Source organism: Ruegeria sp. N4 (genome assembly GCF_056531425.1).
In genome coordinates, this window is record NZ_JBQFLT010000009.1 from 110891 (window position 1) to 168561 (window position 57671).

At 55.2% G+C, this 57671-nt stretch carries 51 protein-coding genes (2 of these 51 running past the window's edge); 33 read left to right on the top strand and 18 right to left on the bottom strand.

Going from position 1 to position 57671, the window contains the following annotated elements; genetic code table 11:
• From tdh to ACR0LW_RS14855, 3 genes are all read right to left on the bottom strand, one after another.
• On the bottom strand, window positions 1-9 hold the 5' portion of the coding sequence (tdh, locus tag ACR0LW_RS14845) for an L-threonine 3-dehydrogenase (protein ID WP_480883130.1). 1020 nt of this gene lie to the left of the window's left edge; 9 of the gene's 1029 nt are visible here — the first part of the coding sequence; it begins with the start codon at window positions 7-9; its stop codon lies beyond the left edge, outside the window.
• Window positions 10-23: 14 nt separating this feature from the next.
• Window positions 24-1208, bottom strand: coding sequence for a glycine C-acetyltransferase (locus ACR0LW_RS14850; RefSeq protein ID WP_480883091.1), 1185 nt, complete (start codon window positions 1206-1208; stop codon window positions 24-26).
• A 111-nt stretch (window positions 1209-1319) separates the two neighbouring features.
• A complete protein-coding gene (locus tag ACR0LW_RS14855; protein ID WP_480883092.1) occupies window positions 1320-1883 on the bottom strand; it encodes a helix-turn-helix domain-containing protein in 564 nt (187 codons plus the stop codon).
• 117 nt (window positions 1884-2000) lie between these two features.
• On the opposite strand from ACR0LW_RS14855, the gene ACR0LW_RS14860 reads away from it, so the two are divergent.
• Window positions 2001-3176: an acetyl-CoA C-acyltransferase family protein gene (locus ACR0LW_RS14860; RefSeq protein WP_480883093.1), complete on the top strand. Its 1176-nt coding sequence runs from the start codon at window positions 2001-2003 to the stop codon at window positions 3174-3176.
• 111 nt (window positions 3177-3287) lie between these two features.
• Here the strand turns inward: ACR0LW_RS14860 and ubiB are convergent, their stop codons facing one another.
• Together ubiB and ubiE are read right to left on the bottom strand one after the other, a co-directional pair.
• Window positions 3288-4817: a 2-polyprenylphenol 6-hydroxylase gene (ubiB, locus tag ACR0LW_RS14865; RefSeq protein ID WP_170624742.1), complete on the bottom strand. Its 1530-nt coding sequence runs from the start codon at window positions 4815-4817 to the stop codon at window positions 3288-3290.
• On the bottom strand, window positions 4817-5569 hold the full coding sequence (ubiE, locus tag ACR0LW_RS14870; protein ID WP_170738108.1) for a bifunctional demethylmenaquinone methyltransferase/2-methoxy-6-polyprenyl-1,4-benzoquinol methylase UbiE: 753 nt from the start codon (window positions 5567-5569) through the stop codon (window positions 4817-4819). Before ubiE ends, ubiB begins: the two co-directional genes overlap by 1 nt.
• Window positions 5570-5655: 86 nt before the next feature.
• On the opposite strand from ubiE, the gene mutM reads away from it, so the two are divergent.
• The 6 genes from mutM to recF all read left to right on the top strand — a co-directional run bounded on the left by mutM (window position 5656) and on the right by recF (window position 12293).
• Window positions 5656-6507 carry a bifunctional DNA-formamidopyrimidine glycosylase/DNA-(apurinic or apyrimidinic site) lyase gene (mutM, locus tag ACR0LW_RS14875; protein ID WP_171635695.1) on the top strand — a complete coding sequence of 284 codons (852 nt, stop codon included), beginning with the start codon at window positions 5656-5658 and terminating at the stop codon, window positions 6505-6507.
• Between the two features lie 66 nt (window positions 6508-6573).
• Window positions 6574-7350, top strand: a complete 777-nt coding sequence (locus ACR0LW_RS14880; RefSeq protein WP_480883094.1) for an enoyl-CoA hydratase — start codon at window positions 6574-6576, stop codon at window positions 7348-7350.
• A gap of 228 nt (window positions 7351-7578) precedes the next feature.
• A complete protein-coding gene (gene rpsT, locus ACR0LW_RS14885; RefSeq protein ID WP_039541017.1) occupies window positions 7579-7842 on the top strand; it encodes a 30S ribosomal protein S20 in 264 nt (87 codons plus the stop codon).
• A 557-nt stretch (window positions 7843-8399) separates the two neighbouring features.
• Window positions 8400-9788 carry a chromosomal replication initiator protein DnaA gene (gene dnaA / locus ACR0LW_RS14890; RefSeq protein WP_480883096.1) on the top strand — a complete coding sequence of 463 codons (1389 nt, stop codon included), beginning with the start codon at window positions 8400-8402 and terminating at the stop codon, window positions 9786-9788.
• 229 nt (window positions 9789-10017) lie between these two features.
• The gene (gene dnaN / locus ACR0LW_RS14895) at window positions 10018-11139 is read left to right on the top strand and encodes a DNA polymerase III subunit beta (RefSeq protein WP_480883097.1); all 1122 of its coding nucleotides are present in this window, start codon (window positions 10018-10020) and stop codon (window positions 11137-11139) included.
• A gap of 59 nt (window positions 11140-11198) precedes the next feature.
• The gene (gene recF / locus ACR0LW_RS14900) at window positions 11199-12293 is read left to right on the top strand and encodes a DNA replication/repair protein RecF (RefSeq protein WP_480883098.1); all 1095 of its coding nucleotides are present in this window, start codon (window positions 11199-11201) and stop codon (window positions 12291-12293) included.
• Here recF and ACR0LW_RS14905 read toward each other — a convergent pair.
• Window positions 12290-12856 carry a carboxymuconolactone decarboxylase family protein gene (locus tag ACR0LW_RS14905; protein ID WP_170524370.1) on the bottom strand — a complete coding sequence of 189 codons (567 nt, stop codon included), beginning with the start codon at window positions 12854-12856 and terminating at the stop codon, window positions 12290-12292. The genes recF and ACR0LW_RS14905 overlap by 4 nt on opposite strands.
• A 100-nt stretch (window positions 12857-12956) precedes the next feature.
• Here ACR0LW_RS14905 and ACR0LW_RS14910 point away from each other — a divergent pair, with 100 nt between their 5' ends.
• Together ACR0LW_RS14910 and gyrB are read left to right on the top strand one after the other, a co-directional pair.
• Window positions 12957-13529 carry a TetR/AcrR family transcriptional regulator gene (locus ACR0LW_RS14910; protein ID WP_170524373.1) on the top strand — a complete coding sequence of 191 codons (573 nt, stop codon included), beginning with the start codon at window positions 12957-12959 and terminating at the stop codon, window positions 13527-13529.
• A gap of 102 nt (window positions 13530-13631) precedes the next feature.
• Window positions 13632-16049: a DNA topoisomerase (ATP-hydrolyzing) subunit B gene (gyrB, locus tag ACR0LW_RS14915; protein ID WP_480883099.1), complete on the top strand. Its 2418-nt coding sequence runs from the start codon at window positions 13632-13634 to the stop codon at window positions 16047-16049.
• A 408-nt stretch (window positions 16050-16457) separates the two neighbouring features.
• Here gyrB and ACR0LW_RS14920 read toward each other — a convergent pair whose 3' ends face one another.
• The 3 genes from ACR0LW_RS14920 to ACR0LW_RS14930 form a co-directional block, all read right to left on the bottom strand.
• Window positions 16458-16760, bottom strand: coding sequence for an antibiotic biosynthesis monooxygenase family protein (locus ACR0LW_RS14920; RefSeq protein ID WP_216600505.1), 303 nt, complete (start codon window positions 16758-16760; stop codon window positions 16458-16460).
• 63 nt (window positions 16761-16823) lie between these two features.
• Window positions 16824-17594, bottom strand: coding sequence for a nuclear transport factor 2 family protein (locus ACR0LW_RS14925; protein WP_170556200.1), 771 nt, complete (start codon window positions 17592-17594; stop codon window positions 16824-16826).
• Window positions 17591-18424, bottom strand: coding sequence for a VOC family protein (locus tag ACR0LW_RS14930; RefSeq protein ID WP_170757557.1), 834 nt, complete (start codon window positions 18422-18424; stop codon window positions 17591-17593). Before ACR0LW_RS14930 ends, ACR0LW_RS14925 begins: the two co-directional genes overlap by 4 nt.
• Before the next feature lie 104 nt (window positions 18425-18528).
• On the opposite strand from ACR0LW_RS14930, the gene ACR0LW_RS14935 reads away from it, so the two are divergent.
• Window positions 18529-19410, top strand: a complete 882-nt coding sequence (locus ACR0LW_RS14935; RefSeq protein ID WP_480883100.1) for a LysR family transcriptional regulator — start codon at window positions 18529-18531, stop codon at window positions 19408-19410.
• 460 nt (window positions 19411-19870) lie between these two features.
• Here the strand turns inward: ACR0LW_RS14935 and ACR0LW_RS14940 are convergent, their stop codons facing one another.
• Window positions 19871-20392 carry a hypothetical protein gene (locus ACR0LW_RS14940; RefSeq protein ID WP_170556203.1) on the bottom strand — a complete coding sequence of 174 codons (522 nt, stop codon included), beginning with the start codon at window positions 20390-20392 and terminating at the stop codon, window positions 19871-19873.
• Window positions 20393-21305: 913 nt separating this feature from the next.
• The gene (locus tag ACR0LW_RS14945) at window positions 21306-22313 is read right to left on the bottom strand and encodes a helix-turn-helix domain-containing protein (RefSeq protein ID WP_480883101.1); all 1008 of its coding nucleotides are present in this window, start codon (window positions 22311-22313) and stop codon (window positions 21306-21308) included.
• A gap of 111 nt (window positions 22314-22424) precedes the next feature.
• On the opposite strand from ACR0LW_RS14945, the gene ACR0LW_RS14950 reads away from it, so the two are divergent.
• The 9 genes from ACR0LW_RS14950 to ACR0LW_RS14990 all read left to right on the top strand — a co-directional run bounded on the left by ACR0LW_RS14950 (window position 22425) and on the right by ACR0LW_RS14990 (window position 33313).
• Window positions 22425-23936 (top strand): DUF1214 domain-containing protein, encoded by a 1512-nt coding sequence (locus ACR0LW_RS14950; protein WP_480883102.1) that lies wholly within the window; start codon window positions 22425-22427, stop codon window positions 23934-23936.
• Window positions 23937-23970: 34 nt separating this feature from the next.
• Window positions 23971-25464, top strand: coding sequence for a DUF1254 domain-containing protein (locus ACR0LW_RS14955; protein WP_480883103.1), 1494 nt, complete (start codon window positions 23971-23973; stop codon window positions 25462-25464).
• Between the two features lie 897 nt (window positions 25465-26361).
• Window positions 26362-27129, top strand: a complete 768-nt coding sequence (locus ACR0LW_RS14960) for a MerR family transcriptional regulator (protein ID WP_480883104.1) — start codon at window positions 26362-26364, stop codon at window positions 27127-27129.
• A 67-nt stretch (window positions 27130-27196) separates the two neighbouring features.
• Window positions 27197-28234, top strand: coding sequence for an NAD-dependent epimerase/dehydratase family protein (locus ACR0LW_RS14965; RefSeq protein ID WP_480883105.1), 1038 nt, complete (start codon window positions 27197-27199; stop codon window positions 28232-28234).
• Window positions 28235-28245: 11 nt separating this feature from the next.
• Complete coding sequence (locus tag ACR0LW_RS14970; RefSeq protein ID WP_480883106.1) at window positions 28246-29205, top strand: UbiA family prenyltransferase; 960 nt, start codon at window positions 28246-28248, stop codon at window positions 29203-29205.
• Window positions 29205-30233 carry a glycosyltransferase family 2 protein gene (locus ACR0LW_RS14975; RefSeq protein ID WP_480883107.1) on the top strand — a complete coding sequence of 343 codons (1029 nt, stop codon included), beginning with the start codon at window positions 29205-29207 and terminating at the stop codon, window positions 30231-30233. The genes ACR0LW_RS14970 and ACR0LW_RS14975 overlap by 1 nt, the downstream gene beginning before the upstream one ends.
• Window positions 30211-31155: an endonuclease/exonuclease/phosphatase family protein gene (locus ACR0LW_RS14980; RefSeq protein WP_480883108.1), complete on the top strand. Its 945-nt coding sequence runs from the start codon at window positions 30211-30213 to the stop codon at window positions 31153-31155. The genes ACR0LW_RS14975 and ACR0LW_RS14980 overlap by 23 nt, the downstream gene beginning before the upstream one ends.
• On the top strand, window positions 31152-32342 hold the full coding sequence (locus tag ACR0LW_RS14985; protein WP_480883109.1) for a hypothetical protein: 1191 nt from the start codon (window positions 31152-31154) through the stop codon (window positions 32340-32342). The genes ACR0LW_RS14980 and ACR0LW_RS14985 overlap by 4 nt, the downstream gene beginning before the upstream one ends.
• A complete protein-coding gene (locus ACR0LW_RS14990; protein ID WP_480883110.1) occupies window positions 32339-33313 on the top strand; it encodes an aldo/keto reductase in 975 nt (324 codons plus the stop codon). Before ACR0LW_RS14985 ends, ACR0LW_RS14990 begins: the two co-directional genes overlap by 4 nt.
• Before the next feature lie 614 nt (window positions 33314-33927).
• Here ACR0LW_RS14990 and ACR0LW_RS14995 read toward each other — a convergent pair.
• Window positions 33928-34560 carry a tyrosine-type recombinase/integrase gene (locus ACR0LW_RS14995; protein WP_480883131.1) on the bottom strand — a complete coding sequence of 211 codons (633 nt, stop codon included), beginning with the start codon at window positions 34558-34560 and terminating at the stop codon, window positions 33928-33930.
• Window positions 34561-35319: 759 nt separating this feature from the next.
• Here ACR0LW_RS14995 and hppD point away from each other — a divergent pair.
• From hppD to ACR0LW_RS15010, 3 genes are all read left to right on the top strand, one after another.
• On the top strand, window positions 35320-36426 hold the full coding sequence (gene hppD, locus ACR0LW_RS15000; protein ID WP_480883111.1) for a 4-hydroxyphenylpyruvate dioxygenase: 1107 nt from the start codon (window positions 35320-35322) through the stop codon (window positions 36424-36426).
• Between the two features lie 109 nt (window positions 36427-36535).
• Window positions 36536-37078 (top strand): VOC family protein, encoded by a 543-nt coding sequence (locus ACR0LW_RS15005; RefSeq protein ID WP_480822659.1) that lies wholly within the window; start codon window positions 36536-36538, stop codon window positions 37076-37078.
• 90 nt (window positions 37079-37168) lie between these two features.
• Complete coding sequence (locus tag ACR0LW_RS15010; protein ID WP_480822178.1) at window positions 37169-37531, top strand: Rieske (2Fe-2S) protein; 363 nt, start codon at window positions 37169-37171, stop codon at window positions 37529-37531.
• Between the two features lie 96 nt (window positions 37532-37627).
• Here the strand turns inward: ACR0LW_RS15010 and ACR0LW_RS15015 are convergent, their stop codons facing one another.
• Entirely contained in the window at window positions 37628-38560 is a 933-nt protein-coding gene (locus ACR0LW_RS15015; RefSeq protein ID WP_170456454.1) for a LysR family transcriptional regulator, read from the bottom strand.
• A gap of 103 nt (window positions 38561-38663) precedes the next feature.
• Here ACR0LW_RS15015 and ACR0LW_RS15020 point away from each other — a divergent pair, with 103 nt between their 5' ends.
• The 6 genes from ACR0LW_RS15020 (at window position 38664) to ACR0LW_RS15045 (ending at window position 46889) form a co-directional block, all read left to right on the top strand.
• Window positions 38664-39812: a CaiB/BaiF CoA transferase family protein gene (locus ACR0LW_RS15020; protein WP_480883112.1), complete on the top strand. Its 1149-nt coding sequence runs from the start codon at window positions 38664-38666 to the stop codon at window positions 39810-39812.
• Window positions 39809-40768: a hydroxymethylglutaryl-CoA lyase gene (locus ACR0LW_RS15025; protein ID WP_480781924.1), complete on the top strand. Its 960-nt coding sequence runs from the start codon at window positions 39809-39811 to the stop codon at window positions 40766-40768. Before ACR0LW_RS15020 ends, ACR0LW_RS15025 begins: the two co-directional genes overlap by 4 nt.
• 78 nt (window positions 40769-40846) lie before the next feature.
• Window positions 40847-41848, top strand: a complete 1002-nt coding sequence (dctP, locus tag ACR0LW_RS15030) for a TRAP transporter substrate-binding protein DctP (protein ID WP_170456460.1) — start codon at window positions 40847-40849, stop codon at window positions 41846-41848.
• 11 nt (window positions 41849-41859) lie between these two features.
• Window positions 41860-42390: a TRAP transporter small permease gene (locus tag ACR0LW_RS15035; RefSeq protein ID WP_480822176.1), complete on the top strand. Its 531-nt coding sequence runs from the start codon at window positions 41860-41862 to the stop codon at window positions 42388-42390.
• Window positions 42387-43673, top strand: a complete 1287-nt coding sequence (locus ACR0LW_RS15040; protein WP_480883113.1) for a TRAP transporter large permease — start codon at window positions 42387-42389, stop codon at window positions 43671-43673. The genes ACR0LW_RS15035 and ACR0LW_RS15040 overlap by 4 nt, the downstream gene beginning before the upstream one ends.
• Window positions 43674-43679: 6 nt before the next feature.
• Complete coding sequence (locus tag ACR0LW_RS15045; protein WP_480883114.1) at window positions 43680-46889, top strand: reductive dehalogenase; 3210 nt, start codon at window positions 43680-43682, stop codon at window positions 46887-46889.
• 704 nt (window positions 46890-47593) lie between these two features.
• On the opposite strand, the gene ACR0LW_RS15050 is transcribed toward ACR0LW_RS15045, so the two are convergent.
• The 3 genes from ACR0LW_RS15050 to ACR0LW_RS15060 form a co-directional block, all read right to left on the bottom strand.
• Window positions 47594-48073: a hypothetical protein gene (locus ACR0LW_RS15050; protein ID WP_480883115.1), complete on the bottom strand. Its 480-nt coding sequence runs from the start codon at window positions 48071-48073 to the stop codon at window positions 47594-47596.
• Window positions 48074-48093: 20 nt separating this feature from the next.
• Window positions 48094-49134 (bottom strand): PLP-dependent cysteine synthase family protein, encoded by a 1041-nt coding sequence (locus tag ACR0LW_RS15055; RefSeq protein ID WP_480883116.1) that lies wholly within the window; start codon window positions 49132-49134, stop codon window positions 48094-48096.
• Window positions 49135-49237: 103 nt separating this feature from the next.
• Window positions 49238-49786, bottom strand: coding sequence for a DUF6512 family protein (locus ACR0LW_RS15060; protein ID WP_480883117.1), 549 nt, complete (start codon window positions 49784-49786; stop codon window positions 49238-49240).
• 321 nt (window positions 49787-50107) lie between these two features.
• On the opposite strand from ACR0LW_RS15060, the gene ACR0LW_RS15065 reads away from it, so the two are divergent.
• Both ACR0LW_RS15065 and ACR0LW_RS15070 read left to right on the top strand, forming a co-directional pair.
• Complete coding sequence (locus tag ACR0LW_RS15065; RefSeq protein WP_171239062.1) at window positions 50108-50446, top strand: c-type cytochrome; 339 nt, start codon at window positions 50108-50110, stop codon at window positions 50444-50446.
• A gap of 418 nt (window positions 50447-50864) precedes the next feature.
• Window positions 50865-51281: a cytochrome c gene (locus tag ACR0LW_RS15070; protein ID WP_480883118.1), complete on the top strand. Its 417-nt coding sequence runs from the start codon at window positions 50865-50867 to the stop codon at window positions 51279-51281.
• Window positions 51282-52240: 959 nt separating this feature from the next.
• Here ACR0LW_RS15070 and ACR0LW_RS15075 read toward each other — a convergent pair.
• Window positions 52241-53128, bottom strand: a complete 888-nt coding sequence (locus ACR0LW_RS15075) for a LysR family transcriptional regulator (RefSeq protein WP_480883119.1) — start codon at window positions 53126-53128, stop codon at window positions 52241-52243.
• A gap of 78 nt (window positions 53129-53206) precedes the next feature.
• Between ACR0LW_RS15075 and ACR0LW_RS15080 the strand changes: the two genes are divergently transcribed.
• The 3 genes from ACR0LW_RS15080 (at window position 53207) to ACR0LW_RS15090 (ending at window position 55135) form a co-directional block, all read left to right on the top strand.
• A complete protein-coding gene (locus ACR0LW_RS15080) occupies window positions 53207-53647 on the top strand; it encodes a DoxX family protein (protein WP_480883120.1) in 441 nt (146 codons plus the stop codon).
• A 29-nt stretch (window positions 53648-53676) separates the two neighbouring features.
• Window positions 53677-54465, top strand: a complete 789-nt coding sequence (locus tag ACR0LW_RS15085; RefSeq protein WP_480883121.1) for a nuclear transport factor 2 family protein — start codon at window positions 53677-53679, stop codon at window positions 54463-54465.
• A 169-nt stretch (window positions 54466-54634) separates the two neighbouring features.
• A complete protein-coding gene (locus tag ACR0LW_RS15090; RefSeq protein ID WP_480883122.1) occupies window positions 54635-55135 on the top strand; it encodes a hypothetical protein in 501 nt (166 codons plus the stop codon).
• Between the two features lie 11 nt (window positions 55136-55146).
• Here ACR0LW_RS15090 and ACR0LW_RS15095 read toward each other — a convergent pair whose 3' ends face one another.
• On the bottom strand, window positions 55147-57671 hold the 3' portion of the coding sequence (locus tag ACR0LW_RS15095; protein ID WP_480883123.1) for an AsmA family protein. The gene runs 130 nt beyond the window's last position; the window shows 2525 of its 2655 coding nt (coding positions 131-2655); its start codon lies beyond the right edge, outside the window; the stop codon is at window positions 55147-55149.

Consider the following 57671-nt stretch of genomic DNA (forward strand, 5'->3'; position numbering starts at 1 on the left):
TGCTTTCATTGTGTTGGGGCGCATCAGATCACCCCCAGTTCTTTGCCGACCTTGCCGAAGGCGATGAGCGCACGGTCTAATTCGTCCCTTGTTAGAGCCGCATTCATCTGCGTCCTGATCCGTGCCTGACCGCGTGGAACGACCGGGAAGAAAAAGCCCGAGACATAGACGCCCTCGTCAAACAACCGTGCGGCCATGTCCTGCGCCAGTTGCGCCTCACCCAGCATCACGGGGATGATCGGGTGTTCGCCGGGCAGCAGGTCGAAACCCAGATTTTCCAGCCCCGCGCGCCAGTACTTCGCGTTGCCGAACAGTTGCGCGCGCAGCATGTCGCCCTGTTCGACCAGACGGATGGCCTCAAGCCCCGCAGCGACGATCGAGGGCGGCAGCGAGTTCGAGAACAGATAGGGCCGCGCCCGCTGCCGTAGCAGATCAATCACCGGCTGCGGCCCAGCGATGTAACCGCCGATTGCCCCCCCAAGTGCCTTGCCCAATGTTCCGGTCAGAATGTCCACATCGACGCCGAAATGATCCGGCGTTCCGGCCCCGTTCGGCCCCATGAAGCCGGTGGCGTGGCAGTCATCGACCATGACAATGGCGTCGTATTTATCGGCCAGTTCACGGATTTTCGGCAGGTTCGCCAGATAGCCATCCATCGAAAACACACCGTCGGTGGCGATCATGATATGCCGCGCCCCGTCCGCGCGCGCCTGTTTCAGCCAGGCTTCGAGGTCGTTCATGTCATTGTTCAGGTAGCGATAGCGTTTCGCCTTGCACAGGCGCACCCCGTCGATGATCGAGGCATGGTTCAGGCTGTCTGAAATAATTGCGTCTTCAGGGCCTAACAAAGGCTCAAACAGCCCTCCGTTCGCGTCAAAGCAGGCGGCGAACAGGATCGCATCGTCCTTGTTGAGGAATTGCGCCAGCTTTTGCTCCAACTCGCGGTGAATATCCTGCGTACCGCAAATGAACCGGACCGAGGCCATGCCGAACCCTTTCCGCCCCATCGCGCCCTGGGCCGCCTCGATCAGCGCAGGGTGGTCGGCCAGACCCAGATAATTGTTGGCGCACAGGTTGATGACCTGTTTGTCGCCCACAGTAATCTCACCGCCCTGAGGCGAGGTGATCATGCGCTCGCGCTTATACAGGCCTTCCGCTTCGATCTGCGCAAGGGTGTCCGTGATATGGGACAGGAATGCATCTGCCATGGCGGCCTCCGTTCAACCTGAGTCGCATATCTAACATAACGGAGGAATTTCCCAAATAGGGGAATTACAGTATGAAGGAAAAATATCCGTGAAGGCGGAAATTTGCCGGTTTCAAGCGTTCTTTACAATCAGGAAGACCCGGGCTGGTGCGCTGGCCGAGATGGAATGGGCGATATCTGCCGCATAGCGGGCGGTGTCGCCCTGTCGCAGCTCGGTTACGGCGCTGCCCGAGGTGACTTTGACCGCGCCGTCCAGCACGGTCAGTTGTTCACGTGCACCGCGCGCATGGGGCTGGCTGTTCAGCGCGCCGTCTGCGTCGAACTGAATGTCATAGACTTCATGCCCGCCGGCCTCTTCTGGCGGGGACAGGATGCGGATACGGCAGTTCTGGCCCATATTGTCGATGCTGGGCACCTCGGATTTCCTGAGCACTTCGATCTGGTCGGCGGTTTTGGTGCCCTCTAGCAGACCGGCAAAATCCACCTGCAGCGCGCGCGTCAGATTCCACAGGGTCGAGATCGTGGGGCTGCTTTCGCCCCGTTCGATTTGGCTGACCATGGATCGCGAGACGCCGCTGAGATTGGCGACCGCCTCCAGCGACAGGCCTTTGGCCCGGCGCGCCTCTTTCAACCGCGCGGGCAGCAGGTTCAGGATATCGTCTGTGTTTTCCGTCATGACGGAATCCTTGCGGGTTGAGCGGACAGATGTCAATTCCGGCCGTGACGGGACGTCCTGCGCGACAGTATCTTTCTGCATGTGCATACTGCAGCCAAAATTCAGCAGGAGAGATCCATGACCGATATCGTAATCCTTGATGGTGCCCGCACCGCAATTGGCACCTTTGGCGGCGCCCTGGCCTCGACCGCGCCGATCGATCTGGCGACCGTGGCAACCGAGGCCGCGCTGGAGCGTTCGGGCGTCGAGGGGGCCCAGATCGGCAACGTGGTGTTTGGTCATGTGATCAACACCGAGCCGCGGGATATGTACCTGTCGCGCGTCGCTGCGATGCAGGCCGGTATTCCGAACAGCACACCTGCGATGAACGTGAACCGTCTGTGCGGATCCGGTGCGCAGGCGATTGTTTCGGCGGTTCAGTCGCTGATGCTGGGCGATGCCGAATTTGCCGTCGCGGGCGGGGCCGAGAGCATGTCGCGCAGCCCGTATATCGTGCCGCAGGCACGCTGGGGCGCGAAAATGGGCGACATCTCCTCGCAGGACATGATGCTGGGCGCGCTGAACTGCCCGTTTGGCACCGGTCATATGGGTGTGACGGCCGAGAACGTCGCTGACGAGCATCAGATCAGCCGCGAGCAGATGGATGAGTTCGCCATGGCCAGCCAAACCCGCGCGGCAGCGGCGATTGAGGCCGGTCTGTTCGACAGCCAGATCGCCCCGGTGCAGGTGAAGGTCAAGCGCGACATGGTTGACTTCAAGGTGGACGAGCACCCCAAGGCGACCTCGCTTGAGGTGCTGGCCGGGCTGCGTCCGGTGTTCAGGAAGGATGGACGGGTGACGGCGGGCAACGCCTCGGGCATCAATGACGGTGCGGCGGCGATGGTGCTGGCGACGGCGGATGCGGCTGAAAAGGCCGGTCTGAAGCCCAAAGCCCGCGTGTTGGGTTACGCCCATGCTGGCGTTCGCCCCGAAGTGATGGGCATCGGTCCGGTTCCGGCGGTTCAGAACCTGCTGAAAAAAACCGGTCTGTCGGCAGAGGATTTCGACGTCATCGAAAGCAACGAGGCGTTTGCTTCGCAGGCGCTGGCCGTCAATCAGGAGCTTGGGCTGGACGCGTCGAAGGTGAACCCCAATGGCGGCGCAATTGCGCTGGGTCACCCGGTGGGTGCAACCGGTGCGATCATCACGCTGAAGGCGCTTTATGAGCTGGAGCGCACAGGTGGGTCCAAAGGTCTGATCACCATGTGCATTGGTGGTGGTCAGGGGATCGCCATCGCCATCGAGCGGCTTTGATCTGAAGCCGGGCAGGGGGGCTGTCTGCCCCCCATCGCGCCCTGGCGCGATTCCCCCCGAGGATATTTCTGGCCAGATGAAGCGGGCGGGTTGGGTTAATGGGGCCTGACCCTAGCTGAGCGCGTTGAGCAGCAAGACCAATGCCGCGCCTGCTGCAGCGCCAATGGTGGCGGGCAGGGCGGCGGACCAAAGTGGCGATTTTGGGGGTTCGTCTTTTTGCGTCTGGGCGATCAGGGCGTTTTCGACCAGTGATGGCAGGCGCGGGCCGAACCGGGCCAGTACCATTGCAGTCTTGCCGAAATCTCGCAGCGCCGCGCGGGGACCGATGGATTGCTTGATGTAATCCTCGACCACGGGACGGGCGGTTTCCCAGATGTTCATATGCGGGTCCAGCGAACGGGCCACACCCTCAACGACGACCATGGTGCGCTGCAGCAAGATCAGTTCGGTCCGGGTTTCCATGCCGAAGCGCTCGGTGACTTCGAACAGGTAGTTCAGCAGGCGGCCCATCGATATGTGCGAGGCGTCCATGCCGAAGATCGGTTCACCCACCGCGCGCAGGGCGCGGGCGAATTCATCGACATCCCGGTCGGCGGGGACGTATCCGGCCTCGAAATGAACTTCGGCCACACGTTTATAGTCGCGGCGGATGAAGCCAAAGAGGATCTCGGCATAGACCCGGCGGGTATATTCGTCGATATGGCCCATGATGCCGTAGTCATAGGCGATGATGTCCCCGTTTGCGGCGACTTTCAGGTTTCCCTGATGCATATCGGCGTGGAAAAATCCGTCGCGCAGGGCGTGCAGCAGGAACATCCGCAGCACACGTTCCGCCAAATCGCGGCGGTTGTGGCCTGCGGCGTCGAGCGCGTCATTGTCGCCCAGCGGGATGCCATCCGCCCAGCTGAGTGTCATCACCCGCCGCGCCGACAGGGACCATACCACCGGGGGCAGCCAGAAGCCTGCGTCGTCTTTGGTGTTGGCCGCATACTCCGAGGCGGCGGCGCTTTCCAGACGCAGATCCAACTCGCCACGTACCACGCCGTCGAAATGTTCGATGACCTCCATGGGCCGCAGGCGGCGCGCGCCGGGGGCGAACAATTGCACGATGCGGGCGGCGAAATAGAAGGCGTCCACATCCTTGCGGAAGGCGCGCTCGATCCCCGGGCGCAGGACCTTGACGGCGACGTCTTCGCCGGTGCTGACCAGCTTGGCCTTGTGGACCTGCGCGATGGAGGCGGCGGCAATGGGCTCGCTGAAATCGCTGAAAATCTCGGCCACGGGTTGGCCCAGCTCCTTTTCAACCTCGGCCAAGGCCTCGGATTTGGAAAAGGGCGGTAGCTTGTCTTGAAGAACGCGCAACTGAGCGGCCAGTTCATTGCCCACAACATCGGGTCGGGTGGACAAGACCTGCCCGAACTTGATGTAGGCCGGACCCAAGGCGGTAAGGGCGCGGGTTGCGGGCGGCATGTCCGGGTCGCCCTTGTAGCCCAGCCACTGGAAGGGTTTGCCCAAAGCATGGGCGACGAAACGCAGCGATTTGGGCGCCTCGAACGCATCCAGCACCACGTTCATGGCACCTGTGCGCTCGAGCGTGGCGCCTGTACGGATCAGGCGGATAATGTTGTGAGGGCCGCGCATTAAATCTTCCAGCCGGAATGCAGCGCGGCGATGCCCATGCTGAGGTTGCGGTATTTGGCGTTTTCAAACCCTGCCGTGCGGACCATGGTCAAGAAGGTGTCCTGATCGGGGAATTTGCGGATCGATTCCACCAGATACTGATAGCTGTCATAGTCGTTTGCGATCAGCTTCCCCATGCGCGGGATGACATTGAAGCTGTAGAGGTCGTAGAGTTTCTGCAACCCGTCATTGGGCAATTGGCTGAATTCCAGCACCATCAGGCGGCCACCGGGTTTGAGGACGCGGAACGCCTCGTTCAGGGCCTCTTGCGGGCGGGTGACGTTCCGGATGCCGAATGAGATGGTGTAGACGTCAAAGGTGTTGTCTTCGAACGGCAGGGCCATCGCATCGCCCACCACCCAGTTCAGACTGTCTGACATCTGATCGGCCTCGGCACGTTGGCGGCCTTCGACCAGCATCGGCTCGGTCAGGTCCAGAACGGTGGCGTGGCCGTGGCCCGCGCGCTTCAGGAACCGGAAGGAAATATCGCCGGTGCCGCCCGCCACATCCAGCAGGCGCTGACCGGGGCGCGGGGCCAGCCAGTCCATCATCGCGTCTTTCCAGACCCGGTGGATGCCCATCGACATGACATCGTTCATCACGTCGTATTTCGAGGCGACCGAGTTGAACACGCCCTGTACGCGCCCGGCCTTGTCAGCCTCGCGCACGGTTTCGAACCCGAAATGAGTGGTCTTGTCGTTGGTGTCGGACATTTGCCTTGCCGTTCGTCGAATTTCGCCTCTGTTATAGGGCCATAAGAAGCGGGCACAATGCGGCCCTTTGGAATAGGAGCCATCTAATGCCCGAATTGCCCGAGGTCGAGACAGTAAGACGCGGCCTGAGCCCGGCAATGGAAGGGGTGGTGATCGAGCGCGCGGATGTGAATCGACCCGATCTGCGCTGGCCGTTCCCGGATCGGATGGTCGAACGGCTGACCGGGCAGCGGGTAGAGCGGTTGCGGCGGCGGTCGAAATACATTCTGGCCGATCTCAGCAGCGGTGAGACGTTGCTTATTCACTTGGGCATGTCCGGGCGGATGACGGTTTCGGGCGATCCGCTGGGGCAGTTTGTGCATGACCATCCTGCGGCGCAAAAACACGACCATGTTGTATTTCACATGGCCAACGGTGCGCGCGTCACCTTCAACGACCCGCGCCGGTTCGGGGCGATGGACCTGCTGCCGACGGCCACCGCCGAGGCACATAAGCTGCTGGCGGTTCTGGGGCCGGAACCGTTGGGGAATGATTTCCACGAACAGCACCTGATCGACGCGTTCAGGGGCAAGAACACACCTGTGAAATCCGCCCTGCTGGACCAGGGAATCGTTGCCGGGTTGGGGAATATTTACGTCTGCGAGGCTTTGTATCGCGGAAAGGTGTCGCCACGTCGCAAAGCGGGGCAAATTTCTTCGGCACGTGTCTCGGGTCTTGTGCCGATCATCCGGCAGGTGTTGCAGGACGCCATCGACGCAGGCGGATCCTCGCTTCGCGATTTCCGCCAAGCCGATGGAGAACTTGGATATTTTCAGCACAGCTTTGATGTCTACGGGCGCGAAGGCGAACCCTGCCGGACCGAAGGGTGCAGCGCCCGGATCAAGAGAATCACCCAGTCCGGTCGCTCAACTTTCTATTGCGCGCAATGCCAAAGATAACTTGATCCAGCTTTTGCGCGTGATAATGACTCGTATCTGAACGGAACAACCGGAAGCTTTCACCTCATGGCTTTTGAGACGATCATCGTCGAAATCGAAGACCACGTCGCCCTTATCAAGCTCAACCGACCGGACGCGATGAACGCGCTGAACACTCAGTTGCTGGGTGAGTTGTGCGATGCGCTGGAAGACGCTGACCGCAACGACAAGGTGCGCTGCATCGTGATCACCGGCTCGGACAAAGCCTTTGCCGCCGGTGCGGACATCAAGGAAATGTCCGAGATGAGCTTTGTCGATGTGTTCAACGCCAATCTGTTTGCCGACGCCAATGACCGCATCACGGCCATCCGCAAGCCGATCATTGCGGCCGTTGCGGGATATGCGCTGGGCGGGGGCTGCGAACTGGCGATGATGTGTGACTTCATCATTGCCGCCGATACCGCCAAATTCGGCCAGCCCGAGATCAATCTGGGCGTCATCGCAGGCTTGGGGGGCACGCAGCGTCTGACCCGCTTTGTGGGCAAGTCGAAAGCGATGGACATGAACCTGACCGGCCGCTTCATGGACGCCGAAGAAGCCGAGCGGGCAGGTCTTGTCAGCCGCGTGGTCCAGGCCAAGAAGCTGATTGAAGAGGCGATGGGGGCAGCCCAGAAGATTGCCGAGAAATCACAGCTGACCGCGATCGCCGCCAAGGAGGCCGTGAACCGCAGCTATGAATTGCCGCTGAACGAAGGAATGCTGTTCGAGCGTCGTGTCTTCCATTCGATGTTCGCGACCGAAGACCAGAAAGAGGGCATGGCCGCCTTCCTGGAAAAACGCGCAGCCCAATTCCGTGACAAGTAAACCAGCGGAGCATTCGAAACAGGCGGGCCCGGCCCGCCTTTTTTCATGGCCGCTATGCGCCGGTAAAGAATCGGCTTGGCAAAGACCGCAAACTTGGATAACTAGCGCCGCTATACATGCGCGTGCGGCCCGCCTGGCCCGACTCACACTCGTGATTTCTGATCCGGTGCGGATATGTCCGTGGCGCGCAACCCAAGATAACCGTACCGAACAAAGGTCAAGAAACACATGGCTAACTCGCCCCAGGCAAAGAAGCGCGCACGTCAGAACGAAAAGCGTTTCGCCGTTAACAAAGCGCGTCGTTCGCGCATCCGCACCTACCTGCGCAAAGTTGAAGAAGCGATCGCATCCGGCGACAAGGACGCGGCCACCGCAGCCCTGCGCGCCGCTCAGCCCGAGCTGATGCGCGGCGTCACCAAAGGCGTCTTCCACAAGAACACCGCAGCCCGCAAAATGTCGCGCCTGTCGGCCCGCGTCAAAGCACTGGGCTAAGCTTTTTGGGTGACCTAGGGTCATGTCAGAAAGGCTGAACTAATTTGAAAGGCGTCGCGGGCAGCGGCGCCTTTTTCACGTGTTGCCGGAATACCGCGCCCTCACGAAACCGAGAGATTCTTTCGGCCAAAGAGCCGAGTCAATATCAGAGTTTCGTTGCCGCCACCCATTTCATCTTGCTACCACTGTTACAGCGATTCACTCGCTTGGGGGGACAGGCTGTTTCCTCGGTCAGACTGACGGGCATCAGGATGATTGAGGAGCTAGCGTCGTTGACCGGCCTTGGCCGGGCTGCCGATCTGCCATGGATCTCGGGATAACCGCTGATCCGGGCCCTGTCTAAAAAAATGTGTTTGCGATGTGCCACCCGGTTTGCCGGACGCTGTTGTTTTGTTTGGCGTCTGAACCTGGCAGTACTGACATTCGGGCGAATAACCCGCCGGACTACTCGGTCCGGCGCACCGTATCCCTGTGCGTGTGTTCTCGTAATCCGGGTTACCGGATCCGTATGAATAAGGCCGACAGGCCAATAAAGAATGGGATGCGTGAGGCGCTTGATGACACAAGAGAAATGGGGACTACTGCGTAATAAATTGCTTAAGGTGATTGGCCGGAACAACTACACGACCTGGATCGAACCGCTGGAGTTCGAAGAGCTGCAGGACGGTGTGGCGGTTTTTTCAGTGCCGACAAACTTTATGGGCAATTACGTAAGCCAAAACTTTGCCGACCTCATTTTGTATGAACTGAACACGTCGGGCGAATCCGTGCAGCGCCTGGATTTCCGAGTTGCCGCAAATACGCCGGCGCGCCCCAATCCCGTTGCGCGCCCAAAGGCCGATCCCGAGCCCGTGGCAGAAGCGCCTGCCGCTAGGTCAGATGTTGCGCAGGAGGCCTTGGATTCCCTTCAGGCCGCGCCGCTGGATGCGCGATTTACCTTTGACAGCTTTGTCGTCGGCAAACCCAACGAACTGGCCCATGCCGCCGCGCGCCGTGTCTCGGAAGGCGGACCGGTCACGTTCAACCCGCTGGTCCTGTATGGGGGCGTCGGTCTGGGTAAGACGCACCTGATGCACGCCATTGCGTGGGAGTTGAAAACCAAGCATCCCGAACTGAACGTGCTGTACCTGTCGGCAGAACAGTTCATGTACCGCTTTGTTCAGGCCCTGCGCGAGCGTCGGATGATGGATTTCAAACACCTGTTCCGCTCGGTCGACGTGCTGATGGTCGATGACGTGCAGTTCATCGCCGGCAAGGATTCGACGCAGGAGGAATTCTTTCACACATTCAATGCACTTGTGGATCAGAACAAGCAGATCATCATCTCGGCCGACCGCGCCCCCGGTGAAATCAAGGATCTGGAAGAGCGGGTGAAATCGCGCCTGCAATGTGGTCTGGTCGTTGACCTACATCCGACCGATTATGAACTGCGTCTGGGCATCCTGCAGAACAAGGTGCAGCAGCATATCAGCACCTATCCGGATCTGGTTATCGCAGATGGCGTGCTTGAATTCCTCGCCCATCGCATCTCGACCAATGTTCGGGTGCTGGAAGGCGCGTTGACGCGTCTCTTTGCCTTCGCCTCGCTGGTTGGGCGCGAGATCGATATGGAACTGACGCAGGATTGTCTGGCCGACGTGTTGCGCGCTTCGGAGCGCAAGATCACCGTCGAAGAGATTCAGCGCAAAGTCTCGGACTATTACAACATCCGCCTGTCCGACATCATCGGTCCGAAACGCCTGCGGTCTTATGCACGTCCGCGTCAGGTGGCGATGTATCTGTGCAAGCAGCTGACCAGCCGGTCCCTGCCCGAGATCGGGCGCCGCTTTGGCGGGCGCGACCACACCACCGTCATGCATGGTGTCAAACGCATCGAAGAGCTGAAAGTGACGGATGGCCAGATCGCGGAAGACGTGGAAATGCTGCGTCGCGCGCTGGAAGCCTGAGGTTTACCCCTAAAACCACTCAGAGACGCCTCGGGACTTGAGTTCCGGGGCGTTTTCTTGTGCGCAATTGTCCACGGTCGCGGATGAACTGTGTCCGCAGCACAACGCGCCCCTTGACCGAATGGGTTTTCCGACCCAGAAATCCGTAAAAAATCCTTGTGCCTCAGGGCTGAACCGCTAACGTGCCAGTCCCGCCCATTTCGGCACTTAAGTCAGAGGAATTGAGGGTATGAAGATCAGCATCGAACGCGGCACCCTTCTCAAGGCCGTTTCGCAGGCCCAATCGGTTGTCGAGCGCCGCAACACAATTCCGATCCTGGCCAATGTGCTGATCGAGGCCGAAGGCGATCAGGTTCAGTTCCGCGCCACCGATCTGGATATCGAAGTGGTCGACAAAGCACCTGCGCAGGTCGAGAAGGCCGGGGCGACCACAGTGGCAGCCACAACGCTGCATGAGATTGTGCGCAAACTGCCTGACGGGGCGCTGGTGACACTGACGGCGGACAGCGCTGCGGGCCGTTTGACGGTTGAGGCGGGGCGCTCGAATTTCTCGCTGGCGACATTGCCGAAAGAGGATTTCCCGGTCATGGCGTCCTCGGAATATCAATCGAACTTTACGGCCTCGGCGGCGCTGCTGCGGCGGCTGTTCGACAAATCGAAATTTGCGATCTCGACGGAAGAGACGCGCTATTACTTGAACGGCGTTTACATGCATGTCACGGATGGCTCCGACGGCAGCAAGGTCTTGCGTTGCGTGGCCACCGATGGTCACCGACTGGCGCGGATCGACGCCGATTGCCCGGATGGGGCGGCGGACATGCCTGGCGTGATCGTGCCGCGCAAGACCGTGGGTGAGTTGCGCAAACTGCTGGACGATGACGAGATGGACATCGCCGTGTCGGTCAGCGAAACCAAGGTGCGCTTTGCGACGCCCGACATCACGTTGACCTCAAAGGTCATTGACGGCACCTTCCCCGACTACACCCGTGTGATCCCGCAGGGTAACACTCGTAAATTGGAAGTGGATGCGGCTGAATTCGCACAGGCGGTGGATCGGGTGGCGACTGTTTCGTCCGAACGCTCGCGCGCGGTGAAGCTGCAGCTGAACGGGGACAAGCTGGTGCTGTCTGTGAATGCACCGGACAGTGGTGCGGCCGAGGAAGAACTGGCCGTGGCCTATGGCGACGAGCGGCTGGAGATCGGATTCAACGCGAAATATCTGCTGGAGATTGCGTCTCAGGTCGATCGTGAGAATGCGGTGTTCCTGTTCAATTCTGCCGGTGATCCGACCCTGATGCGTGAAGGCAATGATCAAAGCGCGGTTTACGTTGTCATGCCGATGCGCGTCTGATCGCGCTGGCGCGCGATGCCCCCGGCGGAGGTATTTTTGAACAGAAGAAGGGAGGGGTCATGGGATTGGCCCTGACCGAGCTTACGGTCTCGCATTTTCGGTCTCACAAGCTGGCGCGGTTGTCTTTGGATGGGCGACCGGTGGCGATTCATGGGCCGAACGGGGCCGGGAAGACCAACATTCTGGAAGCGGTGTCCCTGTTTTCGCCTGGGCGCGGGATGCGGCGGGCGAGCGCGGCCGAGATGACGCGGCGGCCCGAGGCGCTGGGCTGGAAGCTGTCCGGGCTGTTGCAGGCGCAGGGGCAACGCTACGAGATCGAGACCTGGTCCGAGGGTGGCGCGGCGCGGCAGGTTCGGATTGATGGCAAGGCGGCGAGTCAGATTGATCTGAGCAAGCTGGCGCGGGTTGTCTGGCTGATCCCCTCGATGGATCGGCTGTGGATCGAGGGGGCCGAGGGGCGGCGGCGGTTTCTGGACCGGATCGCGCTGAGTTTTGATCCCTCGCATGCTGAGGCATCCCTGACTTATGAAAAATCCATGCGGGAACGGAATCGCCTGCTGAAAGAGCAGGTGCGCGATGCCCATTGGTACGCCGCGCTGGAAGGACAGATGGCCGAAACCGGGTATCGCATTCACGCAGCGCGGTTGGCGGCGCTGGATCATCTGCGCGTGGCGCAGGACCAGGCAGAGACGGCGTTTCCGTCGGCTGATCTGGAATTGGTGCAGACTGAAGGTGCGATGCTAGATACAGCAGACGACCTGCGAGAGGCGCTCAACGAAAGCCGGTTTCGCGATCTGGCGGCGGGGCGGACTTTGGTGGGGCCTCACCGGTCTGATCTGTACGGAGTGTTTGCGGCCAAGGGCGTGCCGGCCAAGGATTGCTCGACTGGTGAACAGAAGGCGTTGCTTGTCTCGCTGATCCTGTCGAATGCGCGGGCGCTGGCCGGGATGGTCGGGGCCCCGCCCATTGTGTTGCTGGATGAGGTGGCCGCGCATCTGGACGCGGATCGACGGGCGGCGCTGTATGATGAGATTTGCGCGCTGGGGGCTCAGGCCTGGATGACGGGCACCGGGCCTGAACTGTTTGCGGAATTGGGGGACCGGGCCCAGACGCTGGTTGTCACCGAAGGCGACGCGGGCTCGGTCGTCGTTTAGGCGGGTTCGCTGACTTTACGTTCCCACAGGAAGCCGCGCATCACTTCGTCGACCGGTGTTTGTGCCATGTGGTTGACGTAGTTCGACATGGTTTTCTGCGCCAGACCCAGAACCACGTCCAGAACCGCGCGGTGCGAGTAACCTGCGTCAAAGAATGCCTGCATCTGTGCGTCGGTGACGTTGCCGCGGGTTTCCATCATCTGCAGGGTGAAGCTGCGCAGCGCCTCAAGCTTGGCCGATGGCAGCGGGGTTTCGTTGCGCAGCGCCTCGGTGATCTCATCCGAGACCTTCATCATCTTGGCAATGCCTGTATGGGCCGGGACGCAGTAATGGCACTCGTTCTCCACATTGATGGTCTGCCAGACCACGGTTTTCTCGTCATTGTCGAAATCGGTCTGCATGAACAGGTGATGCAGAACCTGATAGCCTTCCAGATGTTGCGGGCTTTCAGACATCACCTTGTGCAGGCCCGGCAGACGACCAAAGGCAGCCTGCGACTTTTCCAGCAGTGGTTTGGACCCTTCCGGGGCGGTTTCGAGGTCATGAGAGGGGAAGTTTGCCATGTCAAAACTCCTGTTTCTGGCGCGATAAGGCAGAAATAGGGTTTCTTGAGCAATCACTCAAGTATATATTTGAGCAATCGTTCAAGAAATGGTGAAGAGAATGCCAAGAAAACCCGGATATGACCGAGACGCGCTGATCGCGCAGGCCAGGGATATGTTCTGGCGTCAGGGATGGGCGGGGACCTCGCTGAAAGATCTTGAGCGTGAATTGAAGCTGAAACCCGGCAGTTTCTATGCAGCCTTTGGGTCGAAAGACGCGCTGTATGCGCTGGCATTGAAGCGCTACACGCAGGACGGCATCGCGCGGCTTGAGGTGCTGGCTGAGGAGCTTGGGCCAAAAGGCGCGCTGAAGGCGCAGCCGTTTCGGGTGATCGAGGCGGCGGATATGCCAGCCAAAGCCTGCATGCTGGCCAAAACCTATGCCGAGTTGCAGGCGAAGGATCACGATTTGGCGGATCGGGCAGGTGCCTATATGGCCGAGATGAAAGCATGTTTTGCCGCCCTGTTTCGGCGCGCGCAAATGGACGAGGAGATCGGGCCCGAGCATGATCCCGAACGGTTGGCCGCGCGCTACCAATCCGACCTTTTGGGGCTGCGTCTGTCAGCTGAGCGCAGAGACGTGGACGCCGCTGCTATCGCCTCGGATATCGCGGCTGATCTGGACAGGCTTTGACCTTTCGCGATCGGCAGCGAATGGCACAAAATGTGGGGGTAGCGCGTGACAATCCCCACCAGAAAACGTATAAGTTATCAAAATAATATAGGTACTGACTGAATGTCCGAAGACGCACAGGCACCACAGGAATACGGCGCGGATTCCATCAAGGTTCTCAAAGGGTTAGAAGCTGTTCGCAAGCGTCCCGGTATGTATATCGGGGACACGGATGATGGCTCGGGTCTGCACCACATGGTGTATGAGGTTGTCGACAATGGGATCGATGAGGCTCTGGCCGGTCATGCCGACCATGTGACGGTGAAAATCCACGCCGATTCCAGCGTCTCGGTCAGTGACAACGGGCGCGGAATTCCGGTGGATATTCACCCCGAGGAAGGCGTGTCCGCTGCCGAGGTCATCATGACCCAACTGCACGCGGGTGGTAAGTTTGACAGCAACTCGTACAAGGTGTCGGGCGGGTTGCACGGCGTTGGCGTTTCGGTGGTGAACGCGCTGTCCGACTGGCTGGAACTGCGCGTCTGGCGGAACGGCAAGGAACACGTTGCCCGGTTTGAAGGCGGCGAGACGGCCGAGCATCTGAAGGTGGTCGAGGAATGCGGCGACCGCACCGGGACCGAGGTGCGGTTCCTGGCCTCGACCGACACGTTCTCGAACCTGGAATACTCGTTTGAGACGCTGGAAAAACGCCTGCGCGAACTGGCCTTCCTGAACTCGGGCGTGCGCATCATCCTGATCGACGAACGCCCTGCCGAACGGCTGGAAACCGAACTGTTCTATGAGGGCGGCGTCAAGGAGTTCGTCAAATATCTGGACCGCTCCAAAACGGCGGCGATGGCCGAACCGATCTATATCAAAGGTGAGCGCGATGACATTGGCGTGGAAATCGCCATGTGGTGGAATGACAGCTACCACGAAACGGTGCTGCCATTCACCAACAACATCCCGCAGCGCGATGGCGGTACGCACGTGGCGGGCTTCCGCGGCGCGCTGACGCGGACCATCAACAACTATGCGCAGTCCAGCGGGATTGCGAAGAAGGAAAAGGTCAGCTTTACCGGTGACGACGCGCGCGAGGGCCTGACCTGTGTGCTGTCGGTCAAGGTGCCCGATCCGAAATTCTCATCCCAGACCAAGGACAAGCTGGTCAGTTCCGAAGTGCGCCCGGCGGTCGAAGGTCTGATGAACGAAAAACTGGCCGAATGGTTCGAGGAAAACCCGAACGAGGCCAAGACCATCGTCGGCAAGATCATCGAGGCCGCCCTTGCCCGTGAAGCGGCGCGCAAAGCCCGCGAACTGACCCGCCGCAAGACCGCGATGGACGTGAACTATCTGGCTGGCAAGCTGAAGGATTGCTCCGAAAAAGACCCATCCAAGACCGAAGTCTTCCTCGTCGAGGGGGACTCAGCTGGTGGTTCGGCGCAAACGGGCCGGGACCGGCTGACGCAGGCGGTTCTGCCGCTGCGCGGGAAGATCCTGAACGTCGAACGCGCGCGGTTTGACCGGATGCTGTCCTCGCAGGAAATCGGCAATCTGGTGATGGCGCTGGGCACTGGCATTGGCCGGGATGAGTTCAACATCGAAAAGCTGCGCTACCACAAGATCGTCATCATGACCGATGCGGATGTGGACGGTGCGCATATTCGGACGCTGCTGCTGACGTTCTTCTACCGGCAAATGCCGGAACTGATCGAAGGCGGGTATCTCTATATCGCGCAGCCACCGCTCTATAAGGTGTCGCGCGGTAAATCAGAGGTTTACCTGAAAGATCAGGCGGCGCTGGATGATTACCTGATCAATCAGGGGGTTGAGGGCGCGGTGCTGAAACTGGGTTCAGGCGAAGAGATCATCGGTCAGGACCTGACCCGTGTGGTCGACGAGGCGCGACAGTTGAAACGTGTGCTGGACGCCTTCCCGACACATTATCCGCGCCACATTCTGGAACAAGCCGCCGTTGCCGGGGCCTTTGTGCCGGGCGCGGTGGATGCCGATCTGCAGGGCGTGGCCGACAAGGTCGCCGCCCGCCTCGATCTGATCGCGCTGGAATACGAGCGGGGCTGGCAGGGCCGGATCACACAGGATCACGGCATCCGTCTGGCCCGCATCCTGCGCGGCGTCGAAGAGGTCCGCACGCTGGACGGCCCCATGCTGCGCTCGGGCGAGGCGCGCAAGACCGGCAGCTTCACCCAAAGCCTGCAAGAGGTCTACAACACCCCAGCCACCCTGATCCGCCGCGACCGGATGCAAGCCATCCACGGGCCCCTGGACCTGCTGCGCGCCATTCTGGAAGAGGGCGAAAAGGGCCTGTCGCTGCAACGCTACAAAGGTCTGGGCGAGATGAACCCCGACCAGCTATGGGAAACCACACTGGACCCGGACGCGCGCACGCTGTTGCAGGTGCGCGTGGACGACATGGTCGAGGCCGACGATCTGTTCACCAAGCTGATGGGCGACGTGGTCGAACCCCGCCGGGAGTTCATCCAGCAAAACGCGCTGAGCGTTGAGAATTTGGATTTCTGAGGAGTTTGTAGGTGCGCCCATAGCTTTGCATTTCGCCCAAAGAATTGCATTTTTGGCCCAAAGCTTTGGGCGCATTAACCTTCAACTTTCTTGGTTCGAGGCTCCATATCTTCGGGTCTCATTCTTTGCCTGTTTCGCGCCATCGCCGTATTGCCGGGGAAGGTTTTCGGATGGCCGCTTCCAGCCCAAACCGGACATTCGATACGAGAATTGTAAGCGCCCGAGAAGCGCAAAGAAGCCGGTTTGAGCTATGGAAAACTACAAGCCAAGCGCTGAAAAGAGCTAGAGCCGAATGATGAACTGACCAATTCTGCTAGCCAGACAATCTGATAGCTCCGGAACTCTGCATTACATCGGACAACAAAGCACCCATGATTGCCACGGGTGCTTTCGTTGGTTTGGGAATGCTCACCGCGCCAGTTCGTAGCGGGTCATCGACATTGTAGTTGCGTCGATCATGTTCATGAACTTCTCGGCTGCCGGGGCAGAGGCAAAGCTGTCCATGGACGCCTGCGCTGCCTCTGCGCTTTCCCAATTGACGACGACCGCCCATTTGCCATCTGCGAACGCAGCTTGCCGGGAGATGAAGCCGGGCTGTTTACTAACGTGCTCGTTCTCAATGGCCCTATCGACCGGTTCGAACTCCTGAGCTGTGATCCCTGCGGCAAGATCCATTGTCACAATCTCAATTACGCCAGCATCTTGAGCCATTGCCGTACTTCCTAGCTTCGTCATCATTAGGGTGACCAGGAATGCTTTCATATTGGCACCCGATCAGAACTTGCCGTTGTCATGGGCCATTTCAGCAGGGATCTCTGCGATCACGTCCCAATGCTCAACGATCTTGCCGTCTTCGACGCGGAATAGGTCATAGAAGGCAGTCGGCTCGTCGGCAAACTTACCCTCAGAGGCGGTGAAGACAAAGTTGCCCTCGGCCACAACAATGTGGACATCCGAGTAGATCATTTGGATGCCTTGCTCGGCCATGCCTGCAAGTGCCGCACCCAAACCGTCCAGACCGTCAGCAATGTTGCTGTTGTGCTGGATGTAGGTCTCCGTGGACAGGAATTCGGTTATCCGGTCAACGTCGCCATCCTTCAGGATAGTGTTCACAAAGTCTGTGACCAGCGCCTTGTTCTCAGCAGTCTTATCCAGATCGGTTATCTCAGTCGGACCATCGGTCTGAGTGTGTCCCGAAGGGTTTGGCGGTGTGAGCGGTGTCAGGTTGTCCCAGTGTTCCGCAACCTTTCCATCCTCGACGCGGAAGACATCAAAGCCAACCAAGGTGTCTGCGCCAAACGCCTGGGCGTTGTTATAGGTCGTATGCAGGACGACCATATCGCCCTCCGTGATCACCCGGTGGATGTCCACCTCGATCCCGCTTTCCTTGAGACCGGGGATTAACCCGAGGATCGGGGCGGCACCTGTGGGGACAGCAGGGTTGTGCTGAATATAGTCATTTGCCAGCAGTTGTTCGGCGGCGGTTGCGTCGAAGTTGACGAAAATGGCGGCTACAGCCTCCAATACGAGTTCTTTAGGTGTCATCGTTGTAGTCCTCTCTTGGTTTGATTTGACGACATTCTCGCGGCGCCGGCTTGCGCCGAGGTGATTGTGAATTCTGTGCCCCACGGATCGACCTTGTGGCCGGGCGTGAGATTTGCCGGGTCAGCCAACAGTTCAACACTTGTGAGACCAGTGGCCCCAGCAGAGCGCGAGCCTGCCCCCTTTGATTGCCAAGCATTCGCCGCAAGATGGTGATGGTAGCCACCGGACCCGAACCAGCGGGCTGAGGGCAGCTCAAATGTCTGAACCATACTCAGCTCGTCAGTAACGAACTTGGCTGCCTTGCCGACATCACCGACACGTAAATGAACGTGTCCGATGACTGTGCCTGGCGGTGCGCATTGCCACTGTGTGGCATCTACCGTTAGTGATTTCAGGTCGAGCGGGTGCGTTGTCATGTGGATGGTATCGCCTTGGCGTTTCCACGCTTCGCGAGGCAGATCACGATAGATTTCGATGCCGTTTCCTTCGGGATCGTTCAGATACAGCGCCTCGCTGACACCGTGGTGGGATGCGCCATCCAGGCGAACACCACGCTCATCCGCGTAGATCAGCCATGCGCCGAGGTCTTGTTTGGACGGCAACAGAAATGCGGTGTGAAACAGCCCCGCCTCTTTAGGAAAGGGTCTAGCGTTTCGGTCCTGGCGCAACTCGATCAGCGTTCCGGCCTCGGTGCCGAGGAAGGCGCTTTCACCGTTGCGTTCGATCAGGCCGAGGCCAATCACGTCTTCATAGAAGGTGGCGGTCTTATCCAGATCGCGCACCGTCAGGGCGACCTGACCTATTGAGATGGGGGCGTCTGACGTTGCCATGTTCTTTTCTCCTGCGATTCAGCTTGAGAGGAACTTAGCGATGGTCTTTTCTCCATGAAATGGCGATAAGAGCGATTGTGTATCGCGCAAATGGAGACAATGATATGGACCGGATCGACGGGATGCAGAGCTTCGTGGCTGTTGTGGAATCCGGTTCTTTTGCCGCCGCCGGACAACGGCTTGGCATTTCAAACAAGCTGGTCAGCAAACGTGTGGCCCAGCTCGAAAACATGGTTGGGCTGAATCTTCTCCATCGCACCACCAGGTCTATGTCGTTGACCCACGAGGGGGAGCGATATCTGGAAGGAGCGCGACGGGTGCTGGCTGAATTGGAGCAGTTGGAGACTGAGTTTGACGCTTCAGAGGGCTTGAAGGGCATCGTTCGTGTGGCTGCGCCCCTTACCTATGGCGACACGGCGGTGGCTAAAGCAGCAAGCCGTTTCGTAGAGCAACACCCGGACGTCACAGTCGAATTGGACTTGTCGGATCATTATGCCGATCTGGCCAAGGGCGGTTTCGATATCGCAATACGGATCGGCGCGCTCAGTGACTCCAGTTTGGTCGTTCGCAAGCTCGGTGAAACGCATATGAAAGTCGTCGCGACTCCTTCCTACCTTGAAGAACATGGCGCACCTTCACATCCTGCGGAACTCTCGGACCACATTTGCATTCGAGATGCGAACAACCCCGATCCAAACCGCTGGCCATTCCAGATCGAAGGGCAAACCGTGCAGGTGCCTGTCTCTGGCCCATTTCTGGCAAACAGTCCTCCCGCCTGCCTCGTACCGACGCGTGCCGGGGGCGGCATCTTCATATGCCCAGATGTGTTTTTGGGGGACGACCTTGAAACCGGACGTCTTGTGCAACTCTTTCCGGAGTTCCATTCCCGCACTTTGCCGATCCAAAGCGTGCAGTTACCTTCGGCCTTTCGAAAGCCGCGTGTAAGGGCCTTTGTGGAGTTTATGCGTGAAGAGATTCGGGCGTAGGTCGGCTCGAAAGTGACCATTCGTGCAGTGTGCAGCATTTGGTAGGTATGGGCTCAAGTCAGTCATCTGAGTCGTTAAGTCAGATGACGGCTTAGGAACGGATAGCGGTCATTGTTGGTGGTCATTCCGAGAAATTTCGCCTGAACGTCTGCATTGAACGGCGCTGGACGTTCTTTGAAATCTGCTGAACGGCAGAGTTTCGGTCAAAGCAGACACGGGCAATAATAGACCGCGTTGCCTTGTTTGAGTATCGCACTCGATCTTGCCACTCACTCGGATAAACCAAAATTCGTTGCTTTCCAGACAACGCCCGCACCAGTTTTGGCTGGCTAACCATAAGCTTGATGCTTGAGGCGAAAAGACAAAAAATTACTAACAAGTGACCCCGCAAACTGCGGGGCCACTAATGGTTTGACAAAAAGGCAACTCAACTTTCTTTGAGGTTGAGCAACGGCCTAAGCTAGCTGGCAAGTGCTAGGTTGCATTTACGACCTTCTTCCATAGCCTTCTTCGTACCGGTTAGGTCCACAATGAAATTTGCAGACTTCTTTGGAAATGCGATCAAGGTCTGACCTTCGGCCACGGCAGTCGCCATATTTGCGTCCTTTACAACGATATAGCCACCTGAGTAGTTATCCGCTAGCTTCTTGCTTTTTATGCCTTTTGCACGACCTTCATACACGAAGTCGTCAATTGCTATTTCTATTTTTTGACGGTTTTTGATGTCGATGTCAGCTTGCGTGAATACTCCCAAGTAACCGTGTTTTTGGTTTTTGGTTAGACCCATTTGCATGACGTTCCCGCTCTCGAAGACTTTTTCTATCAGGCATGTACCAGAGTCGTTGTCAGCATAAACCGTCCAGCCTTCAACCTCACTGTAAATCTCGAAGTTATCGCTACTTGCCGGAACCGGGTCTTTGGCAGCGGCGACAGTTGCATAAGCGGAGATTGCCACGGCGGCAAAAATGGCAGCATATTTCATGTATTCCTCCCAATAAGACGATGCGTCGCGAAGCTACCCACAACGCGACAAAAGCAAATATTTCGATGTGAACTTATTTCAACGTGTGAAAGCGTTTTCTGCAAACAACTGCTGGAAAAGCACTGCGGAACGTCGGTGAACACCTATAGCCTGAATAGCTCGCAAGCTCTTCTTTCAAAATACAAATCTTTTGTAAGAGTTTTGATCCAAACTCATGATGGCTTCGTACCTATCATACCCCTAACTGCTACCCACGGTCGTCTCCCATCCCATGAACGACCGTGGGTTTTTTCGCCAATTTCATTGGTTCGTGTCTGGAAATGACTAGGGGCTGCACCCAAAACAGCACTACAAAAGCTCGTCGTTGCATTTGCAGAAGTATTTCCATCTCGTGGATGCTTTTTGAGTGATTGTTTGGAATAGCTCCAAAAAAGTGTCAACCAACATAAGCAACCAAACAATTCTAAGAAGGTGCTCGGGAAACTCGCGACCAAAGCTCTCCATCTCGAGGGGTGTGCGCATTGCATGCTCCGACTTTTTAAGCAGTTGGACCTATCAAATATCCAAGTTGGATACATAAACAGAGCAAGCATCGAAATATCAGAATGTTTCCCGTAGTGAGTGCGGGCATCATTTGAGTACCTAGCACTTTCCTACAGCCCCGCGTTGAACCTATCCCAGGGTAATCGACGCGGGGCATCTGATAAAACCACCTCCGCAAGCAAATACTCTGTAACTTTGTCATTGTTCCAACGCACACTGTTTCTTGATCCTAAAAGAAAACATAAAAAGTGATCGAACTAGGTTAGCTTCCTGCCCTACTCGGACTGGACGCGGTTACTCGTCGCATCCAACCTTAACTTAAATTTGTGAGCAATGCAGACGCCAACGGCTTGATTTTGCAGACGACCATTCAAGTATGACCGGAGTTCATCTTGCGATAGTCAGAGGGCGTCAGTCCCGTCACCTTCCTAAATGCGCGGCTGAAATTATTTGCGGTTTCATATCCTAGCATGGAGGAGATGCTGGAGACTGTCTCGCGCGTATCTGTGAGGAGTTCCTCGGCCCTTGCTACCCTGACATCGTTGACGATTTCGCGAAAACGAACCCCTTCGCCTGCTAACTTCCGCTGTAGTGTGCGAATGCCAAGATCGAGCGAACGCGCGGTGGCATCAATCGACATTTCCTCCCGATGAAGTTGTTGCCAAACCACTTCCTCGACTTGTCCTCTAAGTGTTTGAGGTGGGCCGCCCAATCGTTCGCGAGAAATATCTCCGACAGTTGTCGAGCCGCTGCTAAGTTTTTTGGGCGTGGCTTCGGCTCGCAAAGCCGATGCTTCAAACTCAACCCCAAGCCGGGTGGCGTTCCAGATTACAGGACAAGCGTAGGTGTCTTCTGCCTCGACAAATCCAGGAACCTTCGGGAAGTCCAAGAGCACGGCCGATGGTTTCCAGTCGGTTCCTAAATACGCGCAGAATATGCTCAGAAAAACCCCAACGGCCGAGAAACCGATGTCCGGATACGCGAAATGCGAGCGAAGTCCAAAACGATAACAGTAGCGCGCTCTTGTGCCCGAAGTTTCTAGCCACGCGCGATCCGTGGACGAATGAAATGGCATGACGGCAGAAGCTCGTATTAGCGCTGCCCCCAGCGTTGGAGCAGAAAGAACGTAACTCCCCCAAGCGCCATAGTCAGCGACAGTGAGATACGGTGACCACAACAATCCGATGTTTTGTTGTCCCGTGGATCGTGCGGCTTCGTGCACAAAGGTCGCCAAGGCATGCTCCGAGATGTAACCGCCTCTTTCCTCAATGAAGTGAACAGGAAGATCGGCAGAGTCAAAAGCACGCAGCAGGCGTCTTTCCCCAGCGGCCTCAAGCACGAACTGGGGCATCGCGCCCAAGGCCTTGGCCGAAATCATCGGTGGTAGGTTCAATCCGTCAACCCGCTTGTTCGCCCGCGTGTCGTGAAATGATACGCATCGGCTGAACGGATGTGCAAGCTTTCCCTAAACAGCTGGGAGCATTGCAATATGAAAATACTTCGGCCACTACACGGCGGTTTTTCGATGCATTTTTTGGGAATGGTGCTCGGCGCAGGTATTTCTGCTTCACCAGTTTTCTCACAGTCCTTCAACGACACGGGCGACATCCTTGCACGATCAGCCGAGGTCGAGGACATCGAGTACAAGATTATGGTGCAGCGTGCCACCCAGACGGCCATCTGGGGAATGCCTGCCGCCGGTATGATCGATTTCCTCAAGGGCATTCGTCGCGACCTCGGTGGCGACTACAACGACATCATTTATCTCAATAAGCCGTTCGATTCCAAACATGGGTTTCTTACAGCTAACGACGTTACGGCCTATGCTTGGGCTTCAATGACCTCGGAACCCGGTCCCCTTGTCATTGAAGTGCCCGCTGCCACCGACAAGGTGAACTACTTCGGTACAATCGTGAATGCTTGGGATGTTCCTATCGTGGACGTTGGTCCCGATGGTTTCGATGAAGGTGCCGGCGGCAAGTACCTCATGCTACCCCCAGGCTACGAAGGGGATATGTCCCTGGAGGAATTAACTGAGGCGGGATACCTTCCCTTTGAAACAGATACCTACGAATATGGTTTTTCGTTCCGGCCAAAACTGACGAATGGCGGAACGGACGCCGATGCGGCCGAGTACGCTCAGACGATCAAGGTGTACTACCTGTCTGAGGCCGACAATCCGCCACCCAACAACTATCTCGAAGCGTCAGAAGTGCCGTACGACTCGCTTCCATACTACAACGAGACATTCTTTCAGGACTTGAACGATTACGTTCAAAACAACCCTGTCAGACCACAAGACAAGGTCATGATAAATTTCCTGAAGGATCTCGGGATCCAAAAGGGAAAACCTTTCGAGCCATCGGAAATTCAGATGCAAGCTATGAATGAGGGTTTGTTGTTGGCGTATGCCTCAATGCAGAACTACTTTGTAACGCCCGGCAAAGCCATGATCCCGCTCTGGGTCGACGATAGCGGCGAGATGAAGAGCCAGTGGCTGATATGGGACTTTGCCGAAGGTCAACCCGAGGCAGGATTCCCGTATGAGACTGAGACAGAGGTACTTGTGGATGCGCGTGCGGGCGGCAGCTACTTCTGGATCACGTACCTGCCGAAACAACTCGGTGGCGGTACATTTTATCTGACGGGCCTTCGCGACAGCGACGGTGAAATGTACGACCACAATCAGACTTACAGACTGAACGTCCCAGCGGACACACCTGCCGACGATTTCTGGTCCGTGATTGTTTATTCGATGGAGACCAAGAGCTTCATTCGGAACGTTGATCCTGTCGGTTTGTCCCAGCGCGACACTGATGCGATGCAGGCTAATGAAGACGGTTCTTACGACATCTTTTTTGGACCAGAAGCACCGGAAGGCATGGAAAGCAACTGGATACCAACCACAGAGCCGTACTTCCTTTTGTTTCGTCTATATGGGCCGCAAGAAGGATGGCTGGAGAGTGGCTGGATGCTGGGCGATCTAGAAAAAGTAAACTGATCAAAACAAACAGTAATTCCCAATGGAGCGGACAATGAAAACAAAGTCGTTAGCTGTGCTGACTGCCCTGGTACTCGCATCGCATTCTTCTGCCCAAGAATTCAAAGCCGACGTTCCTGAGAATGTTCTTACACCAGACAAGGTCGAGACCCAGACGCTTGGTGATCTGGAATTCTTCGATGGTATGCCATCACCTGAGACGGTGGAGAAAGCCTTCGACAACCTTGATCTGATCAGAGCGACGACGGCTTTCCTGGACGGCATGAAGATCGCTTCGCTTCGGGCTATGTTTCAGGGATACGAAGACTTGGGCGTCAATCCCAATGACGTCGTGATTGCAGAAGACCTGCTGGACGCGCGGTCCATCTGGCTGACGCCCAATACAACCACAATCTACATTGGTTCGAATGTCGATATCTCGGATGGCCCGATGGTGATTGAGGTTCCGGCAGGCCTGCTTGGGTTGCTTGATGACGCCGCGTTTGACTATGTGACGGATATCGGGGCGCTTGGCGCGGATAAGGGAGAAGGTGGCAAGTATCTACTTTTGCACAACGACGATGAAACGCCGGTGCCCGAGGGCTACTTCGAACTACGCACAAAGACATATGAGCACTGGTTGTTGCTAAGACGCTCGCCAGACGCAGACGGGGATACGGCTGGCCCTGTTGCCGAGATCAAGGCGGGTCTGAATATTTATCCGCTTAGTGAAGCGGACAATCCTCCCGCGGAAACTTTCCTGAATATCTCCGGTGTTCAACACAACACTGTTCACGCGAACAACGAAGACTTCTTTGAAGAGATCCACGTCGCGCTCGAAAACAATCCAATTGGTGCGTTCAGTCCGGAAATTGTAGGAACGTTTGCTTCCATAGGGATCAGGAAGGGCGAGCCCTTCGAACCCGATGCCCGTATGCAGGGCATATTTAAGGAGGCAGCAGCAATCGCAAACGCCACGGCGCGAGCGATCACGTATGCTTCGCGTGATCCAGGAGTGTTCTTTTATGACGACCGGCAATGGAACTCACCGTTCCAACGCCAGAGCTATCTTTTTCTTGAGGACGGCGCGCGCATCCTCGATGATCGGTCGTACTTTTTCTATATGGCAACGGGCATAACGCCTGCGATGACCTCGCCACCGGTCGGGACGGGGTCTGTCTATGCGATGACAGCGCGAGACAACAACGGACAGTACCTTGACGGCTCAAAAACCTATAAGGTAACGCTACCGGCGCCGGTTCCCGCAAAAAACTTTGCGTCGTTTATGTTGTATAGCGGACAGACTCGGTCAATCCTTGAAACTGACCAGCAATCCGGTGGTATCGACTCTAATAGACCGGGGATAAAACCGAATGAGGATGGGAGTACCAGCATCTATTTTGGTCCAGAAGCCCCAGAAGGTTGGGAGAACAACTGGGCGCAAACCATGCCTGGGCAAAGCTTCAACGTGATGATGCGCCTCTACGGCCCGCTCGAGCCTTGGTTCGACAAGACCTGGCGTCCCGGTGATCTGGAACTGGTAGAATAAAGCGACAACCGCGACTATCGGGCGACGCTACTTTTTGGCGTCGTCTGACATTTTTTCGGTGTCCGCTTTGGGCTCGAGGCAGACGTTCGCAAAATCGCGATGCATGTCCGCTTTGCGGACAAACCCGACCTTGGATTTTCGACCTTCGCTGACGCAGCTTAGACTTGCGGTTGCGGCAAGCCCTATGTTGCGACGCAGCGCATTTCACCGAAACAGTCGTTCGACGGCGCCGAATTTGCGCGCTCCAACACTGTGCTTTCGTCACAACCTGTTCCTATAAAACAGACGCTGGACATGCCGGTATTCGATTTCTGAACTTCGCCAATGCGGCATACCCTCGCAGGCGGGGCGGAGAATTTGCTGCAACGCGGCCAATATCGCGGAAGCGGTCAATGCCTAGCTGCTTGGACGATCCCAACAGAACAAAAAATTTGCTGCGCGGCCGATAAGGATTTGAAAGCCTGACCGGGAACAGCTCCGGTTTTCAACCAAATTAGGCTTTCCTGGCGAAGCGCTTGTAGAAGCGCCTTCTTGCAGCGTCGCAATCTGATTTGAAAGCTAGTCGCCCAAGACGGCGTTCAACTTGGGTTCTTGTTGAGTCATGACTGCTCGTCTAGATGACTAGCTCCGATCCGATGGACGTTAGTCGTTGGAATTCTTGAAGCTTAGGTGCGTTGGATCTCAATAACTTACTAGCTGGTTGTTTTGCTCATGCATAATGATGCGGGAAGCTAAAAATCGCCGATCCTAGCGCCCACTGTATAAATTAATATATAATACAAAGCCTTACATGTCTCTTCTACAGCTCCGGTTTTACCTTGATTTGGCCCTTGGGGCCAACACTATACTACCTGAGATAGAACAAACTCGGGTTGTTTGGACCTAAACGAGATCGGCATGCTGACACGAACTGAACTACAAACTCAGGCCAATTTGTCGCGTAAAGCGCTGAGGGTTTACGAGGAAAAGGGGCTCTTGGGCCCAAGCATCTTGCCAAATGGTCGGGCCGTGTTCGAGGATGATGCGTTAGAGCGCGCGATATTCATCGCAACTCTTCGCGAAGTTGGTGTATCGATCAATACGATTGGCAGGTTACTCGATCCTAAAACTTGTGCGGACGGATTCTTACTGAACACGTTGATTCAAGACCTTTCAAACCTTGCAGCGAAAGCCACTGCTGCGATCGATCTGATCGAAAAATACAAAGAAACGATCCTGACGGATGTTTTCGAGCAGCGTTATGGTGGATTTTGGACGCTCGGACGTGAGGCGACTATTAAGAAAAAGAAAGTCGTCAGCTTTGTCGAAAGTGCGATTGAACAGTTCGAGATCAATGGCTTCGATACATCTCGGATCGCAGCACGATATACGAGCGAAACGAATGATCATGTAACGTTGAGGGTCTTTCAGCCCATCGAGGCGGGTGTTGCAACAGACACACGTGGCTTTGAAAGAACCTATCTTCCTGAACACAAGTATTTCGCACTTCGCGCAACAGGTTTCTACGGCAACTATCATTGTTTTGATGACGCCTACGCCAAAATAGAGGCTGCCCGTCACGAACAGCAAAAAGAACCACCACCACTTGGTGAGATTGAAGTTTACCAAAGCTACCCCACTCGAGGCTCACCTGGAAAAGCCTTCGAAACACTGATTTTAGCCTAAATAAAACAACCACTTATGACTGAATTGCCCAAGACGTTTCTTGTGGCATACAGGAAGGTATTGTCCTATGTCACGAAACACTCGCATATTGCTAACAGGTTCTCATGGCTTCGCAGGGCGTCATATTGCCAGACGGCTTTCAGATGCAGGTGCATCCGTGTTTCATCTCGATCGCGCGGCCCCAAATGCTCAGAATTGCATTGCTGTCGATCTGCGCCACAACGCCATCGAAGAGTTTCTACCAGAACGCATCGACACTGTTATTCATGCGGCTGCGGCTCTGCCCAGTCATTCACGCGAGGAGGTGTTCGAAACAGACGTACTGGCGACACTCCGGCTTTTGCTGTGGGCGCGTAAAACGAACGTCCGGCAGTTTGTACACATCTCATCGACTGCCGTTTACGGTCCCCAGCATCCTGCCCATGTTCAGGAAACGACCAACCCCAATCCTTGGGATGCATACAACACCGCGAAAATCCGAGCTGAGCGCTTGGTGCAAGACGTCCTGTGCAAGACTCCGACGCAGTGGACCATCCTGAGGCCTAAAGCAATTGTTGGGCCTGGGCGTCTAGGCCTGTTCGGTCACCTGTTTGATTTCGCAGCATCGGGCAAGAGATTTCCAATAATCGGAGACGGGGCCGCAGTCTATCAGTTCCTTCACGTTGACGATTTTGTGGAAGCGGTTCAGTTGACATTGGCCCAGTCGGCTGAGGCGGACCAACGCATACTCAATATTGCATCCAGAGCCGATCACAGCATTGCAGAGCTGTTTCAAGATGTTCTTGACCAAGCGGGCTATGGAAAACAACTGCTGCTCGTGCCTCAAGGAGTCGCGGTTACGACTTTGAATATCTCTCATGTAACGGGTTTGTCTCCTGTGTACAGCCGCCTCATCCACAATCTGACACATGGATCCACAGTTTCTCTTGCTGCTGCGAAGGAAGCGATCGGTTTCAGCCCCAAGCACTCGGGTTTATCAGCGCTACAAGACAGCTTTGAATGGTATTGCCGCGCCAATCACGCGGCCAGTTCATCCAACGTCGGCCCCGGGCACCAGCAAGTATGGAAAAGCCCGCTCACTACTCTCGTAAAAGCATTTATTTAAGGAGAAGTAAGATGTCCGTTTCGACAGAACCAAAGCTGCCTCTCTCTGAGACCAGGTTTTTTCGCTCGTTCCCTGCAGTTTGGGAGAAGTTATGCGATTTGGTCGTGCTCTGCCGTCCAACTCATATTGTCAAAAATAGCCTTGTGTTGCTTCCCTTTGCTTTGACAGGTTTCGAGGCTGATTGGACCGGGCCTGTCATTGCCTTCATCTGTTTCAGCCTGATGGCTATGGCCGTCTATGCTCTGAATGACACACTGGACGCCTTCTATGACATGTCTCACCCAACCAAATGCCATCGGCCTGTAGCCGCTGGCCGCGTCACCGAAAGACAGGCCTTGACGCTGACCGCCTGTTTGTTTGGTGCCTCAGTTGTGCTGTCTGCCATGACGCTTGGGTTTGAGCCAACACTTCTTCTTGTGGTCTATTTTGTGCTGAATGTTTTCTATTCTCATATAGGCAAAGAATTTGCGATCATCGACATCACGATAATCGCCGCAGGCTTCGTCTTACGCTACCTTGTTGGATTGAGCGTGACCAATTTCGGAACCGCTCAGGACTGGCTTGTGTTGCCACTGTTCTTTGCAACGCTATGTTTGGCGGTTGGAAAACGACTGGCAAAGACGATCCGGGCCACTGACGGTTCGAAACTGCGCATTTCAGCCTTCTACACCAAAAGTCGTGCCACAATGCTGACCGTATTGTTTTCGAACATTGCAGTTATTATTCTGACGGGACTTGCCGTGAATTTCAGAGAATTCCTTACCATTTACACACATATGAACGCTTGGGCCCTGGCCCTCGCCGGTGGCGCGATGGTTCTGATATGGAGCCGAGTGCTAGCCGAAATGCTGGTTGAGTTCAAAGAGCCCACCGAAATACTCACACGTGATCGCGCGACGCTTACGTTACTACTAGGCAGCGCGGTTATAGTCAGCGCGGATTACCTGTTGGTGCAATTCGGGGTCCTGTGATGCTTAATTTCAACAACGTATCCGTCTCGGTCGTTATTCCAAGCTACAACTATGCCCGTTCACTGGGGGCATGCATCGAAGCGATATTGGCGCAGACCCACACGCCCCATGAAATCATTGTGGTCGATGATCACAGCACCGACAGCTCTTTCGCAATTGCCAAAAACTATCCGGCCAAGGTTTTGCAAACGCCTGTAAACAGCGGCGTCGCTGCGGCACGAAACCTCGGATTGTCACATGCGACCGGAGACATCGTGTTCTTTGTTGACGCCGATGTAGTGCTAGACCCATGTGCCATTGAAGCTGCTCTGCTCCAGTTCGTCAAATTCGAAGACGTCGTTTCTGTCTGCGGCCTCTACGAACCCCGCCCCCTGTTTCGCGACAGCCTTTGGGAAGAGTTCCGCTCGCTCCAGGCCTATGTCTGGCGCGCGGCGTCTTTGGGAAATGTGTCCGGCGGGTTCTTCTCGTTAGGGGCCATCCGAAAAGATGTCTTGGATAAGGTAGGTCTTTTCAACGAAAATCTGCGCCAGACCGAGGAAATCGACTATGGCGAAAGACTGACGCGACATGGGCGCATCGTCTTGACGGACCTTGTTCGTGGCCGACACGACGATGATGACGCTTTCTTGCCCATGATGCGGAAATTCTGGAGGCGTAGCAGGGACCGCGTACCGTTCTATTTTCAGAAGAAAGGATTGATGCAAGGGTTTGAACTGCCGCGCCGACTGATGGGAACTGCACTTGTTGGATTATGCTGGATGCTGGTTGTGTTGGCGTTCTGGCTGCCGATTTTGGCGTTGTTAGGCCTTTTAGCAAGTGTCGTAGCAATCATCGTAAACGAGCGCGATATCTATAGCGAAGCCTGGGCTGTTTTGGGCATACGTAAACTGCCCGCATTTCTTTTTTGGTATCTATCGTTTCACACTGCAGCGGGTCTGGGCGTTTTGGCCGGCTTGATAATGTATGTAATCTCTCCTGAGTTTAGACAGCTATATGGTGATTGGGATGGCGTTCCTGCGGTCAACTGAAACCGCCCTGGTCGCAGCGGTCATCGGCCTTAGTGCCATCCCATTTCTGGATGACGACAAACCGGTTGCCTTGGTGCTTCAGAGCATTCCATTGATGCTCTATCTGGGCGTTATCGCCATTCTTTTGGTAGCGCTTGCGTTCAGGTTGCTGCGTTGGCAGTGGTTGTTGTGCATCGTTACCGTTTTTGGGTTGGCCGCCGTATCTTGGACGGTACCACATGAAAAACCTATAACCGCGTCTACGCTTCGAATAGCCACCTGGAACACAGAGTACTGGGACCAGAAAGAAGGGACCGCCACATTTTCCGCCGTTGTAAACGCGTTGGATGCCGATGTTCTGCTTCTGCAAGAGCACTTGTATTGGGACCAACACACCAACTCTGTTGTGGCAATCGATCAGGCATCGCTGCTTCGCAGCTGTTGCGGGTATCAGTATGTCTGGCAAAAAGGAGAGCTTGTCACTGCAAGCCGCCATCCTGGAATCGAAGCTCCCATAACTTCGGACAATGCCTTGCAGGTCGAGATTTCGGGCGTGACCTTTCTCAACACGCATGTACCCGTTCACATAACACGCCTTCACACCCCATTTGAAACGGAGTTCTGGACCTTCGTGCGCCACGCCGCGCGCGATCGAAAAACCACGTTTCAAGCTGTCGAAGCAGAGCTATCCGACGTCTCGAAACGAGTAGTACTTGGAGGCGATTTCAATGCCACTTTCTTGATGCCCCAAATGCGAATGGTCGCGTGGAAGGCGCATTTTCGGCTATGGCCTCCCACATTCCCACACAAAGGCCCGAGTTTGTGGAAGCTTGACCATTTGGGAGACACTGCAAATCAGCTGACGGAGTGTGCGACCATTCCGATTCCATCTGCGGCCTCGGATCACACACCGCTGGTCTGTAAAATGTTGATAGTGCAATGACACACACCGAAGCCAACTTTTCGCTACCAAGAACCGTAACATTTCTTGGATACACATTTATCGCCGCCGCGTGTTTCTTTGGGGCCTCTTTGCAGGCATTCGCCGTTCTACCGCTTTCTGATTTTGCGCGGCTGAGTGCCATTCTGGCCCTTGGCACGGTCATTGGTGCAGTTCTTCAATGCGGCGCTGCTTATTCGTTACCGCGTGCTGCGATTGAAAGCACATCTCAGCGGGACTTAGCCTATCGAAAAACACTAATGCTTACCACGGCTATAGGTGTGATAACGATGTTATGCGCCTGGACAGCACCAACGACGGATTTCATGCGGCTTGGTTTAACGCTGGGTGCTGCCATCGGCCTGCAACTCGTTTGTGACAGCTATGTTCGGGCTAGGGGTGACCTTGGATTTCTAGGAGGTCTGAACGCATCTTTGCATGCGGCCTTTCTGTTATCCGTGTTTGTTTCAAGTCTCGTACAGAGCCTTGATCCGCAGCAATTTGTTCTAAGCGTCGTCGTGGTCAAACTTGGTTTTGTTGCCGCCGTAGTCGCACGCTATGGTCTGCCAAAAGCTGTACTAAGTCGGTATGGTAGGTTCAGTGTCATCGACGGTGTTCGCGGTCAAAGCGCGGTTGTCATTGTCTTTCTATTAGGGACCCTTGATGTACTGCTGATCGCATCGTTGAACCCGGATGCCAGCTCTTACATTTCGTTCCGCCACTTCGCTTATGGGATCTTTCTTGTTCTGATCCAGGAAAGCGCAGTTCCAATCCTGATCTCACGGCTGGTGAAAGACCGGTCCATATTGCTCTGGCAGTTCGCCTTGGTTGGTCTGGTACTGGCCATTTTGGTCGGCATAACGGCCTTAGTCGTCAGCTACATCCTCGGCATGCTGCGTCTTGACACGCCTGTTGCGACTGAAATCCTCAGCTGTGTGGTGTTAAGTCTTTCGTTGCATAGCTTGGCAGTCTTTTACTTCTTCGGCGCATTCTCGATCGCGCCCAATCAATCGCGTTTACTCAAGCCTGTGTTTGCGATGACGCTGTCAGTATCCGCAGTCGTCTTGGTGCTTCGCCCCTCATCAGTTTCCGTTCTCATCGGCATGGTTGGAACCCTAAACTTAACCGTCGCGATTATTTCGCTGCGCAGCTTCAAATTTGCCTCGAAGGCAGTGGAAAGGACAACATGATCGTGCGAACGCTTTGGAATTCACAGACTGTGCCCGCCCTGGGCCTTGGATGTTGGGCGATAGGCGGCCCGTTTTATCATGGCGACCAACCGTTGGGCTGGGGAAATGTGGATGACGCGCAGAGCATTCGGGCTATCCACGCGGCCTATGCCGGAGGGATCCGGTTCTTTGATACGTCCGATGCTTATGGGACAGGGCACTCGGAGGAAATTCTGGGTAAAGCTCTTGCCGGACGGGATGATGTTGTAATCGCGACCAAGTTCGGAAACACCTACAACCGGCAAACGAAAAACCTGACAGGTACAAACACGTCGCCAGAATACATTAATCAAGCACTGACCGCGTCACTAAACAGGCTGGGACGAGACCACATCGATCTGTATCAGCTTCACATTGATAGGCTGGGAGACGACGCCGAAGTCGTTCACGAAACGCTTTTGGATTTGGTCGACACCGAAAAGATAGGGGCGTTCGGCTGGAGTACAGATAGTCTTGAACAGGCAAAACGGTGGCCGACATCAAGGCATTACGCGGCGGTCCAGCACGCATGTAACCTGTTTTCGCCCGCCCAAGACCTGATCGAGTTTTGTGCCGCTTCCAAGAGCCTGTCCATAAACCGATCACCTTTAGCGATGGGCTTGCTGACGAAGAAATTCGACCATGAACACAGCCTGAGCAGAGACGACATTCGCCGCCATCCACCGGAATGGTTACCGTACTTCGATAACGGAAAACCCAGCGCCAGCTTCGCTCAGCGCTTGGACGCTGTGCGTGAGTTGTTGATGACCGGCGGTCGAACGCTGACGCAAGGCGCGCTTGGCTGGATCTGGTCCGGCAATGATGTGACATTGCCCATCCCTGGGTTTCGCACTGAACATCAGGTAGAAGAGAACCTCAATGCACTCGATCACGGCCCGCTGGATCCAGCGGTTAAGATCGAAATTGATCGTATTCTTCGTGATAACACTTGAACTAGGGCCCGATCAAAATCTGATCCTTGTCCATACCAAAAATTGCCACCTGCCCATTTGATAGGAGTACCAACTAGCAAACTCACGGTCTCTTGCTCGCTGCATCGAGCATGGCGACAGTGATAAGGGCCGGCATATGCGGCGCTTGTTGCAACTCTGCCGGAGGGCAGTGCGGCAGGCTTGAAGTACTTCGCGATAACAACCAGTCCCGACGATCCTGCATCAGTCCGTGTCATCGAAAAGGTAGGTGGCGCGTTGGTGAGAAGCTGTGTAGGTGACAAGGCTCTTGGTGGGCATGAGACGCTGGAGTTCAAAATCGTACTCTCTGATTGGGATAACTCGGGAAGCTTTCATTTAACTAAAAGGTGGGAACGGCAACTCTGTCCTGCGATCTGTTAAGCGACCTCCCTCGGTTTGCTGCGCCCTGCGTGAAAGGCACCTGTTCACATCGCGACGCGGCGCGAATATTCACGCAGTGGCAGAAGGGCTCATGCCGCTCGCCCACGCAGCGAGAACTTCCAATTCACGGGATGGGCTCGAAGCTGCCGAACGTTTTGATTTCGGGAATGGGCGGTCCCGGATGGCGAACGGCTAGAGCCGCCCGCCAGGTTCGATCAGAGATCGATCTTTTCAGCGATGCTCAGCGCATCTTCGAGCTCGACGCCAAGGTAGCGCACCGTGCTGTCCACCTTGGTGTGGCCAAGTAGGAGTTGAACAGCGCGCAGATTGCCGGTCTTACGATAGATTTTTGACGCTTTGGTTCGACGCAGAGAATGGGTGCCGTATCCGCTCGGCTCCAGCCCAATCGCAGTCACCCAGTCGCGGACCAGCCTTCCGTATTGGCGCGTCGAAATGTGCGGTCGGTTGTGAAACCGACTTGGAAACATGAACGCACAACAGATCATCTCAGGGGCGTTCACCCAAGCCGTCACGGAATCGCGCGTGTTTTCAGTAAGTTCGAACTGAACCGGCTGACCAGTTTTGCTTTGAACTACTGTCGCCCGCTCCCGAACACGGTCGCTGCTCGCAAGGTCAGTCACTTTCAGCCGAACCAGATCGCACCCACGCAGTTTGCTGTCGATGGCGACATTGAAGAGCGCTAGGTCGCGCAGATTGCCTGCCAGTTCCAATCGTGCGCGGATCGCCCAAACCTGTTTTGGCAGGAGCGGGCGTTTCTGGCCGATGATGCGGCCTTTGTTCCAGGCGCGGCGCTTGGGAGTGGTTGCGGGAAGTTGAATTCTAGGCATGGTTTTGCCTCCAACCCTCCCTCCAGGCCCAGACATCAACACTGTGCTGACGGGCGATTTTACCATCCCTTTCGAATGTCAGGTCCCGGGAAGCCGCCGATCGGCGGAATGCCGCATGGGCATTAGGCAGCTTTGAGCCCTTAGTTCTAGATGCCGAAATGTGTGCAAACAGCTGCGAAGCACCGATTGCAGACATTGGCGTTGGGAAGCGGCCGATTCCGGGCTTTCAAGCGGTATTCAATATGCCACGGAATCAACCCGAATAGCTGCCGCTTGATGCGCGACCAAAACTACGGCGCAAATTTCACACATAATTGTGTGTTTACACTGAGAATTATCACGGACGGTAACACCCTAAAACGAACTTGCTACTACGGCATTTGATTTAATTTGCATCGATTTGAGATAACCACATTGAATGTTCACAGTCCTTTGAGAGGTCAAGTTAACCTTTCACAGAGCGTCAGCGCTTCGCAGATCTAACAGATGCAATGGGGACCCCAGCAGCCTTCGAAATCACGAAAATTTAAATCGCGATCAGCGTCGCGACCCCGTCTCTATCTCAATTTCGTCTCGGTAGTTAATTGATAATATGCTGGAAAATCTGAGTTTTCTAAATTCAAGAACGCAACATTTCATATTTAATAATTGCCAGAACGAATTACGTTTGTTTTATTTCGCGAGAAATTTCCCGCGGGCCGGGTTCCAGATCAAGGTGTGGAGGGCACGAAAGCCGCATCAAAGTTCAGGAGAATTCCTATGGGACCATTTCCGCACGATGCACCCAAGGCCAAAATCGACGATTTTAATATCGCCGGAACTGACGGATTCGAATTCGTCGAGTTCGCGCACCCCGAAGCAGGAAAGTTAGAAGAGCTTTTTTCTCAAATGGGGTTTGTCGAAGTTGCCAAACACAAGACTAAGGACATCTCAGTCTATCGTCAGGGTAACGTGAATTACCTGGTCAACCGCGACCCAGACAGCCACGCCGCACAATTTGTTAAGGATCATGGACCCTGTGCGCCTGCAATGGCCTGGCGTGTCGTTGACGCGCAGCACGCGTTGCAATGCGCTTTAGATTATGGTGCCGAAGAGTACACCGGCGACGGCAAATCCATCGAAGTCCCAGCTGTCGTAGGCATCGGGGGCTCGCTGCTTTACTTCATCGAGGACTATGATGAAGGCAAATCACCTTACGACACCGATTTTGAATGGATCGACAAACGTGATCCCAAGCCGAACGGCGCAGGGTTCTACTACATGGATCACCTGACTCACAACGTGATGCAGGGGAACATGGACACTTGGTACAAGTTCTATTCCACCGCCTTCAACTTCAAGGAAATCAAATTCTTCGACATTAAGGGCAAGCTGACCGGCCTGACCTCTCGCGCACTAACTTCGCCATGCGGCAAGATTCGTATTCCAATTAACGAAAGCTCGGATGATCAGAGCCAGATTGAGGAGTACCTGAAGGAATACAAAGGAGAAGGCATCCAGCACGTCGCAATCGGTACCGACGACATCTACGCCTCGACCGACACAATTGGCAATCACGGTATCGACTTCATGCCTGCACCACCGGACATCTACTATGACAAATCCAAGGCTCGCGTGAAGGACCATGAAGAGCCGCTGGAACGCATGAATAAACACGGCATCCTAATTGACGGTGAAGGCGTTGTGGGCGGCGGAATGACCCGCATCCTGCTCCAGATCTTCTCGAAAACCGTGATCGGCCCGATCTTCTTTGAGTTCATCCAGCGAAAGGGAGACGACGGATTTGGGGAAGGCAACTTCCGGGCTCTCTTTGAGTCGATCGAAGAGGACCAGATTCAGCGCGGCGTTCTGAAAGTTTCAGACTAACGCCATTTCCCCGTGCCGTGGGCGGCGCACCCCCGCCCACGGCGTATTCCACAGACAGACTTGATTTTGCACCCCTCGGGTGCGCTTCGGAAAGGAGTGTCTCATGGACCTGAAAATCGAAAAAATTCACCATGTCGCCTATCGCTGCAAAGACGCTAAGGAGACGGTCGAATGGTACGGCCGTATCCTCAACATGGAATTCATCCTGGCGATTGCAGAAGACCACGTACCCTCAACCCACGAGCCTGACCCGTACATGCATCTGTTTCTTGATGCGGGGATGGGCAACGTTTTGGCCTTCTTTGAGCTGCCAACCAAACCGGAAATGGGCCGCGACCCCAATACCCCAATTTGGGTGCAGCATATTGCTTTCAAAGTGAAGGACCGCGAAACCCTTGTGGCCTTCAAAGAACATATCGAAGCAGACGGCGTCGAGGTTCTGGGTGTCACCGACCATTCGATATTCCACTCGATCTATTTCTTCGATCCCAATGGCCACCGAATTGAACTGGCCTGCCCGGACCCGGAGGAAGAAGCGATGCTCAAGCGCATGGATGAAGTCAAATGGCTGATGCTGGACGAATGGTCGAAGACCAAGAAGGCGCCGAAACACGCTGACTGGCTTCACGCCAAGGAACTGAACCGGGAGTAAGGCGCAGCCTTCCGCATTTCCGTCACCCCTTGGGAGAGGAATTATGAATAAGCGACAAGGCACATTCACGGTTTCCATGATGCACATGCTATGAACGACAATTGGAAGAGCTATTCATCAGCACCAGCAGGAGGGACGGTCGTCTGCGCGGCCTCGGAGGTACCCGAGGGCCGGGCACATTGCGTGGAACTGGGCGACTTTCCAATCCTTCTTGCAAGGAACGAAAGCGGTGTTTTTGCCTACGTGAATGCCTGCCCGCACCAATTCCTTCCGCTCGACTATAGGGGCGGATCGGTCATTTCATCTAATGGTCGTGTGTTGATTTGCTCAAATCACGAAGCTGGATTCGATCTGGCGACCGGCGCAGGCATTTCGGGTTTCGGAACCGGCTGCGCGCTGGACCCGGTGCCTACGAAAGAGGACGAACACGGGCAGTTGGTCATCGATGACTGACGAAGTTGCTCTCTTGGACGAACGGGACATGCCAGAATGCTCATGACAGGCGAGCGGCGACCCTGATTGGCCAAGGACTGCACTAAAGTGCGCCCTTTAAATATCGATTAGTTTTGCACCTTCCCAGTTGCCATTTCGGACCGCGTCCTGAACAAAATCGACCACCAGATTTGAGATGCTTTCTCTTAAAAACGTCGGGCGTGTGCCGAGTGCAGACACGAGATAGAGTGTCCGGATAAGCCGTGTATCCACGACTTTACGAGCAACAAGCTCGCCCCGTCGAAGTTCTTCGCTCACTAGAATTTTAGGTGCGAGAGTGCAAGCTAAACCCTCCTTCAGAGCACTTAACGTACCTGCGATTGACGCCAGCTGAATGCGGGCGTTTGCCTCGAGTTTCGCCAGTTCTGCAGGACGATCAACGAGCGCGCGGGACAGCGCACCACTCTGCAATAATGCGACAGGCAGCTGAGCCATTTGCTCAAGGCTGATCGGCTCGCTGGAATGGCCAACGATGTTTGGAGCACCCAAACAGTAGATTTCCTCTTCGATTAATGGCGTTCGAATTGTTTGCGTATCCGGAGGCGGGTTGAAAATCAGTGCAGTATCAATCTCGCCGGACCGTAGGGCATCATATGTCACGCCGGACAGCCCTTCTCTCAGAACCAGATGGACTAGGGGCAACTCTTCAATAACCTGGCGCATCAGCGCCCCACCTATCACTTTGATCACCGAGAAGGGCATGCCGATCGCAATGTTTCCAGAAACTTCGGCTTGACCATGTTTAATCTCTGATGCGGCAGTGTCGAATGCCGCCAGAATAAACTGCGCATGCTCAAGCAATTTCAGTCCTGCAGCCGTTGGCTCCATGCCCCTTGGTTTTCTGACAAAGAGCTTGGTTCCAAGCTCTGCCTCCAAGCTACCGATATGGTGACTCAGCGCTGACGCGGCGGTGTTGCAGTGGTCAGCCGCGTGCGAAAGATTTCGGAATTCGCATACGGCAGCAAAATATCTAAGTTGTCGAGAGTCCATACGTGCGTTCTAATATCAAGAACGCTATTTTCGAAAGTATATTATTTTCCGATTGCTCAAGTTCCGCCATGGTTACCTTAATAGAAAACCGCGGGAGGAACTTATGGCAAACGCTTTACCCTTGGAGGGCGTGCGTGTGGTGGAAATGAGCCACATGGTGATGGGGCCATCGACTGGACAGTTTCTTGGTTTTCTTGGCGCAGAAGTCATTAAGATCGAGCCTCCTCAGGGTGACAAGACACGCGATCTAACGGGTATGGGCGCTGGGTTCTTTCCGACCTTCAACCGTGGCAAAAAGTCAGTGACTCTGAATATCAAGGACGCTGACGATCTGGCAAAGCTGCATGCTCTGCTGAAGACCGCAGATGTCTTCGTTGAAAATTTCCGTGATGAGACGCTGGCCAAAATGGGTTTGGCGCCTGATCAGCTGCGCGAGTGTTATCCGACGCTGATCGTGGCCTCGTGCAAGGGTTTCCTGAAGGGGCCGTATGAGAACCGCGCAGCCATGGACGAAGTGGTGCAGATGATGACAGGAATGGCCTATATGACTGGCCCCACCAATCGTCCGCTACGTATTGGCTCATCGGCCAACGATATCATGGGGGGACTCTTTGCTGCTTTAGGTGTGCTTGCTGCTTTTATTCAGCGCTGTAATACCGGCGAAGGCGCCGCTGTCCGTACGGGGTTGTTTGAGAACTGCCTGCTTCTCGTTGCGCAACACATGGTTCAATTTGATATCGAAGGCACCGAGGCACCACCAATGCCCGAGCGTGTCTTTTCATGGCCGGTTTACGACCTCTTCCCGACAAGCGACGGGCGCCAGATCTTTTTAGGTGCAGCCACTGATGGGCAGTGGGAGAAACTCTGCAAGGGCCTTGGTCTAACGCATCTGCTTGATGATCCGCGTCTTCAGACACGGAGCGACCAGATTGCCGCCCGAGATTGGACATTGCCAATGATCGCAGAGATCGTGGCGGGCCGTCCTTATGAAGACACACTGAAGATCATGCAAGAAAACGATCTTCTCTTCGCGCCGGTCGCTCGTCCGGCCGAGATGTATGATGACCCTCACGTGAACCGGCCTGGCGGGCTTTATACGTCGCATTATGCCGACAAGAAGGATTTCCGCGCACCTGTACTACCTCTCGAGATGGACGGAGCACCCCTTGTTTCCAACGATGTCGACATCCCTGCGATTGGCCAGCACAACGCCGAGATCCTTGGCGCATTGAAGGTGGAGGCTATCGAATGAGCCAGAAATACGTTTTCAATGCCTATCCGAAAGATGGCATCGCGATCCGCGAGGTTGGTCTTCGCGATGGCCTGCAACTCACGAAATCCTGGCCCAGCACAGCTCAAAAAGTCGAATGGGTGAACCGGGATTACAAAGCGGCGCTCCGCTACTTCGAAGTCGGGTCGTTTTTGCCCGCCGACAAGTTCCCGCGTTTTGCTGATGTGCGCGACGTTATTGCGGCGGTTCAGACCAAGGGTGATGCCCATGGGATTGCTCTGGCGCTGAACCAACGAGGAGCCGCCGACGCGTTGGAAACCGGCGTTGAAGAGATCACCGTCGTCGTCTCGGCCAGCCAAGCGCACAACGAGGCCAACGTCAGACGCACGCAAGAGCAAAGCCTAGCCGAGATCGCCAACGTCGTAAAACTTCGGAATGACCTTGGCAGCAACACAATCATCAGCGCTGGCATCGCGATGTCATTCGGGTGTTCATTGTCAGGAGACGTCCCGGAAGATGACGTTATGCGCATGGTGGATCGCTGTTTTGAGGCTGGGGTCGACATGGTCACCCCTGCGGACACGGTCGGCTATGGCGGGCCGCGTCAGGTTGCGTCGCTTTGTGCCCGCATGGAAAGGCGTCTTGGGGGTCTGCCCTACGCGATCCATCTGCACGATACGCGTGGCATGGGCATTGCCAATGCTTCAGCGGCGCTAGACTCAGGCTGTCGCATTTTTGACGCTTCGATCGCGGGTCTTGGCGGCTGCCCTTATGCGCCCGGTGCAACTGGAAATGTCGTGCTAGAAGACCTTGTTTTCCTTGCCGAGACCAAGGGCTTTTACACCGGCATCGACATCGAAGCGTTGTTTGAAACGCGCGCGCTTCTGACCGATGCCCTGCCGGAGGCGACGCTCCACGGAGCTATGGCGCAGGCCGGTCTACCAAAAACTGCAAATTGGCGGGCCTGTGCGGCCTGACACTTTTTCGCACTTTATCCAATTTTCGGGTCGCATTGGGCGACGCTCGGATTGAATGTCAAACGGGAGGAAACTGACATGAAAAGAACACTACTAAGCGCGGCGCTTGGCGCTGCTTTGACAACAGGCACTTTCACCGCAGCTCAGGCCGAGACACCCATGCGGTGCAGCCACCAATTGCCGCCGTCGCACGCCATCGCGCAAGTGATCGACCGCTGGGCGGCCGAGGTCGAGACCCGGTCCGGTGGTGAAATCGACGTGCAGATCTTTCCCGCCAACAGCTTGGTTGGTGCCAAGGAAAACATCCTCAGCGTCGCGTCGGGCAACATCGAGTGTGCTTTCTCGGTACAGTTTCAATGGGGTCGCACGCTGCCGATCATGACGGTCACGACCCGGCCGTTTGCGTTCAAAGACCCTAACATCGCGCGCAACTGGCACGACTCCGAAGCCGCGAATTTTCTGGCAGGCAAGCTTAGGGATCGCGGCGTCGAGAACGTGGTATGGCTCTTTGATGCCGGCGACTCCGTGTTTACCTCCAAGGGCGGCTACCTGACCGAGCCCGAGGATTTCGAAGGCATCAAAATGCGCGGCCTAGTGCCTGCCTTTAACGCCTCGCTCGAAGCCCTGGGCGCCAGCCCGGTCTCGATGTCCGGCGGCGAGGTCTATCAGTCGTTGGCAACCGGCGTCATCGACGCGGCCATGACCGGCGTCGGCGCCGCCGTTAAGCGCAAGTATTTCGAGGTGCAGGACCACTTCAGCATCGTGCCGGTCGTCTCGGTCTATTTCCACGGCTACGTGAACCCCGACTTCTACGCTAACCTCTCGGACGAGGCCAAGGCGGCGCTCGACGAAGCGGGCAGGCTGGCCGCAGGCTGGGCCGTTGACGCCTCTGCCGAAGCCGCCGCAAGCGCGCCCGAAGCTCTCGCGGCGAAAGGCGTGAATGTCTATCGTCTGACCGACGAAGAGAACGCGGCTCTGGAGGCAATCATGCAACCAGCCTTTGATGCGCATTTCGGCGAAGGCATCGACGGTGCAGAAGAGCTGATCGGCCTGATCGACAAGCTGCGCAGCGGCTCCTGAGGCTCTGGATAATGTTAACTCAACCTAGCAACGAAGGGGCGGCATCCGCGGCCCCTTTCCCGATCAAGCTGATTTACGGGCTGGTCTGGTTAGGGGGAGCGCTGAGCGCGCTTCTCATTCTGGTCGCTTTCTTTATTACGATCATCGCAGTGTTTTGGCGCTATGTTCTTTCCGACCCGCTTCTGTGGACCGACGATATGACTGGCTGGACGCTTGTGGCGTTAATCATGCTTGGCGTAAGCGAAGCCTATCGTCGCGGCGATCATATCGCGATGGACCTTCTTACCGAAGGATTGGCCGGTAAGGCTAAGAAAATTCAAGTGGTCTGGGCACATCTTTCAGTGCTCGCCGTCGCTATCGTTTTGTCCATGAGCTCGTGGCATATGGTGCATTTCGCCTATGAATGGCAGGCGTTCACCTCTGGCTCGATCGAGATCCTACTATGGATTCCGCAGGCTCCGCTTTTTCTGGGCTCGGTTCTGCTGGGTGTTACGGCCTTTTCCAAGCTTCTTGAGTGTTTTTTAGGTAGGAGCGCGTCGTGACCGCATTTTTGATCTTTCTTTGCCTGGTCGTTCTTCTTCTAACAGGCATGCCGATTTTCGCGGCGCTTGGTTTGACAGCAACGGGTATCCTTTTGATCTTTGAAGGGGACGTAAATCCGGCGGCAGAAACGGTTTACGCCCATTTCAACAAGCCCGTTCTGATGACGGTTCCGCTGTTCGTTTTCATGGCCCAGATCATGATCAAAGCCAAAGTGATCGACGATCTCTTTGGTATGGCACATACTATGATAGGCCATATCCGGGGCGGTCTTGGCGCGGCGACTGTCCTGTCTTGCACAATCTTTGCGGCCATTTCAGGGTCTTCCGTTGCTACGGCGCTGTCGATCGGCTCAAGCGCGGTGCCACAAATGAAACGATTCGGTTACCCGGAAAAGGACGCGCTTGGCCTTGTCGCCGCTGGGGGCACACTTGGAATTCTCATCCCGCCGTCCGGTCCGATGATCCTTTACGCCATTGTCAGCGATGCCAGCATTGGTGCGCTGTTTCTCGCGGGGATCATTCCGGGCGTGATGTTGGCCGTTATGTTTTCAGCATATTGCATCATAAAATCGTCGCTGAACCCACAGTTTGACTCGCCACCCTGGGCGGGTCTGCCGGAAGTAGGACGCGCCCTAAAACGGTCTTTCTGGGCTGTCATGGCACCGCCGGTGGTCATGGGCGGGATTTACCTGGGTATCTTCACCGCGGGCGAAGCAGCGGCCGTTGGGTGCCTTTATGCCCTGTTCGTCGCCTTCGTGATTTACCGCAACATCACTCTTACCGACCTGTGGGAGTGTCTCTCAAGAACGATGAGCATGTCGATGATGGTCTTCATGATCATTGCGGGAGCGGCAATGTTTGGCCATGCCATCACAATCATCCGTCTGCCCAACGGGGTTGCGGAGATGGTGGCGGTTATGGGTCTCAGCCCGCTTGCCTTTATCCTGGTTGTGATGGCGATGATCTTCGTGATGGGCATGTTCTTTGAATCCATCGCGATCATTCTGATCACAACTCCGATCCTCTTGCCGACGATGGCCGCGCTTGACATCGATCTGATCTGGTACGGCGTTCTGTTGATGATCAACCTCGAACTGGCCATGATCACGCCACCGGTCGGGATGAACCTGTTTGTCATCAAGGGTATAACCAACGCGCCGCTCTGGGATGTGGTGAGGGGGGCTTTTCCCTATGTGGTGTTGATGTTGATGGCCATGGTTCTGCTCTTTCTGGTTCCAGGAATTGCGACATGGCTGCCTTATTCCGCCGGGTTTGGAAGGTAATACCCCATGGCTAATCGCTTTTTTTCCACCAAAGACCGACCTGTCCATATGGGGCCTTATCCGACCGAGCTTTTGGCACGTACCGAACAGCTTCCTGATCTGTCAGCTGTGCCGCCCGCGCCGCATCTGACTTATCGCGACGATGTCGATCCGGCTTCTATCATCAACGCCATGCGTGAACATCAGGCGATGATGGATGCGATCCGGGATGGGCATATCAACAAGGCCATGGCCGATACACCGACCGACCCAGTGGAGCGGGCGAACCATCTGAAGGCATTCGGCTACTTCGCGGATGCAGCCGTCGTTGGCACCTGCCTTCTACCGCAGGACGCCTTACTGCCTTCACCCTATAAGAACCCGGATGTGAACCGCCTGGCCAATGACCTGAAGACACGGCAGACAAAGACCCTCTCTGCCGGGATCGACACAATCATGGCCAGCCTCAAAGAGGCGGTTGAGGCGGCGCCCACAAGCATCGACGGCCATACTCATTGCCTCGTTTTCCTCTACGAAAACCCCCGTACGCCGGACGTTGATGAGGCTGGCACCGCGTGGATTCAGGGCGCCCAGGCGCATCGCGCCGGTCTGCGCGCAGCTGAAACTGCCGTTGTTCTGGCAAATTACCTGCGCATCCTTGGATACGATTCACGCGGGCACACCGTTTCCAGCAGTGACGTGGACCTTAACAAACTCGCCGTTGCGGCCGGGCTGGCCACGGTGGAAGACGGCTTGCTGAGCCATCCCTATATCGGGGCGCGCTTCGGCCTCGCCGCTGTCACCACAACTTTCGTTATCGAGCCGGACAAACCGCTTGCCCCAATGGCCGAGCAGCCGAAATCCGCCTTTGGACCCACGTGGAAATTTGGCACGTCAACGATCAAAAATGCCGCCAATGCAGTGCCTTATGCCAAGCGCCGCTTCGTGGATGGTGCGCATCCATTTGAGACGCTCAAACGCGTGGATACGCCTACGACCTATATCGATGAACCCAACATTCCCCGCGTTCCAAAACGCACGGACATGTTCGCCCGTGCCAAGTTTGGCGATCTGGGTAAAAAGGTTCAGGACGCGTCCCAAAACGGCCTCCACGTCATCAAATCAGCGCCCTCCATGGCAACGCGCAAGCCCTTGGGGGCCTTTGTTCTGTTGCAAGACGGCGAGGTTGCCGAAGAGCGTGTGCCGCTTTCGCCAAAAGAAGCATCGGAACTGATCAAGGCCACCTGTTATTGGCTTGGCGCTGATGCGGTTGGCATCTCCCGCTGCCCGGACTGGGCCTGGTACAGCCATGATGCGCGCGGAGATGCAATCGATCCGCCCCATGACCAGGCGATCAATCTGGTGATCGATCAGGGCTATGAAACAATGGAAGGCGCCTCGGGCGATGACTGGATCGCGGTGGTACAGTCCATGCGCGCCTATTTGCGCTTTTCGCTTTTGGGCGGCGTGATTGCGAAGCAGATCCGCAATATGGGCTATAGCGCCAGGGCGCACACGGTGACGGATGGCGAGGTGTTGCAACCGCCTCTGCTGCTGCTTTCGGGTCTGGGAGAGGTGAGCCGGATTGGCGAGGTGATCCTCAACCCCTTCCTCGGCCCGCGTTTGAAATCGGGAACGGTCACAACCGACCTGCCGCTGGCCCATGACAAGCCCATCGACTTTGGCCTGCAAAAATTCTGCAATTCCTGCAACAAATGCGCCCGCGAATGCCCCTCTGGCGCGATCACTGCCGGGCCAAAGACCATGTTCAATGGTTATGAGATCTGGAAATCAGACAGCCAGAAATGCACCTCTTATCGCCTGACAAATCAGGGCGGTGCGATGTGTGGACGCTGCATGAAGACCTGCCCATGGAATCTAGAAGGGATTTTCAAAGAGAAGCCTTTTCGCTGGGCGGCGATGAACGTGCCTAAACTCGCGCCGGCGTTGGCCAAACTCGACGACGTGGTCGACAACGGCTCACTTAACCCCGTGAAGAAGTGGTGGTGGGACCTCGAACTTGAGGAAGACGGCGGTTTTCGCCCTACGAAAAAGCCAGTGAATGTGCGCGGCCTCTCAAAAGATCTGGACCTCAAATTCGAGGATCAGACCCTGGCCGTCTATCCTGCGACTCTGGCACCGCCGCCCTATCTTTACCCTCACGTGATGGACCGGGAAAAAGGGATTAGGGCCTACGAGGCGATGGTCTCTGCCGAAGAGCATAAACGGAGCGTGGCGACTGGGGACGAGAGTGTGCTGCACCGATACAACAATGACGAGGAAAGCCCGGTGATCCCGGGCATTGTTACTCTGGCTGAGGAAACGGCGAAGGGCGTCATGAAATTTGAGTTTCAGGCCGTTTCGGGTGAACCACTGCCAGCATGGCAGGCGGGCGCGCATCTGGATATCGTCATCGCGCCGGAATTCCTGAGGCAATACTCAATTTCAGGCGACCCGGCGGATCGTACCAAGTACCAGATCGCAGTCCTGCGCGAGGAGGAAGGGCGCGGTGGGTCCAAGCTATTGCACCGGATATTTGAGAAAGGACGGCGCGTCTTCTTCTCAAAACCGATCAACCATTTCCCCCTTGATCATAGCGCGACCAGAACACTCCTCATGGGCGGCGGTATCGGCATCACGCCAATGATCGCAATGGCGCACGAGCTCTACGCACGTGGAGCGGAATTTGAGCTGCACTACTCTGGCCGCGCGAAGGAGACGATGGGGCTGCTAGAAGATATCGCCGGCTTCCCCTGGGCGGACCACGTGACGCTGCATGTTTCCAGCGAGGGAACGCGCGCCGATCTTGATGCGATCATGGCGGGCTACGAGCCGGGATGGCATGTCTATACCTGCGGAGCGGAGGCCTACATGTCAGCCGTCATGCACGCCGCCGAGCGCGCAGGCTTCCCCGAAGAGGCACGGCATTTGGAATACTTCTCCGTGCCCGAGACGCCGGAATATGAAAACTCCGCCTTTACCATGAAGCTTGCAAAAACTGGAGTGGAATTGGCTGTTCCCGCGGATAAATCCGCCGCGGAGGTGCTAATCGAAAACGGTCTTCCGGTGGATCTGAAATGCAGCGACGGGCTGTGCGGTGTTTGTCAGTGTGGGCTGATTTCAGGAGATGTAGAACACCGCGATTTTGTGCTCTCCAAAGCGCAGCAGAAAAACACGATCATCACTTGCCAGTCCCGCGCAGCCAATCCCGACGGCGTGTTGGAACTGGATCTCTAAATAAGTTGGACCGCAACGACCCAGAACGAAGCTTGTGCAAAAACAGATGTTCTCTGTAGCCAGATCAATGAATGAGCCGCGCTCGGTCCCGCAATGCGGCGCCGCTGAATGGAATCTGGGAGTTGTCCGACTAAATGTCGGCATCCAACTTACTGACCTGACTGGTTGGCAATCGTAGGGATTGGCAGCTACCCTCCCTTGGTATTTTCGTTGCAGTAGACAAGTTCGAAAAGCAGCCTTTCGATTTTGGAGAGTCAACGGCAGCAAAGTTCTGCGATCTGTGAATTTGGGCAATAATTCTCGCTGCAGCATGCATGAACGACCGGTTTTCGCGCCGCACAGCCGCGTAAAAGATGATGCGGTTGCGGAGATTTACGCGCTGCGAGCGCGCGCAGCGAGAAAGTCAAATTTACAGTATGGGCTCGAAGCGGTCGCTCGTAGAATTTGGGCGAACGTCTGCTGTGTGGACAAAGCAGTCATTCGTAGAACCTCTAAAGACGAAGATGCAAATGCGTGATAGCTCCAGATTATGGCAACGACATCTGCGCGAAATCGACCATCCATTCCTTACACATTTGCCGTTTTTGGTGTTCTTTCTGCTTCAATCTGTTTCGGCCTGGTTCCCTACTTCAGCCGCAGCCTAACCGAGCAGGGCGTTGCACCCTAGGCCAGGCGCGTAAAACAACCGCTAGCGCTGCGCGGGCTTACTCTGGCGCCGAACCAACGGTTAAAATCTTCCCATTGCTCCAAACTAGCGCCTCGTAACAAACCTCGGCTCCTGCGCCTCCGCACCAACCACCGTCTCGTCCAATAAGCAGTATACGGTCAGGCCCCCAGTCAATAAGACGCCAACCCGTTGCCTGCCACGACATGATCTCACCGTCGACGATAAGACTGAGCATGCAACCCCCTGTTCCGCAGTACATAGAGGCAGCAGAAGAGCAGGAATACTGACTTCCATCTACGAGTTCAGCCTTAGCCGTGCCAAACTGTGAGCGCAGCTCGATCTCGGTCACAGCGTCACCCTGATCAAACTCTCCATTCTCGAAGTCTTTGCAATCAGCAGCCGCGCTTTCGATGATCCGTTGTGCTTCCCGAGAGGAGGCCAAAACTGTTGTGGCGCAAAACAACACTGCAACCATTGATGCCAGAAGCGCAGCAAACGCAAATTTCGCCCTTTTCATTTTGTCCTCTTCGTTTGAATTCAGTGATATCCCGCCAAAATAGCTTCGTAAGAGGCGGTTTCGCCGAAGTTTTCCATCACCCATTCTGGATCGTAGTAGGTGTCGAGATAACGGTTTCCGTCGTCACACAGAATAGTGACAATGGAGCCAGATCGTCCGGCAGCCTCCATCTCTTGCGCAATTTGCAAAGCCCCCCAAAGGTTTGTGCCTGTTGATGGGCCCGCTCGCCGCCTGATCCGATCCTCAAGCCAGAGCATAGTCGCAATGCTTGCCGCATCGGGCACTTGGATCATCCGGTCGATTACATCTGCCAAAAATGACTTTTCCACCCTGGGACGTCCGATACCTTCAATACGACTTGAACAGGGGCGGGTCAGGGTCCTGTCCCCAGTTTGAAAGCTATCAAAAAACACTGACTTTTCTGGGTCCACAACAACCAATTCACTATTAAAGCCTTTGTAGCGAATGTACCGCCCCAGCGTTGCTGAAGTTCCGCCAGTTCCCGCGCTCATCACAATAACCGATGGAATTGGATGTGGCTCTCGTTCCATCTGACGGAAAAGGCTTTCTGCAATGTTGTTGTTGCCTCTCCAATCCGTCGCCCGCTCGGCGTAAGTGAACTGATCCATGAAGTAGCCACCGACTTCAGCTGCCAGTTCAACCGAGGCCTGGTGCATGTCCGGCGCCGTATCGACGAAGTGGATTTCCCCACCTTGGAACCGGATTAGGTCGATTTTGCTCTTGGCGGTAGATTTTGGGAGAACCGCGGTAAAAGGCACTCCGATCATACGGGCGAAGTAAGCTTCTGAAACGGCGGTGCTGCCAGACGAGGCTTCGATTACACGTGTCTCTTCCCTTATTTTCCCGTTTACAAGCGCATAAAGGAAAAGCGAGCGTGCCAGCCTGTGCTTGAGGCTGCCAGTGGGATGTGTACTTTCATCCTTGAGATAGATGTCTACGGCCTTCAGCCCCCGAACGGGAAGCTTGAAAAGGTGCGTATCGGCAGAGCGGTGAGCATCTGCATTGATCTTGGCAATCGAATCCGAAATCCAACGGTCCATGCCTCTACTCAAACGCCCTGTTTAAGGCCCGTCAAGCTTGGGAAATCGTCTTTGAAATTCGAAGGGATGCAAGTATGCGTCACCAATAGGACCTACTGTCCATCTAATGGGCAGGAATACCTATCGTGCCAGATTGTGCTTCAATGAACAGCCAGTGATTAAGAGGGAAAAATGTTAGGGTACTATAGGCGACGACTTGAACCCCAAGGAGAACCAGGCCGAATACATGAATGAGTGCAGGTATTTGATCTTCGTAAGCAAGCAGCAGAATTGACACGATCTGGCCGATGCAAATCGCTGCAACAAATACTCCAATATCAATCAACAAAAAGTTGCGCTCAAATATCGCTGTGTACGCTGTGAATACTATTACAATCAAAATAGCAGTAGTTGCGAGGCTAACTCCTTTAGCACTAAATACGTCCCTTCTTGTAAGTCGGGGTGGAAGCGGCATAAGGCAGGCCCAAAACAAGCCTGGCCAAAAAGCCAGCTTTAAGTGTTCCCAAATTGACTCGTTGACAGCTGCCAAAAGCGCCATTGGCGTCCAACTTCCAAGCAAATCAAATGCAAAGTGCAGCCCGGACCCAAGTAGGATCATTAGGATCGCCCCTATCGCTTCGAGCCAAACTATTCGGGACGAAGCTTCCAGCATGTTTGGATCTCCCAATCCTGATTGTTGAATATTCTGCTTAGATTCTCAAAAGTGAAATGCCCGCAGACATAGAAGGTCTAGAAATAACTTTCGCCCCCCCCCTTGGTGAGCGGCAATGTCCAAGTTCTTGTAAGAGTCTGTAAAGTTGACCCTTCCTGATTTTTAACCCCAGTTGCTGTTATTGCCATGTTCTAAATTGGACCGTAGGCTGAATAAAAAACGGGGTAGAGCATGCACGCTACAAGGTGGGTTATTTTATCGGCTGGATCTATCGCTCTAGCCACAGCGTCGTGTACAGATTTGTATCCTGACGCCGATGTCATGCCCACTCGCGCTGATGGGGCAGCCTTTTTCTCAGAAAACTGTACTTCTTGTCATGGTGTGGATGGTAGAGGCGGTGGCCCGGCAAGCAGCGGTCTTTCCGTTGAGCCAACAGATTTGACAACATTGAGCGCGAAGAACGCAGGCACTTTCCCTCAAGCACGGGCCCTAAGCTACATCTATGGCGACCCGGGAAACAGCCATCTTGCTCGGGTTATGCCGGAATTTGGCGGGGAAATGGCGGAAGACCTGGTTCCGGTTGAAATCGAGGGTGTCTTGACGCCCACCCCGCGCGAGTTAGCAGGGTTATTGTTTTTCTTAGAAGGCATCCAACAGTAGATTAGTGTTCTTGGCGTTAGGTCAGTAATTGATCGTTTGCCCGTGTTCTGGACTTGCACCTTTTTTGACCCGGTGACAATTGCGGGCCTAGCATTGTGAAGCGCCGTGCTCTGCTAGGCGTAAGCAGTCACTCAAAATCATTTGGCCGAATTGGCGTGTCGAGTCCAATTCTGGCAGACTGCGAGGTGACATATGATTTATGTCAAAGAGCCGCGCGCCTTCACATGCTAAATTTCGAATGTTAAATAGTGAAGCTGTTCTGAGCTCGTTGCTGCCTGTCCCCATCAATCGGTTTTGGGCCACAGGATAGCAAATGTTATATAGTAAAGGACCGACGTTGACCGGGGGAAGATGTCGGTCCATTTTTGTTGTAGTGAACTCTCGTATTGCAAAGGACCTCCGGCTTATGAGGCACTTTATGATCGTTGCAAGCATTGGCATTTCTTCGGTTGCAACGGTATCTGCGGCCGATGAGTTTTTGAACCTTGGCAAAGACCTCTTTGTTGAGCATTGCGCCAGATGTCACGGAATCGATGCAACTGGAAAAGGACCTGACGCAGTTGAATTGAAAACAGATCCTGCTGATTTAACAAAGATTTCTGACCGTAGGGGAGGCGTGTGGCCGATGCTCGAGGTGATGTCGATCTTGGACGGTTATTTGAAACCTCAACAACCTCGCGATGACATGCCTATAATCACCGAGTTGAACGACGGCCCTACTGTCGAATTCGATACGGGGAATGGTTTGGTTACGCGTATTCCTTCCAGACTTATCGAAATTGCTGAGTATTTGGAGAGTATTCAGTTTCCAAAGCCGGAACGTTATGTTCCGTGAAGTTCTGATCAGCAGTTGAGTACGCTAAAGAGCGCTGCACTGTGCTGCGTTGGGCGGGTGCCGAAATTAGCAAGGTTCAACGGATAGCCGCTCAAAGTCCAAGGCGGACTACACCAATGCTCTTAACGATGGTTGTCGACATCCGAAGCTATCTGGGTGACTTTCAGATAAGCGCTCCGATTCAGCATTTAATTTTCATTGTTCGTGGGCGGTTTTCAAATTTGCGCACAATCATTTCAACGCCAAGCGATCCCTGAGGCAGTCGTTAAGAGCATTGAGCGTAGGGCGACTTGTCACCGGGGCCGATCCAAGACTCTATCGAGTTGTGACCAGTCGATGGTTCGCATCAGTTCGTTCACGGCCTCTGGGTCTACTGTTCTGTCTCGACCGCTGTGTCTTACGATGTGACGCACCAGCCAAATGCATAGGCTGGTGAGAGCAAATGACAGGGTAAGGCTGATTAAGGTTTCGGTGCTCATAATGAAACTATATCATACCTTGGTATTGATGTCCGACCAGATGATGAGTGCCGAACCAATCCAGTGTAGTTTCCTAAGGGCTGTTATTGGCTTCAAAGGCTCTGCCACAGACCTAAAGCCCCAACCGCGTTGTCCATTTTTGAGATCTATCGCCAGCGTGCGAGTGAACCGCATTCATCAAATAAGGGTTGAATGTTGCCAATTAAGTGCGCTTATGATTGAAAAGAAGTGCTTTAAAGTTGTAGGACCCGTACAGGAACTATTATAAATTGAGCGCGTACTTTGAAACGCGCAAACTTATGGGCAAATCGTGCAAAGTTATGTGCAAATACCGCGCAGAGTTTTGGGCAAAGCTCCAAGATTTTCTTTAACGAAATCAATGTCGACAATGCAGCGTTATGAGCGCACCTACAGAGTTGTAGGGAAGCACAAAAACCGACAGCGTGAGCGATGCTGAAAAGCTCTCCGGTTTTCTGGCCGCTAAACATCCAGCTGGCTGCGGATCCAGCTGAGAAGGGGGGAGCGCGCGTCTCGCTCATGCCAAATCGCACGGATCCCCAATTCCGGCAGGGGAAAAGGGCAATCGCGCGCGATTAGAGTTCCGTTGATGGCTGCGGCTTGGGCGAGCGTCTCCGGTACAAAAGCGATTAGATTTGTTCCTTCCAGGAAGGCCGGTTGCAGATGCAGACTATCTGTCACCAGCCCAACCTGGCGTGGGGGCAAAGCCTGATCCTTGCCAAAAAGGTGAATTGGATCATCTTGTTTGGCCATGAGGCTCAGCCGGACATGTGGATATAGAAAGACCGTCTCGGCATTCCAGCTGTTCAACGCTGGGTGGGTTCGGTCCAATAGGCACACAAGGCGCTCGCGCAGTAGCAGCTTTTGAAGAAACTTCGGATTTGCCTGAAGCCCTGCGCCAATGATCAAATCGGCTTCCCCGGAATCGAGCATCTGGTAGCTGTGATCCGAATAGCTGTGAATTTCGAACACGATCCCTGGTGCTTGCTCTCGAATACGCCGAACAGCGTTTGCAAGGAAACTGGTGGCAATGAAATCATGGGCATGAATTCGAATAGTTGCGCCCGCGTTTTCAGGTGAGAATGTAACCGGTGCGGTCAGCACGCTGATCTCAGAAAGGATCGTGTTCAACCGCGCCGCAAGGTCCAGAGTGCGCGCCGTAGGCACCATTTCCCGCCCTTGCTTGACGAACAGAGGGTCGTCAAACAGGCGGCGCAATCTTGCCAGAGTGTGACTCATGGCAGGTTGCGTTACGTTCATTCGCTGCGCAGCCCGCCCGACATGCCGTTCCGAGATGAGGGCTTGTAGAGATTTCAGTAGATTGAGGTCAATTCCATCAATTTCATTCATACTATGAAGAAATAGTGATTATTTCCAATAATGTCCATTGAGTGCCATTTCCCTCTCGACCACCAGAGGAACGGATAGATGAATATTCTGATCACAGGGGCCAGCAGCGGCTTCGGAAAAGAAATGGCCATCAGACTTGCGGGCGAAGGCCAGACTGTGTTTGTCGGATTGCTGTCCGTCTTCTTCCTCTTCGCAAGCTCGATCAAGATCTTCGGCTGGCAGAAGTTCATATTTGAAACCCAATTGGCGATGTTCATCAAGTACGGGTTGAACCGGCAGATCATGGCCTTGGTTGGCGTGGCTGAATTGTTTGGCGCAATCGCGATCTGGTTTCAGGGTTCCTGGGTTGGAACCTTGGGTGCGTTGGCAATTCTTGGCACGTCCATCGGCGCCATTGGATGTCATCTGATCTGGGACACCTGGAAAGAAGGCGTTCCTGCCATGGTCACAGGCACTTTGTCCGCTATCGTAGCCTGGTCTGGCCGTGACGCGTTGTTGAGCATTTTAGGTATTGGCTGAAACCAAACTGTGAAACGGGAGTACATATCGTGACTGACAGTATCCGCGTGGCAAATGCCAAGGGCCTTTATCTGGAAGGCATTCGTGATGGCAAGATGGTCGAAGCGCTCGATAAATATACCGGGGATCGCTACACGCAACACTCAACGGGTGTACGTGATGGTAAACAAGGTTTCATCGAGTTCTTCACACCTTTTCTTGAGCGGAATCCGGTGCGCGACATTCAGGTTCTGCGCAACATCGAGGATGGGAATTTCGTCTTCGTTCATGTGTATCAAAGCCTCAACAACGGTGAAGCCCAGTGGGTAACGGCCGATATCTTTGATACCGACGACGACGGTAAAATCGTCGAGCATTGGGATGTGATTGCCGCGTATAAATGGCCAACCGTCTCGGGCCGCAGCATGGTGGATGGCCCAACCGAAATCGAAGATCTCGATCTCACCGAAGCCAACAAGACCGTGGTGCAAGGGTTCATCGACAATGTCCTGATGGCCGGACGCACCGATCTTGTGAATGACTACATATCGATCGACCAATACGATCAGCACAATCCAGACATAGCCGACGGATTGGAAGCTTTCTCCAGGCATCTTAGAGTGGTGACGAATGGTGGAAAGACCGCGCAATACGTCAAAGTTCACCGACTACTCGGCCAAGGAAATTTTGTGGTTGCCTTTAGCCATGTAAATCAAGACGAGGACGATTGGGCCATCTTTGACCTGTTCCGGCTCAAAGGTGGAAAGATCGTCGAACATTGGGATGTTCAGGAACAGATCGGCCCAAAAGAGACTTGGAACAACTCTGGCAAATTCTAGGGGAGGAGGCAGTCACATTTTCTCTGGCTGCGGTCAAAGATGATTGCTTTTTCAGGGCAAAGGCGCTGATGCCGGTTCAACATTCCAGAAATTGAATGGTTGTATTTGAATAACCCCGGGCGATACTCTGAACGCAGCTTATACTTTCGAAACTGGTGTGGAGTATCGAATGAAGAAGTTGGCGCTGACAGCAATAGCATTGATCTCCACTGGCGCGGTGTGGGCCGCCGGTATGGAACGGTGGGGTGAATCCGGGGACTGGACAATCCTGATTGATCCCGAAAAGGGCAACGGCTGTCTCGCGTGGAAACCGTTTGAAAATGACATGACCGTTGAAATCGGCGCGGCACCCAATCAGCCCGGCGGTTTTTTTGCCGCCTTTAATCCGGCCTGGGTTCAAATCGAGGACGGGGCAACCGGGATCGTACAGTTCGATTTTGGTGATGCGAAATTCGAAGGTGAAGCGGTTGGTGTCTTCAAGAATGGCGTGCCCGGTGGCTACGCCTTTTTCGACAACCCGGCATTTGTAACCGAGTTTGGAAAACGCCAAAGCGTTACGATCATTGGTGAAAGTGGGGCCGAGGTGGAACTTGATCTCAGCGGATCTGCCAAAGCCATTGAGGCCGTTCTGGCGTGTCAGGCCGAACAGCCGGAGCCGCTGAAGAACTAGGACGCGCCCGATTATTCCAATTGATTGATGTCTGGCACACATGGCTGCCTGTCGGCAGGCATTTCATCAGCACCGCCCGGAGCCTTGTTTCTGGACCCGCCCACATCCAGCTTGAATTTTGGCGACGAAAGCGGGCCAGTCACATCAAAGGGCCAGGCGCTTCGGGACAGGGGTTTGCCAACGCGACGGGGCTCTGCTCTGATCGCTATGCTATCGTTCAGCCAGTCCACTTGCCCCCTGGCCACCAACTGAACTGATCCCGTTTCAATGACGATGGAGTTTGAACTGACCCGCCCGGCCTGGATATCAACCGGGGCGACCACGCACGTGATGTCGGTGTAGCCTTGTCTGAATTCTTCTGAAAACAGCCACGGGAAAATACCCAGCCCGGCCAGTTCCAGTAGACTGGTACTAATGTAACCTTGCGACATCGACAAAGACGCATTGCCGCGCATCGAGTTGACGAAGGCCTTGCCCGAGGCGGTACTGCCAGAAACGTTGAACTCACCGCTCAATCGCCCATAGGCATCAATACCTATGCCCAATTCATCAAGGATCTCACCGAATTCCCATCCCGAGGTTGATCCTGATAATGAAAGCCAATCAGGTGAGTCAATCAGATCCACGACCGCACGCAGGCTGAAGTTTCCACCTCCATAAGCCATCTGAATAGGTCCGAAATCCACGGTTCCTTCTTTGGCAGACAATTGGCTTGAAACAGATGTAACGCCTTGCTGGCCTACAATCTCTTTGAATTCGATCTGTACCTCGACGTCAGCTTCTCGCAGAACACGTTGTACATCCAGAAGATCGGCAGGTTTCCCTTTTTCCTTCGGCAACACCAGGGGCTGAACGTCTGTCTCCTTCGGCAGAACCAAGGGTTGAACTTCAGTTTCAGGTTTTTGCGAGGCCTCGCCCAACAGGCTCTTGAGTTGGTCGAGTACGGCAGTGAGGTTCTTCAGGTCGTTGAGATCGAGCCTCTCGCTCGTAATGTTGCCCCGAACGATGGATGCACCTTCGGGAAACCGCGCATCCAAAGCCGCAAGAAGATGCGAAGACCCGGCTTCGAACTTGATTGCGGCATCAAAGTCTTCGCCCTGCCTGGAGGTTTCAGCATCGATCGCCAGAGCGCCGATTGCGACAGGTTGCAAGTTGAGCGCGGTCAGAAACTGCGCACCGTCGTCGACATCCAGTTCCACGTCAAAATCGAGACCGGCCAGCCCTTTTAGCTCGTGAACAGATAGCGCAAGATCCAGCGCCCAGAGATCGGTGTCGTAAGTGGTCGCGTTAAACCTGTTGAGTGAAACCGGCCCGCCTGCATTGGATATGTTGAAATCGGCTTTGATGCCGCCGAATTGGTCAACATAGTCTTCATCGAGGTTGGGCAAAATCAACTTGGCGGGCCCGTTCAACACACCATCGAATGTTACGTCCTGAAGCTGAAGCAGGTCGAGGATTTCACCTTCGGCTTTCAGGACCGGTTCCTCAACTGGCCCGGCTTGCAGCGCGATGCCCAGCATGGCCAAGCGGCCATCCGGCATGCGGCGAATGCTTTCGATTGAGGCTGGGCCGATTACGTCCAGCCCTTGGTCAAACGCATTGGTCTGGAACAGCAACTTCTCGAATTCGAAGGCAGCGAGGGATCCGACCATATGCATTTCAAAGCCGGTAAATTTCAGATCCTGAATACTCTTTGCTGCTGGCGGCGGCTGCCCTTCGGGATGAAGCCGCGCGTTGAAAAGCAGATCGACGCCCTGAGCGGTGTAGAGGTCATCAATGGAACCCTCAGCTTCAAGCTTCTGCCCATCCTCAAGGCTTACGGTGGTTGTAAACGCCTCGATTTTTAGGGCGTCTTGGGACAGGAGGTCAGCTTGCAACTGGCCATTGCCTTCCAAAACCCGTTCCAATCCAATGACATCCAGAAAATCACCGAATTCTCCGGTGTCCATTTCCAAGACTGCGCGATAGCCGCCACCTTCGTCTTCCGCCAATGGCTCGCCGTCATAGTTTACGGTCATTTCGCCAAAGCTGGCGCGCGTCGTAAATGGCGCGTCATGGGGGTAGTCGCCTTCGATTTCGAAACCCTGACCGTTGACGGAGCCCGAACCAGACACCTTTGACCGTTGTCCACTATCTACTTGTTCGAGCGCGAGGGACTGAAGGTCAAATACAAACGAGAAGCCCGAGACCTTGTCATCGATGTTTAACCCTATTGATGTGAAACGGACGTTCTTGTCGCTCAGGAAGTTCAGGATTCCGCTGCCTTCTGTGTCACTCTCATTGGCACTATCAGCGCTGGCGACGTCTTTTTGATCCTCCGCTGATACAGGTTCCTCGGACGCGGGCTTGGGTGTTGGATTGCCTTTTCGCCAGCTTGTTGTGCCGTCTGCGGCTGTAAGAATATTCGCCTGCAGGCCTTCCACGACCAGATTGTCAAAATGCAGACGCCCATTGGTCAAAGCGGCAATGTCCAGCTCCAATTCCAGCAGGTTCAATTCAACAAGGGGTGAGTCCGGCATTGTCAGGCTCGGGATGA

Coding starts and splice junctions, on each gene's coding strand:
- ACR0LW_RS14910 (WP_170524373.1), top strand. CDS start 12,957: ATGCCAAGAAAACCCGGATATGACCGAGACGCGCTGATCGCGCAGGCC.
- ACR0LW_RS14995 (WP_480883131.1), bottom strand. CDS start 34,560: ATGCCTAGAATTCAACTTCCCGCAACCACTCCCAAGCGCCGCGCCTGG.
- recF (WP_480883098.1), top strand. CDS start 11,199: ATGGGATTGGCCCTGACCGAGCTTACGGTCTCGCATTTTCGGTCTCAC.
- ACR0LW_RS14965 (WP_480883105.1), top strand. CDS start 27,197: ATGTCACGAAACACTCGCATATTGCTAACAGGTTCTCATGGCTTCGCA.
- ACR0LW_RS15065 (WP_171239062.1), top strand. CDS start 50,108: ATGCCCACTCGCGCTGATGGGGCAGCCTTTTTCTCAGAAAACTGTACT.
- ACR0LW_RS15020 (WP_480883112.1), top strand. CDS start 38,664: ATGGCAAACGCTTTACCCTTGGAGGGCGTGCGTGTGGTGGAAATGAGC.
- ACR0LW_RS14960 (WP_480883104.1), top strand. CDS start 26,362: ATGCTGACACGAACTGAACTACAAACTCAGGCCAATTTGTCGCGTAAA.
- ACR0LW_RS14950 (WP_480883102.1), top strand. CDS start 22,425: ATGAAAATACTTCGGCCACTACACGGCGGTTTTTCGATGCATTTTTTG.
- ACR0LW_RS15025 (WP_480781924.1), top strand. CDS start 39,809: ATGAGCCAGAAATACGTTTTCAATGCCTATCCGAAAGATGGCATCGCG.
- ubiE (WP_170738108.1), bottom strand. CDS start 5,569: ATGTCCGACACCAACGACAAGACCACTCATTTCGGGTTCGAAACCGTG.
- mutM (WP_171635695.1), top strand. CDS start 5,656: ATGCCCGAATTGCCCGAGGTCGAGACAGTAAGACGCGGCCTGAGCCCG.
- ACR0LW_RS15035 (WP_480822176.1), top strand. CDS start 41,860: ATGTTAACTCAACCTAGCAACGAAGGGGCGGCATCCGCGGCCCCTTTC.
- dctP (WP_170456460.1), top strand. CDS start 40,847: ATGAAAAGAACACTACTAAGCGCGGCGCTTGGCGCTGCTTTGACAACA.
- ACR0LW_RS14920 (WP_216600505.1), bottom strand. CDS start 16,760: ATGGCTCAAGATGCTGGCGTAATTGAGATTGTGACAATGGATCTTGCC.
- ACR0LW_RS15015 (WP_170456454.1), bottom strand. CDS start 38,560: ATGGACTCTCGACAACTTAGATATTTTGCTGCCGTATGCGAATTCCGA.
- ACR0LW_RS15055 (WP_480883116.1), bottom strand. CDS start 49,134: ATGGACCGTTGGATTTCGGATTCGATTGCCAAGATCAATGCAGATGCT.
- rpsT (WP_039541017.1), top strand. CDS start 7,579: ATGGCTAACTCGCCCCAGGCAAAGAAGCGCGCACGTCAGAACGAAAAG.
- ACR0LW_RS14850 (WP_480883091.1), bottom strand. CDS start 1,208: ATGGCAGATGCATTCCTGTCCCATATCACGGACACCCTTGCGCAGATC.
- ACR0LW_RS14855 (WP_480883092.1), bottom strand. CDS start 1,883: ATGACGGAAAACACAGACGATATCCTGAACCTGCTGCCCGCGCGGTTG.
- ACR0LW_RS14955 (WP_480883103.1), top strand. CDS start 23,971: ATGAAAACAAAGTCGTTAGCTGTGCTGACTGCCCTGGTACTCGCATCG.
- ACR0LW_RS14990 (WP_480883110.1), top strand. CDS start 32,339: ATGATCGTGCGAACGCTTTGGAATTCACAGACTGTGCCCGCCCTGGGC.
- ubiB (WP_170624742.1), bottom strand. CDS start 4,817: ATGCGCGGCCCTCACAACATTATCCGCCTGATCCGTACAGGCGCCACG.
- hppD (WP_480883111.1), top strand. CDS start 35,320: ATGGGACCATTTCCGCACGATGCACCCAAGGCCAAAATCGACGATTTT.
- ACR0LW_RS14980 (WP_480883108.1), top strand. CDS start 30,211: ATGGCGTTCCTGCGGTCAACTGAAACCGCCCTGGTCGCAGCGGTCATC.
- ACR0LW_RS14975 (WP_480883107.1), top strand. CDS start 29,205: ATGCTTAATTTCAACAACGTATCCGTCTCGGTCGTTATTCCAAGCTAC.
- ACR0LW_RS14905 (WP_170524370.1), bottom strand. CDS start 12,856: ATGGCAAACTTCCCCTCTCATGACCTCGAAACCGCCCCGGAAGGGTCC.
- ACR0LW_RS14860 (WP_480883093.1), top strand. CDS start 2,001: ATGACCGATATCGTAATCCTTGATGGTGCCCGCACCGCAATTGGCACC.
- ACR0LW_RS15060 (WP_480883117.1), bottom strand. CDS start 49,786: ATGCTGGAAGCTTCGTCCCGAATAGTTTGGCTCGAAGCGATAGGGGCG.
- ACR0LW_RS14940 (WP_170556203.1), bottom strand. CDS start 20,392: ATGAAATATGCTGCCATTTTTGCCGCCGTGGCAATCTCCGCTTATGCA.
- ACR0LW_RS15090 (WP_480883122.1), top strand. CDS start 54,635: ATGAAGAAGTTGGCGCTGACAGCAATAGCATTGATCTCCACTGGCGCG.
- ACR0LW_RS14935 (WP_480883100.1), top strand. CDS start 18,529: ATGGACCGGATCGACGGGATGCAGAGCTTCGTGGCTGTTGTGGAATCC.
- ACR0LW_RS15070 (WP_480883118.1), top strand. CDS start 50,865: ATGATCGTTGCAAGCATTGGCATTTCTTCGGTTGCAACGGTATCTGCG.
- ACR0LW_RS14970 (WP_480883106.1), top strand. CDS start 28,246: ATGTCCGTTTCGACAGAACCAAAGCTGCCTCTCTCTGAGACCAGGTTT.
- ACR0LW_RS15080 (WP_480883120.1), top strand. CDS start 53,207: ATGAATATTCTGATCACAGGGGCCAGCAGCGGCTTCGGAAAAGAAATG.
- dnaA (WP_480883096.1), top strand. CDS start 8,400: ATGACACAAGAGAAATGGGGACTACTGCGTAATAAATTGCTTAAGGTG.
- ACR0LW_RS14985 (WP_480883109.1), top strand. CDS start 31,152: ATGACACACACCGAAGCCAACTTTTCGCTACCAAGAACCGTAACATTT.
- ACR0LW_RS14945 (WP_480883101.1), bottom strand. CDS start 22,313: ATGATTTCGGCCAAGGCCTTGGGCGCGATGCCCCAGTTCGTGCTTGAG.
- ACR0LW_RS14880 (WP_480883094.1), top strand. CDS start 6,574: ATGGCTTTTGAGACGATCATCGTCGAAATCGAAGACCACGTCGCCCTT.
- ACR0LW_RS15010 (WP_480822178.1), top strand. CDS start 37,169: ATGAACGACAATTGGAAGAGCTATTCATCAGCACCAGCAGGAGGGACG.
- ACR0LW_RS15045 (WP_480883114.1), top strand. CDS start 43,680: ATGGCTAATCGCTTTTTTTCCACCAAAGACCGACCTGTCCATATGGGG.
- ACR0LW_RS15075 (WP_480883119.1), bottom strand. CDS start 53,128: ATGAATGAAATTGATGGAATTGACCTCAATCTACTGAAATCTCTACAA.
- dnaN (WP_480883097.1), top strand. CDS start 10,018: ATGAAGATCAGCATCGAACGCGGCACCCTTCTCAAGGCCGTTTCGCAG.
- ACR0LW_RS14925 (WP_170556200.1), bottom strand. CDS start 17,594: ATGACACCTAAAGAACTCGTATTGGAGGCTGTAGCCGCCATTTTCGTC.
- ACR0LW_RS15050 (WP_480883115.1), bottom strand. CDS start 48,073: ATGAAAAGGGCGAAATTTGCGTTTGCTGCGCTTCTGGCATCAATGGTT.
- gyrB (WP_480883099.1), top strand. CDS start 13,632: ATGTCCGAAGACGCACAGGCACCACAGGAATACGGCGCGGATTCCATC.
- ACR0LW_RS14930 (WP_170757557.1), bottom strand. CDS start 18,424: ATGGCAACGTCAGACGCCCCCATCTCAATAGGTCAGGTCGCCCTGACG.